This window comes from Micromonospora parva (genome assembly GCF_000718515.1).
GTDB classification, from domain to species: Bacteria; Actinomycetota; Actinomycetes; order Mycobacteriales; family Micromonosporaceae; genus Micromonospora; species Micromonospora parva.
The window spans coordinates 226,185-283,640 of sequence record NZ_JNZS01000008.1 but is presented as its reverse complement, the minus strand read 5'-3'; the positions used below and the strand labels follow the sequence as shown (position 1 = coordinate 283,640).

The 57,456-nt window shown below is 71.3% G+C and carries 51 protein-coding genes, 1 tRNA gene and 1 other RNA gene (1 of these 53 cut by a window edge); 41 read left to right on the top strand and 12 right to left on the bottom strand.

The window, feature by feature from the left end; genetic code table 11:
• From IF22_RS0112830 to IF22_RS0112810, 5 genes are all read left to right on the top strand, one after another.
• Nucleotides 1-671, top strand: the 3' portion of a protein-coding gene (locus tag IF22_RS0112830) for a sensor histidine kinase (protein ID WP_030331571.1). It extends 394 nt beyond the left edge of the window; 671 of the gene's 1,065 nt are visible here — the last part of the coding sequence; the start codon falls outside the window, past its left edge; it ends in the stop codon at nt 669-671.
• Nucleotides 672-744: 73 nt separating this feature from the next.
• Nucleotides 745-1,755, top strand: a complete 1,011-nt coding sequence (locus IF22_RS0112825) for a threonine ammonia-lyase (protein ID WP_051708409.1) — start codon at nt 745-747, stop codon at nt 1,753-1,755.
• Nucleotides 1,752-2,882, top strand: coding sequence for a D-alanine--D-alanine ligase family protein (locus IF22_RS0112820; protein WP_030331568.1), 1,131 nt, complete (start codon nt 1,752-1,754; stop codon nt 2,880-2,882). Before IF22_RS0112825 ends, IF22_RS0112820 begins: the two co-directional genes overlap by 4 nt.
• Entirely contained in the window at nt 2,879-3,556 is a 678-nt protein-coding gene (locus IF22_RS0112815) for a M15 family metallopeptidase (protein ID WP_030331566.1), read from the top strand. Before IF22_RS0112820 ends, IF22_RS0112815 begins: the two co-directional genes overlap by 4 nt.
• A gap of 57 nt (nt 3,557-3,613) precedes the next feature.
• A complete protein-coding gene (locus IF22_RS0112810) occupies nt 3,614-4,288 on the top strand; it encodes an RlpA-like double-psi beta-barrel domain-containing protein (RefSeq protein ID WP_030331563.1) in 675 nt (224 codons plus the stop codon).
• 55 nt (nt 4,289-4,343) lie between these two features.
• Here the strand turns inward: IF22_RS0112810 and gabT are convergent, their stop codons facing one another.
• Nucleotides 4,344-5,615, bottom strand: coding sequence for a 4-aminobutyrate--2-oxoglutarate transaminase (gene gabT, locus IF22_RS0112805; RefSeq protein WP_030331561.1), 1,272 nt, complete (start codon nt 5,613-5,615; stop codon nt 4,344-4,346).
• Between the two features lie 4 nt (nt 5,616-5,619).
• Complete coding sequence (locus tag IF22_RS0112800) at nt 5,620-7,056, bottom strand: gamma-aminobutyraldehyde dehydrogenase (RefSeq protein ID WP_030331559.1); 1,437 nt, start codon at nt 7,054-7,056, stop codon at nt 5,620-5,622.
• A 142-nt stretch (nt 7,057-7,198) separates the two neighbouring features.
• Here IF22_RS0112800 and IF22_RS0112795 point away from each other — a divergent pair, with 142 nt between their 5' ends.
• Nucleotides 7,199-8,638, top strand: coding sequence for an aldehyde dehydrogenase family protein (locus IF22_RS0112795; RefSeq protein WP_030331558.1), 1,440 nt, complete (start codon nt 7,199-7,201; stop codon nt 8,636-8,638).
• A gap of 19 nt (nt 8,639-8,657) precedes the next feature.
• Here the strand turns inward: IF22_RS0112795 and IF22_RS0112790 are convergent, their stop codons facing one another.
• Nucleotides 8,658-9,899, bottom strand: a complete 1,242-nt coding sequence (locus IF22_RS0112790) for an SUKH-3 domain-containing protein (RefSeq protein WP_030331552.1) — start codon at nt 9,897-9,899, stop codon at nt 8,658-8,660.
• Nucleotides 9,900-9,978: 79 nt separating this feature from the next.
• Here IF22_RS0112790 and IF22_RS0112785 point away from each other — a divergent pair, with 79 nt between their 5' ends.
• From IF22_RS0112785 to ahcY, 13 genes are all read left to right on the top strand, one after another.
• Entirely contained in the window at nt 9,979-10,401 is a 423-nt protein-coding gene (locus tag IF22_RS0112785; protein WP_030331550.1) for a YbaB/EbfC family nucleoid-associated protein, read from the top strand.
• Nucleotides 10,398-10,730, top strand: coding sequence for a hypothetical protein (locus IF22_RS0112780; protein ID WP_030331548.1), 333 nt, complete (start codon nt 10,398-10,400; stop codon nt 10,728-10,730). The genes IF22_RS0112785 and IF22_RS0112780 overlap by 4 nt, the downstream gene beginning before the upstream one ends.
• A gap of 16 nt (nt 10,731-10,746) precedes the next feature.
• On the top strand, nt 10,747-14,787 hold the full coding sequence (locus IF22_RS36150; protein WP_081883811.1) for a toxin glutamine deamidase domain-containing protein: 4,041 nt from the start codon (nt 10,747-10,749) through the stop codon (nt 14,785-14,787).
• Nucleotides 14,759-15,076 carry a hypothetical protein gene (locus IF22_RS34985; protein ID WP_156057520.1) on the top strand — a complete coding sequence of 106 codons (318 nt, stop codon included), beginning with the start codon at nt 14,759-14,761 and terminating at the stop codon, nt 15,074-15,076. The genes IF22_RS36150 and IF22_RS34985 overlap by 29 nt, the downstream gene beginning before the upstream one ends.
• Nucleotides 15,077-15,253: 177 nt before the next feature.
• The gene (locus IF22_RS34980; RefSeq protein ID WP_156057518.1) at nt 15,254-15,502 is read left to right on the top strand and encodes a hypothetical protein; all 249 of its coding nucleotides are present in this window, start codon (nt 15,254-15,256) and stop codon (nt 15,500-15,502) included.
• A gap of 116 nt (nt 15,503-15,618) precedes the next feature.
• Nucleotides 15,619-16,323: a deoxyribonuclease V gene (nfi, locus tag IF22_RS0112770; RefSeq protein WP_051708435.1), complete on the top strand. Its 705-nt coding sequence runs from the start codon at nt 15,619-15,621 to the stop codon at nt 16,321-16,323.
• 241 nt (nt 16,324-16,564) lie between these two features.
• Nucleotides 16,565-17,620: a hypothetical protein gene (locus IF22_RS0112765; protein WP_245233618.1), complete on the top strand. Its 1,056-nt coding sequence runs from the start codon at nt 16,565-16,567 to the stop codon at nt 17,618-17,620.
• Between the two features lie 70 nt (nt 17,621-17,690).
• A complete protein-coding gene (locus IF22_RS0112760; protein ID WP_030331541.1) occupies nt 17,691-19,076 on the top strand; it encodes a phosphomannomutase/phosphoglucomutase in 1,386 nt (461 codons plus the stop codon).
• Between the two features lie 61 nt (nt 19,077-19,137).
• Complete coding sequence (locus IF22_RS0112755) at nt 19,138-19,323, top strand: Trm112 family protein (RefSeq protein ID WP_030331539.1); 186 nt, start codon at nt 19,138-19,140, stop codon at nt 19,321-19,323.
• A complete protein-coding gene (locus IF22_RS0112750; RefSeq protein ID WP_030331537.1) occupies nt 19,320-20,516 on the top strand; it encodes an SIS domain-containing protein in 1,197 nt (398 codons plus the stop codon). Before IF22_RS0112755 ends, IF22_RS0112750 begins: the two co-directional genes overlap by 4 nt.
• 67 nt (nt 20,517-20,583) lie before the next feature.
• On the top strand, nt 20,584-21,591 hold the full coding sequence (locus IF22_RS0112745) for a cation diffusion facilitator family transporter (RefSeq protein ID WP_030331530.1): 1,008 nt from the start codon (nt 20,584-20,586) through the stop codon (nt 21,589-21,591).
• A 3-nt stretch (nt 21,592-21,594) separates the two neighbouring features.
• Nucleotides 21,595-22,758 carry a mannose-6-phosphate isomerase, class I gene (manA, locus tag IF22_RS0112740; RefSeq protein WP_030331528.1) on the top strand — a complete coding sequence of 388 codons (1,164 nt, stop codon included), beginning with the start codon at nt 21,595-21,597 and terminating at the stop codon, nt 22,756-22,758.
• 278 nt (nt 22,759-23,036) lie between these two features.
• Complete coding sequence (ahcY, locus tag IF22_RS0112735; protein ID WP_030331527.1) at nt 23,037-24,536, top strand: adenosylhomocysteinase; 1,500 nt, start codon at nt 23,037-23,039, stop codon at nt 24,534-24,536.
• Between the two features lie 130 nt (nt 24,537-24,666).
• Here ahcY and IF22_RS35390 read toward each other — a convergent pair whose 3' ends face one another.
• The gene (locus IF22_RS35390) at nt 24,667-24,825 is read right to left on the bottom strand and encodes a hypothetical protein (RefSeq protein ID WP_167337298.1); all 159 of its coding nucleotides are present in this window, start codon (nt 24,823-24,825) and stop codon (nt 24,667-24,669) included.
• A gap of 166 nt (nt 24,826-24,991) precedes the next feature.
• Here IF22_RS35390 and efeU point away from each other — a divergent pair, with 166 nt between their 5' ends.
• From efeU to hpf, 8 genes are all read left to right on the top strand, one after another.
• The gene (gene efeU / locus IF22_RS0112725) at nt 24,992-25,891 is read left to right on the top strand and encodes an iron uptake transporter permease EfeU (protein WP_030331525.1); all 900 of its coding nucleotides are present in this window, start codon (nt 24,992-24,994) and stop codon (nt 25,889-25,891) included.
• A gap of 22 nt (nt 25,892-25,913) precedes the next feature.
• The gene (gene efeO / locus IF22_RS0112720; protein WP_030331523.1) at nt 25,914-27,047 is read left to right on the top strand and encodes an iron uptake system protein EfeO; all 1,134 of its coding nucleotides are present in this window, start codon (nt 25,914-25,916) and stop codon (nt 27,045-27,047) included.
• 25 nt (nt 27,048-27,072) lie between these two features.
• Nucleotides 27,073-28,350 (top strand): iron uptake transporter deferrochelatase/peroxidase subunit, encoded by a 1,278-nt coding sequence (gene efeB / locus IF22_RS0112715; protein ID WP_030331521.1) that lies wholly within the window; start codon nt 27,073-27,075, stop codon nt 28,348-28,350.
• 225 nt (nt 28,351-28,575) lie between these two features.
• The gene (mtrA, locus tag IF22_RS0112710) at nt 28,576-29,265 is read left to right on the top strand and encodes an MtrAB system response regulator MtrA (protein ID WP_030331519.1); all 690 of its coding nucleotides are present in this window, start codon (nt 28,576-28,578) and stop codon (nt 29,263-29,265) included.
• A gap of 12 nt (nt 29,266-29,277) precedes the next feature.
• Nucleotides 29,278-31,065 carry an MtrAB system histidine kinase MtrB gene (mtrB, locus tag IF22_RS0112705; protein WP_051708407.1) on the top strand — a complete coding sequence of 596 codons (1,788 nt, stop codon included), beginning with the start codon at nt 29,278-29,280 and terminating at the stop codon, nt 31,063-31,065.
• 32 nt (nt 31,066-31,097) lie between these two features.
• Complete coding sequence (locus IF22_RS0112700; RefSeq protein WP_051708434.1) at nt 31,098-32,873, top strand: LpqB family beta-propeller domain-containing protein; 1,776 nt, start codon at nt 31,098-31,100, stop codon at nt 32,871-32,873.
• 4 nt (nt 32,874-32,877) lie between these two features.
• Nucleotides 32,878-33,585: a ComF family protein gene (locus IF22_RS0112695; RefSeq protein ID WP_030331514.1), complete on the top strand. Its 708-nt coding sequence runs from the start codon at nt 32,878-32,880 to the stop codon at nt 33,583-33,585.
• A gap of 244 nt (nt 33,586-33,829) precedes the next feature.
• Nucleotides 33,830-34,459 (top strand): ribosome hibernation-promoting factor, HPF/YfiA family, encoded by a 630-nt coding sequence (hpf, locus tag IF22_RS0112690; protein WP_030331512.1) that lies wholly within the window; start codon nt 33,830-33,832, stop codon nt 34,457-34,459.
• A 66-nt stretch (nt 34,460-34,525) separates the two neighbouring features.
• Here hpf and IF22_RS0112685 read toward each other — a convergent pair whose 3' ends face one another.
• Together IF22_RS0112685 and IF22_RS0112680 are read right to left on the bottom strand one after the other, a co-directional pair.
• Nucleotides 34,526-35,638, bottom strand: a complete 1,113-nt coding sequence (locus tag IF22_RS0112685) for a GNAT family N-acetyltransferase (protein WP_030331510.1) — start codon at nt 35,636-35,638, stop codon at nt 34,526-34,528.
• Entirely contained in the window at nt 35,635-36,786 is a 1,152-nt protein-coding gene (locus IF22_RS0112680; protein WP_030331508.1) for a GNAT family N-acetyltransferase, read from the bottom strand. Before IF22_RS0112680 ends, IF22_RS0112685 begins: the two co-directional genes overlap by 4 nt.
• 168 nt (nt 36,787-36,954) lie before the next feature.
• Here IF22_RS0112680 and secA point away from each other — a divergent pair, with 168 nt between their 5' ends.
• Nucleotides 36,955-39,882 carry a preprotein translocase subunit SecA gene (gene secA / locus IF22_RS0112675; protein ID WP_030331506.1) on the top strand — a complete coding sequence of 976 codons (2,928 nt, stop codon included), beginning with the start codon at nt 36,955-36,957 and terminating at the stop codon, nt 39,880-39,882.
• A 597-nt stretch (nt 39,883-40,479) separates the two neighbouring features.
• Here the strand turns inward: secA and IF22_RS0112670 are convergent.
• Nucleotides 40,480-41,073: an Rv3235 family protein gene (locus IF22_RS0112670; protein ID WP_030331505.1), complete on the bottom strand. Its 594-nt coding sequence runs from the start codon at nt 41,071-41,073 to the stop codon at nt 40,480-40,482.
• A gap of 512 nt (nt 41,074-41,585) precedes the next feature.
• On the bottom strand, nt 41,586-41,813 hold the full coding sequence (locus IF22_RS0112665; protein ID WP_030331503.1) for a helix-turn-helix domain-containing protein: 228 nt from the start codon (nt 41,811-41,813) through the stop codon (nt 41,586-41,588).
• Between the two features lie 215 nt (nt 41,814-42,028).
• On the opposite strand from IF22_RS0112665, the gene IF22_RS0112660 reads away from it, so the two are divergent.
• The gene (locus IF22_RS0112660) at nt 42,029-42,538 is read left to right on the top strand and encodes a DUF6912 family protein (RefSeq protein WP_030331501.1); all 510 of its coding nucleotides are present in this window, start codon (nt 42,029-42,031) and stop codon (nt 42,536-42,538) included.
• A 97-nt stretch (nt 42,539-42,635) separates the two neighbouring features.
• On the opposite strand, the gene IF22_RS0112655 is transcribed toward IF22_RS0112660, so the two are convergent.
• Nucleotides 42,636-43,754: a hypothetical protein gene (locus tag IF22_RS0112655; RefSeq protein ID WP_030331499.1), complete on the bottom strand. Its 1,119-nt coding sequence runs from the start codon at nt 43,752-43,754 to the stop codon at nt 42,636-42,638.
• 291 nt (nt 43,755-44,045) lie between these two features.
• Here IF22_RS0112655 and pruA point away from each other — a divergent pair, with 291 nt between their 5' ends.
• The 10 genes from pruA to IF22_RS0112610 all read left to right on the top strand — a co-directional run bounded on the left by pruA (nt 44,046) and on the right by IF22_RS0112610 (nt 52,872).
• Complete coding sequence (gene pruA, locus IF22_RS0112650; protein WP_030331497.1) at nt 44,046-45,674, top strand: L-glutamate gamma-semialdehyde dehydrogenase; 1,629 nt, start codon at nt 44,046-44,048, stop codon at nt 45,672-45,674.
• A 176-nt stretch (nt 45,675-45,850) separates the two neighbouring features.
• Nucleotides 45,851-46,366 (top strand): PadR family transcriptional regulator, encoded by a 516-nt coding sequence (locus tag IF22_RS0112645; RefSeq protein ID WP_030331495.1) that lies wholly within the window; start codon nt 45,851-45,853, stop codon nt 46,364-46,366.
• 121 nt (nt 46,367-46,487) lie between these two features.
• A complete protein-coding gene (gene prfB / locus IF22_RS0112640) occupies nt 46,488-47,609 on the top strand; it encodes a peptide chain release factor 2 (RefSeq protein ID WP_030331493.1) in 1,122 nt (373 codons plus the stop codon).
• Nucleotides 47,610-47,727: 118 nt separating this feature from the next.
• Nucleotides 47,728-48,408: a cell division ATP-binding protein FtsE gene (gene ftsE, locus IF22_RS0112635; RefSeq protein ID WP_030331491.1), complete on the top strand. Its 681-nt coding sequence runs from the start codon at nt 47,728-47,730 to the stop codon at nt 48,406-48,408.
• A 67-nt stretch (nt 48,409-48,475) separates the two neighbouring features.
• Complete coding sequence (gene ftsX / locus IF22_RS0112630; RefSeq protein ID WP_030331488.1) at nt 48,476-49,351, top strand: permease-like cell division protein FtsX; 876 nt, start codon at nt 48,476-48,478, stop codon at nt 49,349-49,351.
• Between the two features lie 147 nt (nt 49,352-49,498).
• Entirely contained in the window at nt 49,499-49,978 is a 480-nt protein-coding gene (gene smpB, locus IF22_RS0112625) for an SsrA-binding protein SmpB (protein WP_030331487.1), read from the top strand.
• 104 nt (nt 49,979-50,082) lie between these two features.
• Nucleotides 50,083-50,458, top strand: a transfer-messenger RNA (tmRNA) gene (ssrA, locus tag IF22_RS34360).
• A 70-nt stretch (nt 50,459-50,528) separates the two neighbouring features.
• On the top strand, nt 50,529-51,206 hold the full coding sequence (locus tag IF22_RS0112620; RefSeq protein WP_030331485.1) for a hypothetical protein: 678 nt from the start codon (nt 50,529-50,531) through the stop codon (nt 51,204-51,206).
• 166 nt (nt 51,207-51,372) lie between these two features.
• Entirely contained in the window at nt 51,373-51,882 is a 510-nt protein-coding gene (locus IF22_RS0112615) for a hypothetical protein (RefSeq protein ID WP_081883810.1), read from the top strand.
• Nucleotides 51,883-51,918: 36 nt separating this feature from the next.
• Complete coding sequence (locus IF22_RS0112610) at nt 51,919-52,872, top strand: hypothetical protein (protein WP_030331482.1); 954 nt, start codon at nt 51,919-51,921, stop codon at nt 52,870-52,872.
• 10 nt (nt 52,873-52,882) lie between these two features.
• Here the strand turns inward: IF22_RS0112610 and mdlC are convergent, their stop codons facing one another.
• Complete coding sequence (gene mdlC, locus IF22_RS0112605) at nt 52,883-54,478, bottom strand: benzoylformate decarboxylase (protein ID WP_030331480.1); 1,596 nt, start codon at nt 54,476-54,478, stop codon at nt 52,883-52,885.
• 322 nt (nt 54,479-54,800) lie between these two features.
• Between mdlC and IF22_RS0112600 the strand changes: the two genes are divergently transcribed.
• Nucleotides 54,801-55,391: a YqgE/AlgH family protein gene (locus IF22_RS0112600; protein WP_030331478.1), complete on the top strand. Its 591-nt coding sequence runs from the start codon at nt 54,801-54,803 to the stop codon at nt 55,389-55,391.
• An 89-nt stretch (nt 55,392-55,480) separates the two neighbouring features.
• A tRNA-Ala gene (locus IF22_RS0112595) sits at nt 55,481-55,553 on the top strand.
• Nucleotides 55,554-56,082: 529 nt separating this feature from the next.
• Here the strand turns inward: IF22_RS0112595 and IF22_RS0112590 are convergent.
• Together IF22_RS0112590 and IF22_RS0112585 are read right to left on the bottom strand one after the other, a co-directional pair.
• Nucleotides 56,083-56,343, bottom strand: a complete 261-nt coding sequence (locus tag IF22_RS0112590; protein WP_030331476.1) for a YciI family protein — start codon at nt 56,341-56,343, stop codon at nt 56,083-56,085.
• Nucleotides 56,344-56,811: 468 nt separating this feature from the next.
• Nucleotides 56,812-57,084 carry a hypothetical protein gene (locus IF22_RS0112585; RefSeq protein ID WP_156057515.1) on the bottom strand — a complete coding sequence of 91 codons (273 nt, stop codon included), beginning with the start codon at nt 57,082-57,084 and terminating at the stop codon, nt 56,812-56,814.
• Nucleotides 57,085-57,456 lie beyond the last annotated feature (372 nt).

Genomic DNA, 57,456 nt, shown 5'->3' with positions numbered 1-57,456 from the left:
CCGCCGGGTACGAGGGGCAGCGGCGGTTCGCGGCGAACGCCTCGCACGAGCTGCGGACGCCCCTCGCGGTGCAGCGGACGCTCATCGAGGTCGGCATGGCCAGGACGCTCACCGGCGAGCAGTTGGAGTTGTTGACCAGCCAGCTGCTGGAGACCAACGAGCGCAACGAACGCCTCATCGAGGGTCTGCTCGCGCTCAGCGAGAGTGACCAGGGCCTGCGCTCGCGGATCCCGCAGCGGCTCGACACGATCGTCGAGGCGGTGCTCGCCGGATACCTCGACCGCGCCCGGGAGGCCGGGGTCACCATCGGCACCCACCTCGTGCCCCGGGTCGTCGTCGGCGAGCGGGTGCTGCTGGAGCGCCTGGTCACCAACCTGGTGGAGAACGGCATCAAGTACAACCGGCCGGGCGGCTCGCTGACCGTCGTGGTGAGTGGCGTGCCCGCACTGTCGGTGGTCAACACCGGTCAACCCGTGCCGGCCGAGGCGGTGGCGGGTCTGTTCGAACCGTTCCGCCGGCTCGCCCGGGACCGGACCTCGCAGGGCGGCGGGGCCGGTCTGGGCCTGGCCATCGCCCGCTCGATCACCCAGGCGCACGACGGCATCATCGCGGCCCGGCCCGCCGAACACGGCGGCCTGCGGGTCGACGTTCAGCTACCCGCAGTGACCTGACACTTCCACCCACCGTCCCGGGGTCCACGTACCGCTGGATCCCGCCCGTGGTGTGCCCGAAAAAGGAGAGACGATGTCACGCACCGTTGGCCAGACCCGGGCCGATGTCGAGGAGGCCAGCAGCTGGCTTGCCGGCCGCGTGGTCCGCACACCAGTGCTGCGGTCCCCGGTGATCGACGAACTCGCCGGGGCCCGGGTCCTGCTCAAGGCGGAGAACCTTCAGCACGGCGGCTCGTACAAGATGCGCGGCGCACTGCGCGCTGTCGGTCGCCTCGCCGCGGCCGGGCACACCGGGGTGATCGCGCAGAGCACCGGCAACCACGCGGTGGCGGTGGCGTTGGCGGCCCGACAGCACGGCCTCGCGGCGACAGTGGTGCTGCCGGTCGACGCGGCACCGACGAAGGTCGAGCGGGCCCGCGCGGCGGGGGCGCGGGTGGTGTTCGCCGGCACCGCCGTCGAGGAGCGGGTGGCGGTGGCCAACGGGCTCAGCGACGACAGCGGTCACCCCGTCGTCGACGCGTACGACCACCCGGACGTGATCGCCGGGCAGGGCACGGCGAGCCTGGAACTGATCGAGGACGCCGAGCGCGCGGGGACACCGTTGGACGCGCTCGTCGTACCGGTCGGCGGTGGTGGCGGGGTGGCCGGCGGGTGCCTGGCCGCCGCCGGCACCGGCATCGAGGTGTACGGCGTGGAGCCGGTGGGCTGCGACTCGCTCGCCCGCAGCCTGGCGGCCGGTGTTCGCGTGCCGGTCGCACCGGCGCCCACCATCGCGGACGGGCTGCGGCCGTCCTGCGTGGGTGAGCTGCCGTTCGCCATCGCGCGGGACAGGCTGCGCGGCGTCGTCCGGGTCGACGACGACGAGATCGCGGCGGCGTTCCGGCTGATCCTGACCGACCTCAAGGTGCTCGCCGAGCCGTCCGGCGCGGCGGCCCTGGCCGGCGCCCTCCGCCTTGCGCCGGTGACGGACCGGCAGCGGACGGTCGGTGTGGTGCTGACCGGCGGGAACGTGGAGGCGGCGTTGGTGGCCCGGTTGATGGCACCCCGGTCCGCCGACCTGACCGGGGAAGGGGCGGCGGCGTGAGCGCGCCAGTTCGGATCGGCATCCTGTTCGGTGGGCCGTCGGCGGAGCACGAGGTGTCGTGTGCGTCCGCGCTCGGGGTGGCCCGGGCGCTTGCCGGTGGCGGCTACCGCACTGTCGCCATCGGTGTCACCCGCGGCGGCGGTTTTCGGCTGATGCCCGACGCGCTGCTGGCCGAGTTGCGCGACCGGCCGGCCGGTGAGCGGGCCATCGACGACCAGTTGGTGGTGAGCGGGCCGGCCGTCGAGTTGCGGGCCGGTCCGCGTCCGGGCGTCGTGCAGGTGACCGCCGGTAACGCCCCCGGCGCTGTGCACGCCGAGCTGGACGTGCTCTTCCCGGTGCTGCACGGCCCGTACGGGGAGGACGGTGTGGTGCAGGGGCTGCTGGAGTCGCTGAACGTGCCGTACGTGGGCTGCGGCATCCTCGCCTCGGCGGTGGGCATGAACAAGGTGGCGATGAAGCGGGCGCTGCGCGCCGAGGGCATCCCCGTCACCCCGTACGTGGCGTTCGACGCGCACACCTACCGGACGGTCGACGACCCGGAGAAGCTGGTGACCGGGCTGAGCCGGCCGCTCTTCGTCAAGCCGGCCAGCATGGGTTCGTCGATCGGCATCTCCCGGGTCGGGGAGGGCGACGACCTGGCCGCCGCCGTGCGGGAGGCGCTCCGCCACGACCAGCTGGTCATGGTCGAGCAGGGTGTCGCCGGCCGGGAGTTGGAGTGTGCGGTGCTCGGTGGCTGGCGTCCCGAGGCGTCGGCGGTCGGCGAGGTGCGGGTCAGCGGCGGCTGGTTCGACTACCAGCAGAAGTACTTCGGCGACGACGACCCGATGATCGTCCCCGCCGTGCTGCCGGACGAGGTGACCGCGCGGGTCCGTGAGCTGTCGCTGCGCGCGTTCGCCGCGATCGGCGGTTGGGGTCTGGCCCGGGTCGACTTCTTCTACGTCGAGACGACCGGCGAGCTGTACGTCAACGAGCTGAACACGATGCCCGGCTTCACCGCGCACTCGATGTACCCGAAGGTGTGGGCCGCCGTCGGGGTCTCCTACCGGGAGGTGGTGGACCGTCTCGTCGAGTTGGCCCGGGTCCGGCACGCGGAACGGTCGGCGAGCACGGTGGGGAGCCTCGGATGATCCTGCTCTCCGATCCCCGGGTGGCGGCAGTGCCCAGCGCCGACGACGGCGACGAGTTCGTGGACCTGCGGGAGGTGCCGGAGCTGCGGCTCGACGGCCGGGCGGCCGACCCCGCCGGGGCGTACGCCCGGCTGCGCGCCGGTGTGGTGGACCGCCTGATCGCCGCGCAGCGTGCCCTGCCCGGTGGGCTGCGCCTGCTGGTGGTCGAGGGCTACCGGCCGTACCGGGCGCAGCTGGCCATCTTCACCGGCTACCGGGACGAGCTGCGCCGACGACACCCGGACTGGTCACCCGAGCGGCTGCACCGGGAGACGACGAAGTTCGTCTCACCGGTCGAGGTGGCCCCGCACAGCACCGGCGGCGCGGTGGACCTGACGCTCTGCACCGACGACGGGGTGGAGGTGGATCTGGGCACTGCCATCGACGCCACCCCGGAGGACAGCGCCGACGCCTGCTTCACCGACGCCCCGGCGATCGTCGGCGCCGCCCGTCGGCACCGGCAGATCATGGTGGACGCGCTGGGCGGCGCGGGGATGGTGAACTACCCGACGGAGTGGTGGCACTGGTCGTACGGCGACCGTTACTGGGCGCTGATCACCGGCGCGCCGTGTACCCGGTACGGGCCGGTTGACCTGGCCGCCGCGCGATCGATACCGGTGCCGGCTGAACGGTAGGGCGCTGCGGCCCGTACCAGGTGGGTGAAGACACCACCGAGGACGGGAGTGACGGCGATGAGGGTGCAGCGCAGGCACGTGCTGGCGGCGAGCGTGGCGGTGCTCGCCGCGGCGGGTGTGGCGGTGGGGACCAGCTTCGGGTTCGCCGACACGGCCCCGGCCCGGTCGTCGGTCTGCTCCGGCTCGGTCACCTTCTCGGCGGAGGGCGGGGCGCCGGCGGCGACCAGCGACCGGTTCCCGGTGGGTACCCGGCTGCGGGTGACGAACCTGGACAACAACCGGGCGGCCACGGTGACGGTGACCGGCCCGTCGGGCAGTTGCGTGCTGCTCAACGCGGCGGCCATGGAGCTGGTGCGGGAACCGGGGAAGAACGTGATCCGCCGCAACGTGGTGGAACGCGTCGACGGCGCCGCGCCGCCCGCCGGCGCTCCGGCCCCCGGCACGGTCCGCCCCGGCGCGGCGTCGCCCGGCGCGCCCGGACCGGCGCCCCGGTCGGCGTGCACCGGGGCGATCACCTTCTTCGAGGAGGCGGCCGGGCCGGCGGCGACCAGCGGGCAGTTCCCGGTGGGTACCCGGCTGCGGGTGACCAATCTGGACAACAACCGCTCCACCACGGTGACGGTGACCGGCCCGTCGGGCAGTTGCGTGCTGCTCAACGCGGCGGCGATGGATCAGATCCGCGAGCCGGGCAAGAACCTGGTGCGCCGCAACACCGTCGAGGTGCTGCGCTGACGTCGGCGGAGGGGCCCGTGCACCGGGCCCCTCCGCCGCCCAGCCGCCCAGCCGCTCAGCGGAAGGCGGCGTCGAGCAGGTCCGCGCCCCGGTTGAGCTGGGCGTCGGAGATCACCAGCGGGGGTAGGAGGCGCAGCACGTTTCCGTACGTTCCGCAGGTCAGGGTGAGCAGGCCCGCGGCGTGACAGGCCGCCGAGATCGCCGCGGTGGCGACCGGGTCGGGGGTGAGCGTGGCCGGCAGCACCAGCTCCACGGCGAGCATCGCGCCCCGGCCGCGTACCTCGGCGACCCGTGGATCCCGTTCGGCGATGGCCCGTAGCCGGGGGACCAGCAGCGATTCGATCCGTCTGGCCGCCCCGACCAGGTCCAGCTCGTGCATGGTCTCGATGGTGGCGAGCGCGGCGGCGCAGGCGAGCGGGTTGCCGCCGTACGTGCCGCCGAGCCCGCCCACGTGCACCGCGTCCATCAGCTCGGCCCGACCGGTCACCGCGGCCAGCGGCAGGCCACCGGCGATGCCCTTGGCGAGTGTCACCAGGTCGGGTTCGACGCCCTCGTGCTGGCAGGCGAACCAGTCGCCGGTCCGGCAGAAGCCGGTCTGGATCTCGTCGGCGACGAAGACCACCCCGGCCGCCGTCGCCCAGGCACGCAGCGCGGGCAGGAAACCCGGCGCGGGTACGACGAAACCACCCTCACCCTGGATCGGCTCGATGAGTAGCGCGGCGACGTTCTCCGCGCCGACCTGCTTCTCGATCATCTCGATCGACCGAGCTGCGGCCTCCGCTCCGGAGAGCCCACCGTCGCGCAGCGGGTACGACATCGGCACCCGGTAGATCTCCCCGGCGAACGGCCCGAACCGGTGCTTGTACGGCATGTTCTTCGCGGTCAACGCCATCGTCAGGTTGGTCCGGCCGTGGTACGCGTGGTCGAACACCACCACCGCCGGTCGACCGGTGGCGTGCCGGGCGACCTTCACCGCGTTCTCCACCGCCTCCGCGCCGGAGTTGAACAACGCCGAACGCTTCTCGAACCCGCCCGGCGTCAGCGCGTTGAGGTGCTCGCACACCGCCACGTACGACTCGTACGGCGCGACCATGAAGCAGGTGTGGGTGAACCGCTCGACCTGCGCGCGGACCGCCTCGACCACCTTCGGGGCGGAGTTGCCGACGCTGGTGACGGCGATGCCGGCGGCGAAGTCGATCCACTCCCGGCCGTCGACGTCGGTGATCGTCCCGCCGGCAGCACTGTCCACGTAGGACGTGATGACGCTGCCGACGCCCCGGGCGACGGCGTCGCCGCGCCGCTTGTGCAACTCCTCCGAACTCGGCATGGGTTCAGCCCTCGATGTTGTGCATGACGTGCTTGATCCGGGTGTAGTCCTCCAGGCTGTAGACCGACAGGTCCTTGCCGTGCCCGGAGTGCTTGAAGCCACCGTGCGGCATCTCCGAGACGAACGGGATGTGCGTGTTCACCCAGACGCAGCCGAAGTCGAGCCGTCGGGTCATCCGCATGGCCCGGCCGTGGTCCTTGGTCCAGACCGAGGCGGACAGGCCGTAGTCGACGCCGTTGGCCCAGCGCACCGCCTCGTCCTCGTCGGTGAAGCGCTGCACGGTGATGACCGGACCGAACACCTCGTCCTGGATGATCTCGTCGGCCTGCCGCAGCCCGGAGACCACGGTCGGCGCATAGAAGTAGCCGCGCTCGCCGTGGCGGGACCCACCGGTCTGGATCGCCGCGTGGTCCGGCAGCCGGTCCACGAAACCGCTGACCCGGGCGAGCTGGTTGGCGTTGTTCAGCGGGCCGTAGAGCACGTCGGCGTCGTCCGGCCCGCCGGTCTTCGTGGTGCGGGCCTGCTCGGCGAGCGCCGCCACGAAGTCGTCGTGGACGCCCGGCCCGGCCAGCACGCGGGTGGCCGCCGTGCAGTCCTGCCCGGCGTTGAAGTAGCCACCCAACGCGATGGCCTCGGCCGCCGCCGCCACGTCCGCGTCGTCGAAGACGACCACCGGGGCCTTGCCGCCCAGCTCCAGGTGGGTCCGCTTCAGGTCGGGGGCCGCCGCGGCGGCGACCTCCATGCCCGCGCGGGTCGAGCCGGTGATCGACACCAGCTGCGGGGTCGGGTGCGACACGAGGGTACGACCGGTGTCCCGGTCGCCGCAGACCACGTTGAACACCCCCGGCGGGAAGAACTCGGCGGCGATCTCGGCGAGCAGCAGCGTCGACACCGGGGTGGTGTCCGACGGCTTGAGCACCACGGTGTTGCCGGCGGCGAGCGCCGGGGCGATCTTCCAGACCGCCATCATCAGCGGGTAGTTCCACGGCGTGACCTGCGCGCAGACGCCGATCGGCTCCCGCCGCACGTACGAGGTGTGCCCGGCCAGGTACTCCCCGGCCGAGCGACCCTCCAGCATCCGGGCGGCACCGGCGAAGAACCGGAACTGGTCCACCGCCGGGGGAAGCTCCTCATCGGCGGTGAGCTGCCGGGGCTTGCCGGTGTTGCGCACCTCGGCGTCGACAAGTTCGGCGGCGCGCGCCTCCACGGCGTCGGCGAGCTTGAGCAGCGCCCGCTGCCGTTCGGCGGGGGTGACCTCCCGCCAGCTCTCGAAGGCGGTGGCGGCGGCGTTCATCGCCGCGTCCACGTCGGCAGCCCCGGAGACCGGGGCCTGGGCGAACACCTCACCCGTGCAGGGGTCGACCAGATCGGCGTAGCCGCCGTCGGCCGGGTCGACGTAGGAGCCGTTGACGAAGTTGCGCAGCTGCTGCTGGTCACTCATGAGGGTTCACTCCGAGGGGGCCGGGGGCGCGGTTCTGCGGCGGTTATCGCAATCTCTCTGCCATCTTCGCTACCGAATTCGCGGCAGACAAGGGTTATCGCGACTGTTTCCGTCGGCTGATCGCTCGGCTACGCTGCTCGGCGTGGAGCCCGCACCCTTCTTCGTCGCCTCCCGACCCGCCGCCGGCGAGGGTGAGCTGACCGTCCACCACCCGTACGACGGCCGCCCGGTGGGGCGTACCACATTCGCCACGCCCGACCAGGTCGCCGCCGCCGTCGCCGCCGCGGTCGGGGTGGCCGCGCACGCCGCGGCCCTGCCCGCGTACGCCCGCGCGGCGGCCCTCGACCACGTGTCCCGGCGGCTCACCGAACGCGCCGCCGAGATCGCCGCGCTGATCACCGCGGAGAACGGCAAGCCGCTCAAGTGGGCCCGCGCCGAGGTCGGTCGGGCCGTGTCGACCTTCCGGTGGGCAGCCGAGGAGGCCCGACGCTTCTCCGGGGAGCTGCAACGACTCGACACCGACCCGGCTGCCGGCGGGCGGATCGCGCTGGTCCGGCGGGTGCCGAGAGGCCCCGTGCTGGGCATCACGCCGTTCAACTTCCCGCTCAACCTCGTCGCCCACAAGGTGGCGCCGGCCATCGCCGTCGGCGCGCCGATCATCGTCAAGCCCGCGCCCGCGACGCCCCTGACCGCGCTGCTGCTCGGCGAGCTGCTGGCCGAGACCGACCTGCCGGCCGGGATGTTCTCGGTGCTGCCGCTGCCCAACGACCGGGCCGCCGAACTGGTCACCGAACCCCGGCTGCCGGTGGTGTCGTTCACCGGTTCCGGTCCGGTCGGCGCGGCCATCCGCCGCGCCGCGCCGCAGAAACACGTGACGCTGGAGTTGGGCGGCAACGCCGCAGCGGTGCTGTGTGCGGACTGGGCCTCCGACGAGGACCTGGACTACGCCGCGCAGCGCATCGCGACGTTCGCCAACTACCAGGCCGGCCAGTCGTGCATCGCCGTGCAGCGGGTGTACGTGCACCACGCCCGCTACGCCGACTTCCTGCCCCGGCTGGTGGCCGCCGTGCGCGGGCTGCGCACCGGCGACCCCGCCTCCGAGGTGACCGACGTCGGGCCGATGGTGTCCGAGGACGCGGCCCGCCGGGTCGAGACGTGGGTCGCCGAGGCCGTCGCCGCCGGCGGCACCGTCGAGGTGGGCGGCCTGCGCGCAGGTGCCACCTACCCCCCGACCGTCCTCACCGGCGTCCCGGCGGACGCCAAGGTCGTGGCCGAGGAGGTGTTCGGGCCGGTGCTGGTGGTCGCCCCGGTCACCGACGACCAGGCCGCGTTCGCCGCGGTCAACGATTCGGCGTACGGCTTGCAGGCCGGCGTCTTCACGCGGCGGCTGGACGTGGCCTTCGCCGCCGCCCGCGCGCTGGAGGTGGGCGGGGTGATCGTCGGCGACGTGCCGTCGTACCGCGCCGACCAGATGCCGTACGGCGGGGTGAAGGGCAGCGGCGTCGGCCGGGAAGGGCTGCGCAGCGCGATGGACGACTACACCGAGCCCCGGGTGATGGTGCTGACCGACCTCGCGCTCTAGGAGGCGGCCCCGCGCCGGGCTAGTCGGCCTGCCAGGTGCCGTCGTCGCTCACTCGGGCGGGGGCGCGGCCGAGCAGCAGGGTGGTCAGCGCGGCGTCGACGGTGTCGCCGAGGAACCACTCGCCGGCCTGGTCGAGCGCGAACACCCGGCCGCGCTCGTCCACCGCCAGGATGCTGTCCTGCTGCTCGGTGCCGATCGGGAAGAGGCGCACGCCGAGCACCGCGCCGAAGTCCGCGAGAGTGTCGGCGGTGTGCGCGATGGCGTGCGGACGGATGTCGAAACGCGAGATCCACACCTGCTCGCCCCGGCCGCGCCGCGCCCCGACCAGGCTGGGGAACGCGGTGAGCGCCTCCACGGCGGCGGGAAAGACCTCGTGCCGATGGTCTCGCCCCGGCACCGACGTGACGTCCCGTACGGCGGCAGCGGCCATGATCTGGTCACCGATGTGTGGTCGCCACCCGGCCGCGACCAGCGCGTTGGCGACCGCCGGGGGAAAGCGCCCAGGGTCGGGATCCGGGGCCTCCGGCGCGGTCCAGGTCTCGGTGAAGGCGCGCGCCGCCTCCGGCAGGACGTTCGCCCGGACCAGGAAGGCGACGCACGAGTCGCAGGGCCGTTCGGCCGGCCCACCAGCGGGATCACCCGGCTCACGGATCCGGAAGACCTCGAAGCGGGCGTTCCCCAGGAGCGCCGCCGCCTCGGCCCTCCCCATCGGAGCGATGCCCTCGGCGGCGCGGCGGTGGTCGTACTCGTGCAGGACGTCGGAGACCACGATCAGCTCGGCGTGAGCCTCCCCGCCGCGCACCAGCTCGCCGGGGGGCAGCTGGGCCAGATAGTCGCGGACCAGCGGGTGGTGGTTGAGTGGCACCTCGGCCCTCGTGCCCTGGGCCGTCCAGATCCGTCCGTCGATGGTCAGGTGCGCGGCGGTGTTCGGGGTGACGCCCCGGCTTATCTCCCGCAGCAGCACCGTCGACGGGTCGACGGTGCGGGGCGCTGTCGGCCCGTCGGGCTGGCTACGCCGGTACATCTCCGCCACCACGGTGCTCGGCACCCGGGGCCAGGTGGTGACAGTGCCGGTCTGCTTGTCGATGACCGTCGTCGGCAGGTCGCCCGGCACCGTGCGCACCTCGCCGGGCACGACGGACGTGATGACGTAACCCAGGTCGAACTCGTCGACCATCGCGCTGCACTCGTGGCCGAGCCGCTGCGAGTCGCGGCGGGCCCAGGTGGCCGCGAGCTGCTCGGCCTGTTGACGGTCGATCACGCATTGAAACTACCGGACTACACGGATCGATGGCAGCCGGTATCGTTTCGCTCTACCGACGGTGACGGGAGGGGCGGCGGTGGACGCACAGGCGGACCGGGACGTCAATCGCGAGCTACGGGCCCGATTCGACGACATCTATGGGCAATACCAGCAGCTCAGGTCCGGTTTGGACACCCTTCAGGCGCGGCTCGAAGCGCTGCGGGTGACCCGGCGGTCGGCCGACGGGCAGGTGACGGCGACCGTCGGCGCGCAGGGCCAGTTGATCGAGGTCGAGCTGACCACCGCCATCTACCGGGACCGGGACGCCCTGGTGCTCGGCCGAAAAATCACCGAAACGATCCGGGCCGCCGCGACCGCCGCCGCCGACGCCACCAGCGACCTCGTCGCCGAGAGCATGCCGGCCGGCTCCGGGGCCATCGACTTCCTCAGGACCGGCGACTACGCCGCGCTGCTCGGTCGGGCCGACGCCGTGCTCCGCAAGGGTGAGGCGACGGCATGACCGACGGGCAGCTCTGGCTCGATCCGTCCCGGGCCCGCCGGGGCGGTGCCGACCTGGCGCTCGCCGGCGAGGCGGTGACGGCCCGTCGTGCGGCGGAAGGGGGCGCCATCGAGGCCGCCAGCGGTGCCCGGCCGTGGGGGCGCGACGACATCGGCAACGCCTTCGAGCGCAACTACCGCGGGTTCGAACAGACCGTGCTGCGCGCCTGGGCGGGCGTCGGGCACCGGCTCACCGAGCTGGGCGGCGATGTGGTCCAGTCCGTCGACGCGAGCGTGCAGACCGACGCCGCCAACGCCACCCGCCTCGGTCGGGCCGCCGACCGGCGCTGACAACCGGCGATCTGAGATGAGCGTGCTGCCGAGCCCCATCCCGCACCCACTGGACCACGCTCCGTGGGACGTGCCCGGCTGGATCTACGAGGCCCTCGACTGGGTGGTCGGCGTGCAGTGGCCGGAGGGCAACGAGCGGGCCGTGTGGGACGTCGCCGACCAGTGGTACGCGGTCGCCTCCGTGCTCGCCGGGCCGCACGCCGACGCCGCCACGGCCGCCGCCGAGGTGCACAGTGGATACGGCGGTGTCGGAGCCGTCGGCGTGGCGTTCGAGGCGGCCTGGCGCAGGCTCGCCGAGGACACCGACGCGCCGCTGCCCGTACTGCTCGCCGTCACGGCCGACCTGGGCCGACTGGTCGAGGAGTGCGGGTGCGACATTGAGGGCGCCAAGCTGGAAGTCTGGATCGAGCTGGGCATCCTGGTCATCGAGCTGCTCACCGTGGCGGTGGCGGCGGTGCTGACCGCCGGCGCCGCAACCCCGGCCGCCGGCGCGGCGATCACCGCCACCCGGCTGCTGGTTCACCAGATCTTCAAGCGGCTGATGGGCCAACTGGCCAGCAAATCCCTCAAACACGGGCTCAAGGAGGCCGGCGAACGGGCCGCGAAGGAGGTCGCCCGAGGGGGCGCACGCGGGTTCGCCAAGCGGGCCGCCCGCGAAGGGCTGGAGGAGGCCACCGAGGAGGCCGGGGTCACCCTGGCCACCCAGGCGTACCAGAACTCCACCGGCCGGGCCCACGGCCTGGACCTGACCGATCTCGGTGCCTCGGCGGTCGGTGGGCTCGCCGGCGGGGTGGTGGCCCCGCTGGCCGGCCTGGGCCGGCACGCGACCGGGCGGGCGGCGCGAGTCGGGGAGCACCTGGGGCGGGAGATGACCGGCGAGGTGCTCGCCGAGGGGGCGGCGAGCCTGGCCACCGGTCAGGGCCTGACCTCGATGGAGGACGTGGCGCGCGCCGCCGCGTCCGGGGCCACCGGTTCGGCGACCGGCCAGACCGACCACGCGCTACGCGCCCGGCTCGACGCCCAGGCGAATGCCCTGGTGGGAGCGTCGCTCGCTGGTCCATCCCTCCCGTCGGCGCTGCCCGATGCGGAGGATGTGGCCTCTGCGGGGGCGTCCTCAGTGGGGGCTGCGTCTGCGGCGGCGGAGGTCCCGTCGGCGGTGGGGGCTACTGAGACCGCGGAGGTCCCGTCTGCGGTGGGGGCCGCATCTGCGACGGCGGGGGTGCCGTCTGCGGTGGGGGCCGTGTCCTCGGCGGCTGCCGATGGTGTGGCTTCGGGTGGTCTGAATACGGCTGGGGTCGTACCCGTGCAGGCCACGGAGACCGTCGACGTGTCGTCGCCGGACCAGCCGGCTGCGCCGACGTCCCCTGGCGCCGAGCAGTCGTCGGCGTCACCCGTCACGCCCGACGGGCAGACGTCGGCACCGGTCCCGGTCGGTGTGGTGCCCGAGATGGACTCGTCGGCGCTGTCGACCGAGGCGGCGCCGTCCACTGCCGCGCCGGTCGAGGAAAGAGTGGGCCTACCGCACCCGGCCACGGCCGACCCCACGCTCTCGGCCGCGCCGGTTGCCGTCCCTGTCGAATCGAACAGTGGCCCGGCTGCCACCGGTGGATCCCCGCCGCACCCCGGCAACTCGCCGCACGTCACTCCCTCAGGGCCGACCGCCTGGTCTCCGACGACCGGCCCTTCCGCGCCGACGCTCACTCCCGGCCTCGCGACGCCGGTCACCTACGGCGTCCCGAGCACCGCCAACCCGTCGCCGCCGGTCGCCCCCACCCCGGCGGTGGTGGGTCGATCCGTCGTGCCGCCGCGTGCACCGACGCGGGAGACACCGGCACCGGTGCGCGCACCCGAGCACCCGGCCCGGGGAAGGGCGTCGGTCCCCGTCGACGTGGCCGCGTTCGGTGAGCCGTCGGTGCAGGATCCCGACCCCGACGACTCGTACGCGGCGCAGTGGGCCGCCGCTGCGGAAGCCGCCGAGCGGCGGCGCTACCAGGAGCACTACGAATCACTGCGCATCGAGTTCGAGACCAACCGCCGGCAGACCGAAGCCGCCCGCCTGCGTACCCGTGCCGTGGAGCACGATCGTCGCACCGTCGAGTACGCCACCTACGCCCGACAACTGCACCAGGCCGGCAACCGGCTCTGGGCCGACGGCTGGCAGCGCGCCGCGAACGAGGAGGCCCGCGCGTACTCCGAATGGCGTGACCTGGCCGACGCGGTGCTGGCCGGCAGCGCCGCCCCGTCGGTGGTGGACATCAGCGCCACCTTCGAGTACGCCAACCGGGACGTGGGCGCGCTCGCGCTCGGCGCGGTGGAGACCGCCGGCCCGTCCAGGCTCACCGGCGACGACGATCCGCCGCCGATCGACGACTCCCGCCCGTACGGGCAGCCCGGAGGGCTGCGTCCACCGCTCGCCCTGCACCAGGTCGACGTGGAACGGCAGATGCCCCGCGAGCCGGACGGCACCGTCATCCGCACCGCCGACCCCCGGCAGGGCGGCTGGTTCCGGCTCCTCAACGACGGCGGTCCCGCCGCCGACGCCACCCGGGGCATCAACTGCCTGGACTGCACCCTGTCGCTCTTCGAGACCTGGGTGCACGGGCGACCCCGCGTCTCGGCACCGCGCACCTTCGACGGCTACCTCGACGGCGACATCAGGCGTCCCATCCGTGGCGAGGCAGGCGGCCCCGGCCGGGTCGAAGACGTGACCGGCGGGCGCTTCCAACAACTCGTCGCCCCGACGTCCGGCCAACCAACGGACGCAGCGCAGGCGCGGCAGGCCGTCGACCGGGGCTACCGCAACCTGCACGACCAACTGCTGCTGGGCGGCCACGGCAGCTACTCGTTCCTGGTCACCGAGTGGGCACACGGTGGTTCGCACGCCTGGGTGGCGCTCAACCAGAACGGCACGATTCTCTACGTGGACCCGCAGAACGGCGCGGTCCGGGACCGGCCGCTCTACCCGGACGTGGTCGGCATCGACGCGCTGGTGCTGAGCGGGGACGGCCGACCGATGCCGCTCGGCGGCCTGCCCCGGGGCCGGTTCAGCGAACGGCCCGACCTGCCGGATCACCCATCGACGTACGACGACGGCGGGCACGGTGACCCGTACATCAACCGGATGTACCTGCTCCTCGACGGCCCTGGCTCGGCGCAACACCCGGACAGGCCAGCCGGAGATCCGACTGCGGCACACGAACTGGGTGATCCAGCCGACGAGCTGGCGCAACTGACCGCAGGCGAGCTGGCCGCTCTGACCGAGCTTCGGCAGCGCGCCCTGATGGCCGCCGATCGAGTCGAAGCGGCTCTAGATCAGGTCGGGCGTAACGTGACAGAAACCCTGGGTCTCGAAGAGCCGGTGCAGTTGCGCGACCGCGCCGCTCGCGTCAAAGGGCTGGGTTCGCTGGCACGTAAGTTCGTCGATGAGGCGCGCGGCTCGAACATTGGGGTTGAGGAGTTTTCCCAGACGGTGAACGACGTCCTCCGGTTCCTGTTCGAGATGCCACCCGGGGTGAACTACCTGCGGGGCGTTCAGTTGGTGCTCGCGGGCCTCACCGACGCGGGATTCTCCGTCCCGAGGTCGGATCTCAAGAACTTCTGGCGGGCGGGTAACAGGTTCTACGGATTCAACTGCACCCTTCGCACTCCCGACGGGCTCCTCGTCGAACTGCAGTTGCACACACGTGACTCGCGGGAGGCGTGGATGCGGACCCACGGCGACTACGAGATCCTGCGCCGGGTCTCGAACCGGCCGGAGGAGCATGTGCACGCCATCCTGCGGATGCTTGCGGCGAACCGTGAGCGCCGGATGTCGGAGTCCGTACCGGACGGCTTGGCCGCAGAGTTCCCGACGAAGGACGCGAGCTTTGCCAAGTGGTTGAGCCAGAGCGGAGATGCCTGGCCGAAGTATCGGTCGTGGCTCGACCGTCAAGGGATCAGCTTTTCCCAGGTAGTGCACGATTTGGGCTTGAGCTCTTCCGATTTCCCTATTGCGGCGGACGTCGTCACCAAGTTGGAGAAAGAGATTGTTGACGTATTACGTGATCTACCGGAATGACGAGAGGGTCGGAGGACCAGCCGGGCTCTTCGTCATGGACGTAGGCGCAGGCAACGCGATCCTCTGGGATCACCGCAGCGGACGCTGGGCCTTCGATCCAGCGCTCGTCGTGCGTTTTGTCAACGACTATCGAAACATGGACCGTTTTGAAACCGTTGATCGGGCGACGGCCGAGAGAGTGGCTGAGACTGTCAGCGGGGGTCGTGCGCTGCCCGACGAGGACGACATCCGAGCCATGTTCGCGCCCGACCCCAGCGCGGGTGGCCCGCAGCCATCCGGTCGACAGTGATGGGTGTACGAACAGGCAGTCGAGGCGGGCCGGGATCCCGGCCGACAGCGGTGCGCATGGGTCGGGCGGTGGGTCGAGGGGGTCGTGCCGAGTGAGGGCTTGCCTGACGGTGCGTCGTCCGGCTGGAAGCCGCGTTCGGTAGGGTAGGGCCCTGGCGGCGCCGAATAAGATCGACGCATGGCGAAATCTGGCACGAAGGGCATCAGGTCGACTGTCTGGGCCTGGCCGGTCGGCATCCTGGTCGGCCTGGCTATCGGCATTCCGGTGTTCGGGGCGAAGGGTGGCGTCGCCTTCGGTGTCGCCACCGGCATCGTTGTCGCGCTCGGCCTGGGTTTGATCAGGGGTCGGGCCGACGGTGACAGTGCCCGGGGCGGCCCGCACGGCAGGGCTGCCGGAGGTGGCGGCGATGCGTCGGGTCGAGGGTGATCGACTCCGGTTTCTTGAAGTCGGGGCATCCGGGTCCGGGGGATAACCCGACTTTCGTGATGTCGAGTGGATCATGGCGGGCCGCGCGCGCAGCGGGCATGCCGCAGGCAGCGGGTATGCCGCAGCCAGCTCGCACGGCGCGCGTGGGGGCAGTGGCGCCGGGCAGTGTTGCCGAGGCGGTGGCCGTACAGGAGGAGTTGCGGCCGCTGGTGGACCTGGTCGGGCCGGGGCCGAGCGCGCCCGCGACGGTGGCCGGCCTGGACGTCGCGTACGCCGAGGGTGGTGACCTGCTGGCGGCGGCCGTGACGGTCCTGGACGCCCGGACCCTGGCGGTGGTGGACTCCGCTGTCGGCGTGGGGCGACCCGCGTTCGACTACGTTCCGGGGTTGTTCGCGTTCCGTGAGGTGCCCGCGTTGCTCGGTGCGCTCGACCGCCTGACCACCATTCCGGACCTACTGGTCTGCGACGGGCACGGGCTGGCCCATCCGCGCCGGTTCGGGCTCGCGTGCCACCTCGGGGTGGTCACCGGGTTGCCCGCGATCGGGGTGGGCAAGACACCGCTGGTCGGGACGTGGGATCCGCCGTCCGCCGAGCGGGGTTCCTGGTCGTCGTTGCGGGACGGTGGTGACGTCGTCGGTCGGGTGTTGCGGACCCGGGACGGGGTGAAGCCGGTCTTCGTCAGCGTCGGGCATCGGATGAGCCTGGAGAACGCGACAGCGCAGGTGCTGGCGTTGACCCCGCGCTACCGCCTGCCGGAGACCACCCGCACCGCCGACCGACTGTGCCGCGACGCCCTCGCCGAGGCGGAGCGGGCCGGCTGACGCCGGGAGCAGCCCGGCCCGTCGGGGCGGAGCGGGCCGGCTGACGCGGAGGCAGACCACCGGGCCGGAACGGGCCGGCTGACGCCCGGACTGATCGGCTGATCGGCTGGTCAGCGGGGTTGGCGGGCGGGTGCTAAACCGTAACGCCGCACACATCCGGGCCGCTCTATGACCGATGGGGTGGGCCGGCCGGTAGTAGCCTGACCTGCGGACCCCACCCGGGGAGGACGGCGAGGTGATCATGACAGTGCGTCGACGCGCGGCACGGCTGGCGACGGTCTGCGGTCTGGCAGGCGGCCTGGTGCTGCTCGGTGCGTCGCCGGCGCTGGCCGACGAGGACTCGGTCCGGGTGGGCGCGGCCAGCAGTTTCGCCGCTGGTGGTTCCGCACAGGGGGTGAACGTCGCGGTGCGCAAGCGCACCGACGGGTGCGTCCTGCTGCGTACCGCGCTGGGCTTCACCATGGAGGGTCTTCAGCCGAACCAGGTGAAGGTCCAGGTCAACGCGGGCGGGCGCTGGTTCCCGGTGGCCGTCAGCGGAGGCGGCGGCAACGTGTCGACCGCGCAGACGTCACCAGCGAAGCCGACGCTGTGCAAGGGCAAGGGCATCACGGTGCGCTACCGGGTGGCGTTCGCTGCGGGTACGCCGGGCGGCCGGCTCGTGGTCACTGGTGCGGGCATCAGCGCGGCCGGCCAGACGTTGGGTCACGCCACCGACGCGGCGCGGCTGACCGGCGCGCGGGTCACCCCGTCGCCGACTCCGTCGCGGTCGACGAAGCCGACGCCCACCCCGAGCCCGTCCGAGGTCGCGACCGTCGACGAGGCGGTGAACCCGGCGGTGTTGTCCAGCGCGCCGAACACCAGGGCGACCGCCGCCGAATCGTCCGGAGGAGGTTCACCAGTGATGTTCATCGGCATTGTGTTGGTGGCAGTCGGACTACTGCTCATCGTGCTGCTGATCCGTCGCTCGCGGCAGGACCGCAAGCCGTCCGACGACGGGCCGGGCATCCTGCCGGGCAACCCCGGCGGCACCACCTACCGCGCCGGGGGTGGGTTGCCGGCCGCGCCCGGTCGCCCCGGTCAGGTGTACGGCCAGCAGCCGCCGGCCGCCGGTTGGGGTGCGGTGCCCGCACCGCGTCCCGCTACCGGCGGCGTCTACGGTGCCCGGCCGGAGACCCCTGCCGCGCCCCCGGAGGCGACGCAGCCGATGCCGGGCCGGCCCGACGGTCGGCCGTTGCCCGGTGACCCGCCCACCGACGGCGGGGGCCACACCGTGTTCATACCCCGGCTCCCCGGCTGAGCGGAGTACGACCCGCCCCCTCCGTTAGGCTCAGGATCGGTGTCTAACCTGCGGCCAAGGAGTGGAACACGTGTCTGATCTGTCCCAGATCGTGAAGGCGTACGACGTCCGCGGGACGGTGCCGGACCAGTGGGACGAGCGGGTCGCCGAGGCACTGGGAGCCGCGTTCACCCAACTACTCAACTCCACCGACGAGCCGGGCGACGCAGTAGTCGTCGGGTACGACATGCGGGGCACCTCGCCCGGCCTGGCCGCCGCCTTCGCCACCGGCGTACGCGCCGAGGGGCGTTCGGTGATCGAGATCGGTCTCGCCTCCACCGACCTGCTCTACTACGCGTCCGGCTCGCTCGACCTGCCCGGCGCGATGTTCACGGCCAGCCACAACCCCGCGCAGTACAACGGCATCAAGATGTGCCGCTCCGGTGCCCGCCCGATCGGCCAGGAGAGCGGTCTGGCCGAGATCCGGGACCGGGCCCAGGCCATGCTGGACTCGGGTGACGCCCGTCCCGCCGGTGCGCCCACCCGGCCCGCCGAGCGGCGCGACCTGCTTCCCGACTACGCCGGTTACCTGCGCAAGCTGGTCGACCTCTCGGGCATCCGCCCGTTGAAGGTGGTCGTCGACGCCGGCAACGGCATGGGTGGCTTCACCGTTCCGACAGTGCTGGGTGACGCCGCCCTGTCGCCGCTGCCGCTGGAGATCGTGCCGCTCTACTTCGAGCTGGACGGCACCTTCCCCAACCACGAGGCCAACCCACTGGACCCGGCGAACCTTGTCGACCTGCAGCGTGCGGTGGTCGAGCACGGGGCCGACATCGGCCTGGCCTTCGACGGCGACGCCGACCGGTGTTTCGTGATCGACGAGCGCGGCGAGCCGGTCTCACCGTCGGCTATCACCGCACTCGTCGCCGCCCGGGAGCTGGCCAAGCACCCCGGATCCACGGTGATCCACGGTCTGATCACGTCCAGCGCGGTCGCGGAGATCATCCGCGAGCACGGCGGGAAGCCGGTCGTCGCCCGGGTCGGGCACTCCTTCATCAAGGCGGAGATGGCCCGCACCAACGCCGTGTTCGGCGGCGAGCACTCCGCGCACTACTACTTCCGGGACTTCTGGTTCGCCGACACCGGCATGCTGGCGGCGATGCACACGTTGGCGGCGCTGGGCGAGCAGTCGTTGCCGCTGTCCGTGTTGGCCGGTGAGTACGAGCGCTATACCGCCTCCGGTGAGATCAACTCGACGGTGTCCGACCAGGCGGCTGCCGTGGCCGAGGTGCGCGCCGCGTACCCCGACGCGGTTGCCGACGAGATGGACGGGCTCACCCTGCGTTTCCCCGACGGCGCCTGGTTCAACCTGCGCGCCTCCAACACGGAGCCGCTGCTGCGGCTCAACGTCGAGGCGCCGACCCGGGATCGGATGGTCTCGCTCCGGGACGACGTGCTCGACCGCGTTCGCCGATAAGATCGCCTGCGCCGGTCGGCACCGCCGTCGGTGAAGCCGCACACGTGGAAGGAGCCGTGCCATGGCCCTGGATCCGCAGTTGCTCGAGATCCTTGCCTGTCCGGACACGCACCACGCCCCGCTCAGCTATGACGCCGAGGCGCAGACGTTGACCTGCACGGAGTGCGGTCGGATCTTCGAGGTCCGCGACGACGTGCCGGTGCTGCTGCTCGACGAGGCGCGCGGCGGCCCCGGGCAGCCCTCATGATCGACGGTACGGCCGGGGTCAGCGGACGCCGCGACGCCGACGAGGCCCTGCTCGACAACGCGCAGGCGTTGGCCGAGGCCGACCCGGGCGGCATGCTCCGGCACACGGCGTCGGCCGGCGCGCAGGTTCGGGAGAGCGCCGCGCTGGCGGCCGAGGCGAACCTTGCCGTGCTCGCCGACGACGGGCGGCCCCGAGCCGTCGTGATCGCCGGCATCGGCACGGCGGGGCGGACCGGGGACGTGCTGGCCACTGTCGCCGGGCCCCGCTGCCCGGTCCCGATCATCGGGCACCGCTCCGCTGGCGTACCCGGCTGGGTGGGCGCTGCCGACGTGGTGATCGCGGTGAGCGCGTCCGGACGGAGCCCGGAGGCGCTCGGCGCCGCCGAGGCGGCCCACCGTCGTGGTGCCCGACTCGTCGCCGTGGGTGCCCCGGACTCGCGGTTGCAGTCGATCGCCGAGCAGGCCCGGGCGCCGTTCATCCCGGTGCCCCGGCGTGCCCCGGCCCGGGCCAGCCTCTGGGCGCTCACCGTGCCGGTCCTGCTCGCCGCCCGTTCCCTCGGGCTCGTGAAGGTCAACGAGGCGGACCTGGCGGAGACCGCGGCCCGGCTCGACGCGGACGCGGACCGCTGCCGGTCCGCCGCCGAGTCCTTCGTCAACCCGGCGAAGTCACTGGCGCTGGGTCTGGCCGGCTCGATCCCGATCGTGTGGGGTTCGTCCCCGCTGGCCACGGTGGCGGCCCGCCGCTTCGGCGACACCCTGTCGGCCAACGCCCGCTACCCGGTGGTCACCGGGGCGCTGGGTGAGGCCGGGCGGGGTCGCGTCGGGCTCCTCGACGGCGTCTTCGGCGGCCTGGCCGAGGGGGAGCGGGACATCTTCGCCGACCCGGCCGAGGACGACGGCGAGGGCACCCGGCTGAGGCTGGTGCTGCTGCGTGACGGCGGGCTCAACGCCGAGGACGACACCGACGAGCCGCTCGCCGTGGAGGAGCGCCGCGCGGACGCGGTGCAGACCCTCGCGGAGCGTCGTGGCGTGCGCTGCGACGTGGTGACCGCCGAGGGCGGTTCCGCCCTGGAGCGGCTGGCGTCACTGATCGCCGTCCCGGATTTCGCCTCGATCTACCTTGCGCTGGCCCACGGGCTGGACCCGATGGCCGTTCCGGCCATCACCGAGATGAAGGAGCTGTCGAACCAGTGAACGAACGTAGGGGGCGGCACGCCATGCGCGGACCGGTCGGCTTCGTGTCGCGAAGCGGAGCGGTGGCATGAGCGCCAACGGTGGGACGAAGGCGATCGTCGCCGCCCTGCTGGCCAACGTCGGCATCGCCGTCACCAAGTTCATTGCGTTCCTGCTCTCCGGCTCGTCGTCGATGCTGGCCGAGGCGGTCCACTCGGTCGCCGACTCTGGCAACCAGGGCCTCCTGCTGCTCGGCGGCAAGCGGGCGAAGCGGGCGGCCACCCCGGAACACCCGTTCGGGTACGGCCGGGAGCGCTACATCTACGCGTTCATCGTGTCCATCGTGCTGTTCAGCATCGGTGGCCTGTTCGCGCTCTACGAGGCGTACCACAAGTGGCATCACAAGGGCGGCATCGAGTCCTGGCAGTGGTTGCCGGTGGCCGTGCTGGTGGCCGCGATCATCATGGAGTCGTTCTCGTTCCGGACCGCCATCAAGGAGTCCAACCAGATCCGGGGCAACCAGTCCTGGGTGCGTTTCATCCGTCGCGCCAAGGCGCCGGAGCTTCCGGTGGTGCTGCTGGAGGACTTCGGCGCGCTGATCGGCCTGGTGTTCGCCCTGTTCGGCGTCACCATGACGCTGATCACCGGTAACGGCGAGTGGGATGCCGCCGGCACCGCGATGATCGGCATCCTGCTGGTCGTGATCGCGGTCGTGCTCGCCATCGAGACGAAGAGCCTGCTGCTCGGTGAGGGCGCCGAGGCGTCCGACGTGGCCGCCATCGAGCGGGCCGTCACCGACGGCCCCGAGGTGGAGCGGATCATCCACATGAAGACGCTCTACCTGGGCCCGGAAGAGCTGATGGTGGCCGCGAAGATCGCCGTGCCGGAGTGGGAGAGCGCCCACGACCTGGCACGCGGCATCAACGCCGTCGAGGCGCGGATCCGGGCCGCGGTGCCGATCGCCCGGGTGATCTATCTGGAGCCGGACGTCTACAGCGTCGCTGCCGCCAAGGCCGGGACCGGTGCCGCCGCCGACACCGCCGTGCCGCAGCCACAGGACGCGTCGGGCGAGGCGGCCGGGCGGCCCGGGGGCTGACGGGTGGAGCCACTGTACGGGCCGATCCGGGACTACGCCTGGGGTTCGCGCTCGGCCATCGCTCTCCTCCAGGGGCGCTCGGTGCCGAGTGCGGGCCCGGAGGCGGAGCTGTGGTTGGGGGCGCACCCGGGCGCCCCGGCCCGCGTGGATCGCGCCGGTCTGCGGGTGAGCCTCTGTGATCTGGTGCGGGACGAGCCAGGTCAGTGGCTCGGTCAGCGGGTGTCCGAGCGGTTCGGCAGTCGGCTGCCGTTTCTGCTCAAGGTGCTCGCGGCCGACGCCCCGCTGAGCCTGCAGGCCCACCCGGACGCCGAGCAGGCGCGGGCCGGCTTCGCGGCGGAGGCGGGGCGTCCCGAGGGGCAGCGCAACTACGTCGACCCGCACCACAAGCCGGAGTTGCTGGTCGCGCTCACCCCGTTCGAGGCGCTGTGCGGGTTCCGGGATCCGGCGGAGTCGGCCGAGGCGCTCGCCGCGTTCGGCGTACCGGCGTTGGCGCCGGTGGTCGCCGCGTTGCGGGCCGGGCCGGCGGGGCTGCGGACGGCGGTGCGGACGCTGCTCGGCTGGCCGGTCGCCCAGCGTCACGAGCTGCTGGCCGCCGTGGTGGCGGCTCCGGCCGACGGCCCGGACGCGGAGTTGGTCCGCCGGCTGGCCACGGCGTACCCGGGGGATCCGGGCGCGCTGGTCGCGTTGCTGCTGCACCACGTGCGGCTGGTGGCGGGGGAGGGGATCTGGATGCCCGCCGGCAACCTGCACGCCTACCTGAGCGGCTGCGGAGTGGAGATCATGGCGGCCAGCGACAACGTGTTGCGCGGCGGCCTGACGCCGAAGCGGGTGGACGTCGACGAGCTGTTGCGGGTGTTGCGTTTCGAGGTGCTCGACGATCCGGTGCGGGCCCCGGAGACGGTCGGTCCGGGCGTGGACTGGTGGCCGGTCCCGGTGGACGATTTCGCGCTGCACCGGGTGCGGGTCGACGCGGCGGTGCCCTCGGTGTCGCTGCCGCTGCCCGGCCCCCGGGTGGTGCTCTGTGCTGGCGGCTCGATCACCGTGGACGACGGGGCCGGCGCGTTGACGCTGGTCTCCGGTGAGGCCGCGATCGGTACGGCGTCCGGTGCGCCGTTGCGGATCGACGGTGCCGGTATGGCGTACGTGGCGACGTCCGGGCTGCGCTGACGCGCTCGCCGGCGACGACACAAGTCCGACTTTCCCGGAATAGCTTGACGTCATCCTGGCTGAGTGTGACTCTATGAGTACGCAGCGTTATCGCGACGACGGTCCGAGAACGTGCGGGGGAAACCAAACCGGGGGGATGCACGGGGCGGGCGGGAGATGGCGGGAAGGTCCGTCCATCACCGACCGCCCCGTGCGCTGTCCGCGGACCGTGCCTGAGGCCCGTCGCCAACGCGCGTAAGGTGGAGGGTCGGCGCAGACATCGTTCGACAGGAGCTTTCATGACCAGCACCCTCCCGGCGTCCGCCAGCGGCACGCCGTCCGAGGCCCGGCCGAGCACGCTCGCGGACGGCGACTTCAAGGTGGCGGATCTGTCGCTCGCCGAGTTCGGGCGTAAAGAGATCCAACTCGCCGAGCACGAGATGCCCGGCCTGATGGCGATCCGTCGGGAATTCGCCGAGGCGCAGCCGCTCGCCGGCGCGCGGATCACCGGCTCGCTGCACATGACCATCCAGACCGCCGTGCTGATCGAGACGCTGGTCGCGCTCGGCGCGCAGGTGCGCTGGGCGTCCTGCAACATCTTCTCCACCCAGGACCACGCCGCCGCGGCGATCGTCGTCGGCCCGAACGGCACCCCCGAGGCGCCCGCCGGGGTCCCGGTGTACGCCTGGAAGGGCGAGACCCTGCCGGAATACTGGTGGTGCACCGAGCAGGTGCTCGACTGGCCGGACGGGCAGGGTCCCAACATGATCCTCGACGACGGCGGCGACGCCACCCTGCTGGTGCACAAGGGCGCCGAGTTCGAGCGGGCCGGGGCGGTCCCGCCGGTCGAGTCCGCCGACTCCGAGGAGTACGCGGTCATCCTCGAACTGCTGCACCGCTCGCTCGGCGAGGACAACCAGCGCTGGACCCGGATCTCCACCGGCATCAAGGGCGTGACCGAGGAGACCACCACCGGCGTGCACCGGCTCTACGAGATGCACCGGGCGGGCACCCTGCTCTTTCCGGCCATCAACGTCAACGACTCGGTGACCAAGAGCAAGTTCGACAACAAGTACGGCTGCCGGCACTCGCTCATCGACGGCATCAACCGGGCCACCGACGTGCTGATCGGCGGCAAGATGGCGGTCGTCATGGGCTACGGCGACGTGGGCAAGGGCTGCGCCGAGTCGCTGCGCGGCCAGGGCGCCCGGGTCGTGGTGACCGAGGTGGACCCGATCTGCGCGTTGCAGGCGGCGATGGACGGCTACCAGGTCGCCACGCTGGACGACGTGGTCGAGCAGGCCGACATCTTCATCACCGCCACCGGCTGCTTCGACGTCATCACCAACGAGCACATGGCCCGGATGAAGCACCAGGCCATCGTCGGCAACATCGGCCACTTCGACAACGAGATCGACATGGCCGGGCTGGCCAAGCGTTCCGACGTCGAGCGGATCAACATCAAGCCGCAGGTCGACCTGTGGCGCTTCGCCGACGGGCACGCCATCATCGTGCTCTCCGAGGGTCGCCTGCTGAACCTGGGCAACGCGACCGGGCACCCGAGCTTCGTCATGTCGAACTCGTTCGCCAACCAGACGATCGCCCAGATCGAGCTCTTCACCAAGACCGAGGAGTACCCGATCGGCGTCTACGTGCTGCCCAAGCACCTGGACGAGAAGGTGGCCCGGCTGCACCTCGGCGCGCTCGGCGCCAAGCTGAGCACGCTGACCAAGGAGCAGGCCGACTACCTCGGCGTCTCCCAGGAGGGTCCGTTCAAGCCGGACCACTACCGCTACTGATCGACACGTTCGGACCGGGTCGGCTGTTCGCAGCCGGCCCGGTTCGGCGTCTCCGCCGCCGGTCTCGGCGGGTCAGCGTCTCTGCCGTCGGCTCTCGGCGGGTCGGCCTTTCCGCCGCCGGCTTCGGCGGTCAGCCTGAACGGGGGCCGCGCCGGGTGGGCCGGAACCACGTCCAGACGCACCAGACCAGCCAGCCGACCGACACGATGGTGGCGAGCGCGCGCAGGCGTAGCGCGCTGAGCACCAGCACCACGGCCAGCACCGCCAACCACGGCAGGAATCCCCTCACGGCGGGGATCCTTCCACAGCCGACCGGCCACCGGCAGGCTGCCGGGCGCGTCGTCCTCGGCGCGGCTCAGTGAGCTTGTCATGAACGACTTGACGGGGGCCCTGAGCAGGAGGAAGGTATGCCTGCCCTAAGTAAGCAAAGGCGTGCCTAACTACTCGGAGCCTGGATGTTCGCCACCTATCTGATCGGCCTGCGGGAAGGGCTGGAAGCCACCCTGGTGGTCAGCATCCTGGTCGCCTTCCTGGTGAAGTCGCAGCGCCGGGACCGACTGCCGCAGGTCTGGGCGGGTGTCGGCCTGGCCGTGGCGCTCTCGGTGCTCTTCGGCTGGTTGATCGAATACACGTCGACCTCGCTGTTGTCCCGCTCCGACGATCGTGAGTTGTTCGAAGCGGTCACCTCCGTCGCCGCCGTGGTCTTCGTGACCTGGATGATCTTCTGGATGCGCCGGGCCGCCCGGACCATCGCCGGCGAGCTGCGGGGCAAACTCACCGAGGCGTTGGCCGTCGGGTCCCTCGCCGTCGCCGGAATGGCTTTCCTTGCCGTGATCCGCGAAGGCCTGGAGACCGCGCTGATCTTCTACTCGGCGGCCCAGGGTGCGGCCGGCGACAGCGGGCCGCTGCTCGCGTTGATCGGCGGCATCGTCACCGCCGTGGTCATCGGCGTGCTGCTCTACGCCAGCGCCCTGCGAATCAACCTCAGCAAGTTCTTCACCTGGACCGGCGCGCTGCTGATCCTGGTCGCCGCCGGCATCCTCAAGTACGGCGTGCACGACTTCCAGGAGGCCGGCGTCCTTCCCGGCCTGAGCAACCTGGCCTTCGACATCACCGGCGTGCTCGACCCGAGCACCTGGTACGCGGCACTGCTCGCCGGCATGTTCAACGTGACTCCCGCGCCCACCGTGCTGGAGACGATCGCCTGGGTCGGGTACGCCGTACCGGTGCTCCTGCTCTTCCTGCGACCGGCCCGGCGTAAGCCGGCACCCACCGTGACCACCACCACCGTCACCGAGCGCGGGGCGGACACCGGCGCCGAGGCCGAGGCGGCGTCCACGCCGCAGCGCGCCTGACCCACGAGGAGAAACAGCCCAGATGCGTACCACCCAGTTCTTCGCGCTGGCCGCCGCCGGTGTGCTGGCAACGGCCGGTCTGACCGCCTGCTCCGACTCGGGCAAGGGTGACCAGGCCGGGGCCGCCGGCCCGATCGTGGTCAAGGCCAGCGACACCGCCTGTGAGGTCGGCACCACCGACCTGGGCGCCGGCACGGCCACCTTCAAGATCACCAACTCGGGCGCGAAGGTGACCGAGTTCTACGTGTACGCCGACGGCGACCGCGTGATGGGCGAGGTGGAGAACATCGCCCCCGGGCTGAGCCGCGAGCTGCACGTGGAGTTGCCGGCCGGCACGTACCAGACCGCCTGCAAGCCGGGGATGAGCGGCAAGGGCATCCGGGGCGCGCTCAAGGTCAGCGGGTCGGCGCAGCCGCTCACCGCCGACGCCGCGCTGGGTGATGCCACCGCCAACTACCAGCGCTACGTCAAGAGCCAGACCACTGCGCTGTTGGCCAAGACCGAGGAGTTCGTTGGCGCGGTCAAGGCCGGCGACGTCGCGAAGTCCAAGGCGCTCTACCCGGTCGCCCGCACCTACTGGGAGCGGATCGAGCCGGTTGCCGAGATCTTCGGTGACCTCGACCCCAAGATCGACGGCCGCGAGGAAGTCATCGAGGAGGGAATGGAGTTCACCGGCTTCCACCGGATCGAGAAGGACCTCTGGCAGTCCGGTGACATCAGCAAGGACGGCCCGATCGCCGACCGCCTGCTGGTCGACGTCAAGGAGATCGTGGCCAAGGCGAACGCCGAGAAGCTCTCCCCGCTCCAGCTCGCCAACGGTGCCAAGGAACTGCTCGACGAGGTCGCCAGTGGCAAGATCACTGGCGAGGAGGACCGCTACTCGCACACCGACCTCTGGGACTTCGCCGCCAACCTCGAAGGTTCCAAGGCGGCCGTGTCCGCCCTGCGCCCCGCGCTGCAGCAGCGCTCGCCCGAGCTGGTCACGCAGCTGGACACCGAGTTCGCCAATGTCGAAGCGCTGCTCGGCAAGCACCGCGACGGCGACGGGTGGAAGCTGCACACCGCGTTGAGCAAGGCCGAGCTCAAGGAGCTCTCCGACGGGATCAACGCGCTCGCCGAGCCGATCAGCAAGGTCGCCGCGGCCGTCGCGAAGTGACCACAACGCAGAAAGAGTCGAGTCGATGAGCGGAAGCGGGTTGACCCGGCGCCGGGCGATCACCCTGGCCGGCGCCGGGGTGGCCGGGGTCGCCGGGGTGGCGGCCGGCGCGGGGGCACTGCTGAACGGCTCCGGTGGCCCGGCCTCGGCGACCGACCACCCGGCCGGGGCGGTGCCGTTCCACGGTGAGCACCAGGCCGGCATCGTCACCCCGGCGCAGGACCGACTGCACTTCGTGGCCTTCGACGTGATCACCAAGGATCGGGCCCGGCTGGTCGAACTGCTTGAGGAGTGGTCGGCCGCCGCCGCGCGGATGACTGCGGGGCGCGACGCCGGAGTGCTGGGTGCTGTCGGCGGAATGCCGCAGGCCCCACCGGACGACACCGGTGAAGCGCTCGGCCTGCCTCCCTCGCAGCTCACCCTCACCATCGGCTTCGGGCCGACGTTGTTCCGCGACGCTGACGGGCGGGACCGCTTCGGCCTCGCCGACCGTCGGCCCGCCGCCCTTGCCGAGCTGCCGAAGTTCCCCGGCGACGCGTTGCAGCCGCAGCTCTCCGGCGGCGACCTGTGCGTCCAGGCCTGTGCCAACGACCCGCAGGTGGCGGTGCACGCGATCCGCAACCTGGCCCGGCTCGGCATGGGCGTGGTGAGCGTCCGCTGGTCGCAGCTCGGCTTCGGCCGTACCTCGTCGACCTCCCGGGACCAGGCCACCGCGCGCAACCTCTTCGGGTTCAAGGACGGCACGGCCAACCTCAAGGCCGAGGACACCGACCTGCTGCGTGATCAGTTGTGGGTGCAGCCGGGCGACGGGCCGGACTGGATGGCCGGCGGCTCGTACCTGGTCACCCGCAAGATTCGGATGCTGGTGGAGACCTGGGACCGGACCTCCCTCGCTGAGCAGGAGGAGATCGTCGGCCGGGCCAAGGGCAGCGGCGCGCCACTCGGTCGGAGCGACGAGTTCGATGAGCCCGACTTCGCCGCGCGCGGCGCGGACGGGAAGACGGTCATCGCCGAGCACGCCCATGTCGCGTTGGCCCACCCGAGCCGGAACAGCGGTGCCCAGCTGCTCCGCCGGGGTTACAACTTCGTCGACGGCTCGGACGGCCTCGGCCGGCTCGACGCGGGCCTCTTCTTCATCGCCTACCAGCGCGATCCACGCCGCCAGTTCGTGCCGATCCAGACTCAGTTGGCGCGGCACGACGTGATGAACGAATACCTGCGACACGTCTCCAGCGGTGTGTTCGCCTGTCCGCCCGGGGTGCGCGACGGCGGGGATTACTGGGGGCGTGGGCTGTTCGGCTGACCGTCGTCCGGATGGCGACAGTCGGGTCGACCGAGCCTGCGGTGGCGCCGGGCGGCGCCGACGGGGGATCATGGTGGCAGCCTGACCACGGCCATCCGTGCGCCGGGCACCGCAGCACGTGGCGCCGCCGCCGCGGACCGCGGTCACCCGATTTGCCGGCGGCGCGAAGCGCGTACCGGCAGACGCCGGTCCCACCGAACTGAATGAGGATGCAATATTAATCCCATGAGAGCCCGCGTACTGGTGGTCGACGATGACCCCGCGCTCGCCGAGATGCTCGGAATTGTGCTGCGTAGTGAGGGTTTCCTACCCTCGTTCGTGGCCGACGGCGAGCGGGCGTTGGCCGCTTTTCGCGACAGTCGTCCCGATATCGTGCTGCTTGACCTGATGCTTCCCGGCATGAGCGGTATAGACGTCGCCCGGTCGATCCGCGCGGAGTCCGGCGTGCCCATCGTCATGCTGACCGCCAAGAGCGACACCGTGGACGTCGTGCTCGGCCTGGAGTCCGGTGCCGACGACTACGTGGTCAAGCCGTTCAAGCCCAAGGAGTTGGTGGCCCGGATGCGGGCCCGTCTGCGCCGAGGCGAGGACGTGGCCCCCGAGATGCTCACCATCGGGCCGCCCGACAACCAGATCACCATCGACGTGCCGGCGCACACCGTGAGCCGCAACGACGAGGAGGTGAAGCTGACTCCGCTGGAGTTCGACCTGCTTGTCGCACTCGCCCGCAAGCCTCGTCAGGTCTTCACCCGTGAGGTGCTGCTCGAGCAGGTCTGGGGCTACCGGCACGCGGCCGACACCCGTCTGGTCAACGTGCACGTCCAGCGGCTGCGGGCCAAGATCGAGCCGGACCCGGAGCGGCCGGAAATCATCCTCACCGTGCGGGGCGTGGGCTACAAGGCGGGGACCGGATAGCCTGGTCGCACTGTGTCAACCTCGCCGCCGCCACCCTCCCCGAGTACGGCGCCCCGCCGGCCCAGCGCCGCCGGGGAGCTCTGGCGTGCGGTGAGTGTCCGGGTCGCGGGCGTGCTGGGTCGGGCGCACCAGACCTGGCGCCGCTCGCTCCAGGTCCGGGTGGTGACCATCACGCTCGTCGCGTCCAGCCTGCTGGTCGGCGGCTTCGCGTTCCTCATCGCTGACAAGATCACCACCATCCTGCTCGACAGCGCGCGCAGCGACGTGCGGCAGCGGGTGACCAGCGGTGCCAGCTACGCGGCCAAGCAGGTCTCCTTCTACGGGCAGCCGCAGGAGGCGCAGCTTCAGGAGACCATCGACGGCACCGTCAACTACCTGGCCGGCGGCGACCCCCAGCAGACCAGCGGGGTGGTGGTGGCGATCACCGCCGACGACTACCCCAACGACATCCAGACCCGCACCTCCCCGTCGGCGAACGTCCAGCCGCTGATCAGCCCCGAGCTGCGCGCCGCGATCGCCGACGGCAAGGTGGCCAGCCAGATCCGCACCGGGCGACTCACCGACGAGACCACCAAATACCTGGTCTACGGCTCACCGGTGCCGACTCGCTTCGGCCAGATCGAGCTCTACTATCTGGTCCCGCTGGGCCGGCAGGACGTCACCGCCGCCGACGCCCGAGCCACGGTGGTGGCCACCGGCGTCGCCCTGGTGATCCTGCTCGGCCTGCTCGCGGCGCTGGTCACCCGGCTGGTGGTCAACCCGGTCCGGGTCGCCGCCCGCACCGCCCAGCGGCTCTCCGCGGGCCTGCTCGACCAGCGGATGGTGGTCAACGGCGAGGACGACCTCGCCCTGCTCGCCGCGTCGTTCAACCAGATGGCCACCAACCTGCAACGGCAGATCCTGCGCCTGGAAGAGATGTCCCGGTTGCAGCGCCGCTTCACCTCCGACGTCTCCCACGAGCTGCGGACCCCGCTGACCACGGTCCGGATGGCCGCTGACCTGATCTTCGCCGAGCGCGACGAGTTCGACCCGGCGGTCGCCCGCAGCGCCGAACTGCTCCAGGCCGAGCTGGACCGATTCGAGGAACTGCTCACCGACCTCTTGGAGATCAGTCGGTTCGACGCGGGCTTCGCCATGCTGGATTCCGAGCCGACCGACCTGGTGCCGGTGGTGCACCGGGTGGTCGACCGGCTGGCCGGGCTGGCCGAGCGGGTGGGCGTACCGATCGAACTCGACCTGCCGGGCACGCCGGTGATCGCCGAGGTTGACCCGCGCCGGGTCGAGCGGGTGCTGCGCAACCTGGTCGGTAACGCTGTCGAGCACGGTGAGGCCCGGCCGGTGCTGATCACCCTCGGCATCGACGAGACCGCCGTGGCGATCACCGTCCGGGACCACGGTGTGGGGCTGAAGGTGGGCGAGGAGAAGTTGGTGTTCAACCGGTTCTGGCGGGCGGACCCGTCCCGGGCCCGGCAGACCGGGGGCACCGGCCTCGGCCTGTCGATCAGCCTGGAGGACGCTCGGCTGCACGGCGGCTGGCTGGAGGCGTGGGGCGCTCCCGGGCAGGGCGCGCAGTTCCGGCTCACCCTGCCGGCCCGTGCCGGCGACCGGCTGACCACCTCGCCGCTGCGGCTGGTGCCGGCCGACGCGACGCTGCCGTTCGGCGGCCCCCGCGACGGCAACCCTCGCGATGGTGGCTCCCGTGACGGCGGCCAACTTGCCATCGGTCCCGGCACCGGCGGGGCACTGGCGATCGGTCCGGCTCCGGCCGGCGACGGGCAGCGGACGGAGGTGCACTCGTGAGACGGCCGACCCTGCTCGGGACCTTCGGCGTGATGGTGCTGCTGGGCGCCGGCTGCGGCATTCCGGCGGCCTCCGACGTGCGGGTGGACGGCAAGGGCGGTGCCGCGACCGAGGCCGGTGTGATCAGCCGGGGCAGTGAGCCACCGACGCGGACCGCCAGCGGCACCCTCCAAGAGGTGTTCGTCCGCAACTTCCTGTCCGCCGCCGCAGGCGAGCCGGATCGGGCGTACGAGCGGGTCAAGGCGTTCGTCGCCCCGGAGGACAAGATCCGCCTACAGGACAAGAAGGGCAGCGAGGTCGCGCTGAACGTGGTGCGGCTGCGCGAGGCGGTCTACACCCCCAACAGGGACTTGACCACGACCGTGAAGATCACGGTGCAGCAGATCGGTGTGCTGCGGGCCAACGGCACCCTGGCTCCGCCGGTGGCGACCGAGACGGAGTACGAGTTCGGCCTGCGTAGCGCGTCGTTCGACGGCGGCGTCGACGATGACCGCGCCGGCCTGTACATCATCGACCCGCCCAACGTGCTGCTGCTCAGCGACACCGCGCTCCGACAGTATTACCAGGACGAGACGATCTACTTCTGGAGCTCCGACCGCACCCGTCTGGTGCCTGACCAGCGCTACCGACCGCAGGCGGTGCCGGTCGAGCGGCGGGTCAACGAGGTGGTGAAGTGGCTGGTCGGCGGTCCCTCCGACTGGCTGCGCCCGGGAGTCGTCGGGCTGCCGGACCGCACCGAGCTGATCAACAACGCCACCGGTGGGAACGGTCGGTGGGAGGTCAACCTGGACATGCCCAGCGACGACCAGAACGGCATCGACCAGTTGATCACCCAGATCGCCTGGTCGTTGGGTGACCTGCCGGGCCAACTGGAGCTGAAGATCCGCAACAACGCGCAACCGGTGGTGATCCTGGGCGAGCGCCGAAACTCCCATGCGCTCTACCCGCACGCCGCCAGCCCGCTGCGCTTCGGGGTGTACGACGGTGCGATCCACCCGCTCGACTTCGAAGGCGAGCCCAGCGGCACCGTGCCGCTGGCGCCCGAGGTCAACCGCAACGTCGTCTCGGCCAGCCTCGGGTTCGCCAAGGACCGGCGGATCCTCGCCGCGATGGTGGTCACCGGCAGCAAGAACCGCTACCGGCTCGCCGTGGGCACGGGCGTCGAGCCGGTCTCCGTGCTCAGCCGCAGCAGCACCGAGTACTCCTCGATCAGCCGGCCGGTCTGGCTGCGGATGGTCGACTCCCGACCCGGCCGCGGCCTGGTCGTGGCCGACGGGCAGCTCTACCGGTTCGACGAGACGGCGCGGATGTATCAGATGCCGCTCAACCTGCCCTCCGGCGAGGTCACGGCGGTGGCCGCCGCGTTGGACGGCCAGCGGGTGGCGCTGATCGCCGGCGGCCGCCTCTACGTCGCCGCTGTCAACCTCGACGGCGGCGGGGTCTCCATCGGCCCGCCCCGAGAGCTGGTCACCTCGCTGACCAACCCGACGGCGGTCGACTGGGGCAGGGAGGACCAACTGGTGGTGGCCGGGTCGGTCGGCCAGCCGGCGCTCTACGAGATCAGCGTCGACGGCGCCCTGGAGACGCCGTTGCGGACCGACCTCGGTGCCAAGGTCAACCACCTGACCGCGTACCCGAGCAACCGCGGCGTGCGGGCGCCCAGCGGTGCCTACATGTACGAGGTGAACGGGGTGGCCTACCGCAGTAGCCCGTTCGAACGCATCGAGCCCAGCCGGGTACGCGGCATCGCCCCGGTGCCGGCCGGCGTGCGGCAGAGCAACCCGTCGGCCCCGTTCTTCCTCTACTGACCCGGTGGGCGGGCTCTGGGCGGACCTCGCCGACCTGGTGCTACCCGCCGGCTGCGCCGGTTGTCGCGAGCGCCGCCCCGGCCTGCGGCACGGGGTCTGCCCCGCCTGCGTCACCGCGCTGAGCCAGTTGCGGCCACGGGCGGTGCGCCCCACCCCCGCCCCGCCGGGTCTGCCGTCCTGCGTCGCACTCGGCTCGTACGCGGGTCCGCTGCGCGAGGCTCTGCTGGCGTACAAGGAACACGGCCGACACGGCCTGGCCCGCCCACTCGGCGCGCTGCTCGCCGAGGTCGTCGCGGCGGCCGTCGGCGAGCCTCGTCCGTTGGCGTTGGTTCCGGTCCCGGACACCGCGGCGGCGGCCCGGTCCCGTTACGGAGACCACCTCGACCGGTTGGCCCGGCACTGCGCGGTCCGGCTCAACCGGGGCGGTTGGGCGGCGCGGGTGCACCGTCCGCTGCGGGCGCTGCCCCGGCCCGACTCGGTCACCCTGGACAGCGCCGGGCGGGCGGCGGCGGCCGAGGCGGCCTTCCAGCCTCGCTCGGCCGGACCGTTGCGGGGTGGTGCCGCGGGCCCGGCGCCGGTCGTGGTGCTGCTCGACGACATCGTCACCACCGGGGTGACCCTCGCCGCCGCGAGCGGAGTGCTGAGCGCGACGGGATGGGCGCCAACAGTCGCCGCCGTGCTCGCGGCGACCGAGAAAAGACACCAGTCGTAACCCATCGTGTTTCCGTTTCACCCGTTGGTGTATGAGCTGCGAAAAATTCTGGGCCGTCTCGGCAACATGGGGTGACTGCCGGGCAAACAGGAGTTAGCGTTTCGCTGTCGGGGGTAGGAGGTCGTTCCAACCGCCCTCGGCGGTGAGAGGAGGCGTAGCCGTACAACCGGTCGACGCCAGCGGGTCTCCCCACGGCGCGCGGCCGGGTAACCGGATCGAAGACCGTCCGAACAAGGGAGGTCACGTGGACATCGTGGTCAAGGGCCGTAACGTCGAAGTTCCCGATCATTACCGGGTACACGTAGCCGAGAAACTCGCGAAGATCGAACGCTACGACCACAAACTTATTCGCGTCGATGTCGAGCTGTTTCACGAGCGCAATCCGCGCCAAGCCGACCACTGCCAGCGGGTGGAGATCACCTGCGTTTCCCGGGGTCCGGTGATTCGGGCCGAGGCCTGCACGAACGACTTCTACAGCGCGCTCGACGCCGCCATTGCGAAGCTCGACACCCGGCTACGCCGCGCAGCCGACCGCCGCCGCGTACACCGGGGCCGGCACGCGCCGATCTCCGTCGCCGAGGCCACCGCGGGCCTGCCGGTCGCCGACCTGGTCTCCACCGCGCCGAGCGACGGCGCCCGCGCCGGCACGGCCGTCGCGGAGCGGGTCGAGGAGGAGTACGACGACCAGCAGCCGTGGCACATCGCCCGGGAGAAGGTGCACCCGGCGGAGCCGATGACCATCGACGACGCGCTGTTCGAGATGGAACTGGTCGGCCACGACTTCTACCTTTTCCAGGACAAGGAGTCCGGCCGTCCCAGCGTCGTCTACCGGCGGCACGCCTACGACTACGGGATCATCTCCCTCGCCACCTGACCCACCCCTCTTGTTCGACCAGGGAGTTGTGGCGGGACGTCCCGCCACAACTCCCTGCCGCCGTTCTCAGCGCAGGTCGGTGGGGAGCAGCGCGAACGTCAGATCGTCCAGGCGGGTGCCGTCCAGGCCGGGCAGCCGGCCACGCTGGAGCCCCTCCCGCTGGAAGCCGACCCGCTCCAGCACCCGGTGCGAGGCGACGTTTCCCGGCACTGTGCCGGCGACCAGCCGGGTGACACCCGCCGAACCGAACGCCCACGCGGCGAGCAGCCGGACCGCACGGGTCGCGTACCCCCGGCCCCGCCACTCGGGTAGCAGCGCGTAGCCGACCGAGCCCTCACCGCTGGCCGCGTCCGTGATCGACATCCCGCAACTGCCCGCCGGCGCGCCGCTGGCCACGTCGACGATCATCAGTCGGGCGATGACACCGGTGAGCCAGGCGCTCTCCGCCAGCAGGCAGCGCCGTTGCGTCGCCTCGGGCGTCGGCGGCACCGGCGGGGCCTGGTTGGCGACGACCTCCGGTCGGCTGTGCAGCCGGTGCATCAGCTCCGCGTCGTCCGGCGCGAGCCGGCGCACTGTCACGACACCGTCGGTGAGCAGCCCGCCGGGCAGGTCGGGCAGCAGGCGGGCGGTCGGGCCGGGCGGGTCGTCGGCGAGGCGTACCCAGGCCAGCAGGTCGTGGCGGTCCCCGTTCCGGCCGGATCCGGCCGACCGGCGCGAGCCCTCGTAGCGGTAGCCGGCGGCCAGCGCGACCCGCTGACTCGACGCGTTCTCCGGCTCGGTGAGCAGCTCCAGGCGGGCGGTGCCGGCGGCGAACGCGTGGTCGCTCAGCGCGCGGGTCGCGGCGGTGGCGACCCCGCGTCCGCGCGCCGCCGGCCGCACCCAGTAGCCGATCTCGACCTGACCCCGGGCGGACACCGGGTTGTTCAACCCCACCGCGCCGAGCAGCCGGTCGGTGGCCGGGTCGGCGATGGCGTACGCGGCGCCGCCGCCGGTCCAGGCCGCCGGAGCGCCCACCTCGATCCACCAGCGGGCGTCGACATCGGTGTACGGGGCTGGCAGGTTCGACACGAACCGCTGGCTGACCGGGTCGGCGCAGCCGTCGACCACGTCGGCGGTGTCCCCGGTGTGAAACGGCCGCAGCCGCACCCCGTACGCCTCGATGACCTCCTGCTCGGTCACGCCAGATCCTCGGCGAGCAGCGCGGCGACCCAGACGTCGGCCCGTTCGCCCCGGTGCGGTACGGCACCCCGGGCGGTCCCCTCGAACGAGAAGCCGGCCTTCTCCGCCACCCGACGGGAGGCGTCGTTGCCGACGTTCGCCTTCCACTCGATCCGGGCCAGACCCAGCGCGGTGAAACCCCAGGCACTCAGCGCGAGCAGCGCGGCCGTCATGTAGCCGCGACCACGGGCGTCGGGCGCGGTCATGAACCCCACGTCGGCCAGCAGCGGGTCGGTCGGGGAGAGCCGCAGGTCGATGGTGCCCGCGTAGCTGTCGTCCTGGTCGGCGATCACGAAGCAGGCGGCGTCGCCCCGGGCCCACAGCGCCTGGCAGTGCTCCTGGTACCACAGCGCGTCGGCGTGGTCGTACGGGTCCGGCACCGTGGTCCAGCGGATCGACTCCGGGTCTCGGCAGGTCCGCACCACGGCGCCCAGGTCCCGCTCCTCCATGGGCCGCAGCCGCAGCTCGCCCGCCCCGGTGGTGGCGAACAGAACGGGCTGCGGGCGGCCGAAGACGGCGGCCCGGCGGGCGGCGAGGGTGCCCGGCTGGGCCGGCCCGGGCGACCCGGCGGCGGGCACCTCGCCAGGCAGCAGCGAACCGATCCAGCCGTCCGCCACGCCCTCCAGCGCCGGGTTGGCCATCCGCAACCGGCCGTCGACCCGGAAACCGGCTCGGAGGGCCACCAGCCGGGAGGCGTGGTTGCCCACCTCGGCCTGCCAGATGAGCCGACGCAGGCCGACGGTGTCGAAGGACCAGCGGGCCACCGCCCGGGTGGCCCGGACCATCACGCCCCGACCACGCGCCCACGGTGCCGTCCAGTAGCCGACCTCACCGGTACCGTCCTTGTCGATGGAGATCAGGCCGTTGGCGCCCAGCAGCTCACCGGTGCCCGGGTCGCAGACCGCGAACGGTGCCCCGGTGCCCTCGGCCCAGGACTTCTGGCTCATCTCGGTGACAAATCCGTGCGCGTGTTCCGGCCGGTATGGGCGCGGTACGGTGGTCCAGCGCTGAATGTCGGGGTCCTGGCAGGCTCGGTGGACGGCCTCGGCATCCGCCTCCCGCCAGGGTCGCAGCAGCACGCCGTCCTCGATGATCTCCACGGGCTCCACTCGTGCATCCTGCCGCAGCGTTCGCCGACGGCGTAACCGGATAACGTTTGGGGCGAGCGCAGGACGCGAGTTATGTCGGGTTCCGCGGGGTCGAGCACCGCCACCAGTGACCATCGCGCCGATGGAGCGCCTACGATGGTTCGAGACTGTCTAGGGGAGCGTTGATCCGTGTCGATTCTGGAAAAGGTCCTTAACGCGGGCGAGGGCCGCATGGTGCGCCGCCTCAAGGCGATCGCCAATGCCGTCAGCTCGATCGAGGACGACTACATCAACCTCACCGATGAGGAACTGGCCGGCATGACCGAGCAGTTCCGAGAGCGGCTCGAGGAGGGTGAGACCCTCGATGATCTGCTGCCGGAGGCGTTCGCGGTGGCCCGCGAGGCAGCCGCCAGGGTGCTGGGCCAGCGCCCGTACGACGTCCAGGTGATGGGCGGCGCGGCGCTGCACTTCGGCAACATCGCCGAGATGAAGACCGGTGAGGGTAAGACGCTGACCTCGGTCATGGCCGTCTACCTCAACGCGCTCTCCGGCAAGGGCGTCCACGTCATCACGGTCAACGACTACCTCGCCCAGCGTGACGCGGCGTGGATGGGCCGGGTGCACGAGTTCCTCGGGCTGACCGTCGGCGTGGTGCTGCCCAACCGGCCGGCCAGCGAGCACAAGGCCGCCTACGAGTGCGACATCACCTACGGCACCAACAACGAGTTCGGCTTCGACTACCTGCGCGACAACATGGCGTGGTCGAAGGACGAGCTGGTGCAGCGCGGGCACAACTTCGCGGTGGTCGACGAGGTCGACTCGATCCTGATCGACGAGGCCCGCACCCCGCTGATCATCTCCGGCCCGGCCGAGCACTCCGCCCGCTGGTACGGCGAGTTCGCCGGCGTGGTGGCCCGGCTCCAGCCCGGCACCGACGGCGAGGGCGACTACGAGGTCGACCACTCCAAGCGCACCATCGCGGTGACCGAGCGGGGCGTCGCCAAGGTCGAGGACCGGCTCGGCATCGACAACCTGTACGAGTCGGTGAACACCCCGCTGGTCGGCTACCTCAACAACGCCATCAAGGCCAAGGAGCTCTACAAGCGCGACAAGGACTACATCGTCAGCGACGGTGAGGTCCTGATCGTCGACGAGTTCACCGGTCGCATCCTGCACGGCCGTCGCTACAACGAGGGCATGCACCAGGCGATCGAGGCCAAGGAGGGGGTGGAGATCAAGCAGGAGAACCAGACCCTGGCCACCATCACCCTCCAGAACTACTTCCGCCTCTACGAGAAGCTGTCCGGAATGACCGGTACGGCCCAGACCGAGGCGAGCGAGTTCAACAAGGTCTACAAGGTCGGCGTCGTGACGATCCCGACCCACCGCCCGATGGTTCGCGAAGACCGGCCGGACGTCATCTACAAGACGGAAAAGGCCAAGTTCAACGCCGTCATCGAGGACATCGCCGAGCGGCACCAGATGGGCCAGCCGGTGCTCGTCGGCACCGTCTCGGTGGAAAACTCCGAGATCCTCTCCCAGCTCCTGCGTCGCCGGGGCATCCCGCACAACGTGCTGAACGCCAAGTTCCACGCGCGGGAGGCCGAGATCGTCGCCCAGGCAGGGCGTAAGGGCGCTGTCACCGTGGCAACCAACATGGCCGGTCGCGGCACCGACATCCTGCTCGGCGGCAACGCCGAGTTCCTCGCCGCGAACGAGCTGCGCCAGCGCGGCCTCGACCCGCTGGAGAACGAGGAAGAGTACGCCAAGGCGATGGAGGAGGTCCTTCCCAAGTGGAAGCAGGCCTGCGACGCCGAGGCGGAGGAGGTCGCCGCCGCCGGTGGCCTCTACGTGCTGGGCACCGAACGGCACGAGTCCCGGCGGATCGACAACCAGCTGCGCGGTCGCGCCGGCCGGCAGGGTGACCCGGGCGAGTCCCGTTTCTACCTGTCGCTGCAGGACGAGCTGATGCGGCGCTTCCGGGCCGGGGCCGTCGAGGCGGTGATGGAGCGTTTCAACATCCCGGAGGACGTGCCCATCGAGTCGAAGATGGTCACCCGGCAGATCAAGAGCGCCCAGGCCCAGATCGAGGGCCAGAACGCCGAGATCCGCAAGAACGTCCTCAAGTACGACGAGGTGCTCAACAAGCAGCGCCAGGTCGTCTACGCCGAGCGGCTCCGGGTGCTCAACGGTGAAGACCTCTCCGACCAGGTCCGCAACATGATCGACGACACCGTCGAGGCGTACGTGCGGGGTGCCACCTCCGAGGGCTACGGCGAAGACTGGGATCTTGAGCAGCTCTGGTCCAGCCTCAAGCAGCTCTACCCGGTCAGCGTGACGATCGAGGAGTTGGAGGAGGAAACCGGCGGCTCTCGGGCCGGCATGGACGCCGACTTCCTGGTCGCCCGCCTCAAGGAGGACGCCAACGCCGCGTACGACCGCCGTGAGGAGCAGCTCGGCACCGAGGGCGTCCGCCAACTCGAGCGGATGGTGCTGCTCCAGGTCATCGACCGCAAGTGGCGCGAGCACCTCTACGAGATGGACTACCTCCAGGAGGGCATCAACCTGCGCGCGTACGCCCAGCGCGACCCGGTGGTGGAATACCAGCGCGAGGGCTTCGACATGTTCGCCACGATGATGGAGGGCATCAAAGAGGAGACCGTCGGTTTCCTCTACAACATCGAGGTCCAGGTCACCGAACCCGAGCCGGAGGCGGGGGCCGACGAGGTCACGCTGCTCGACAAGCCGGTCGAGATCCGGGCCAAGGGCCTCAACCAGGCACCGCGGCGGCAGGGCCTGCAATACTCCGCGCCCACCATCGACGGCGAGGCCAGCCCCGGTGCGGTCGCCGTGGAGCAGGCCGAGCAGCAGGCTCCGGCGCTCGGCGTTGGCCGACCGGCTCCGGGTGCCCCTGCGGCACCGGGGCAGAGCGCGCCGTCCGCTCCACAGCGGCCGGCATCCGGGCTGCGTGGCCCGGCTGTTCCGTCGGCTGCCGCCCGTCGGACGGCACCCAACCAGGCCGAGGCGAGCAACGGCCCGTCCCGCAACGCGCCGTGCCCGTGTGGCTCGGGCCGCAAGTACAAGCGCTGCCACGGCGCCCCCAACGGCGGCAACTGACCGACAGCGTCCGCGCAGCGACAGTCCCTGACCGACGGGTCCCGGCCGACCAGGCCGGGGCCCGTCGGTGTCTGCCAGCCCCGCCGGCCCGACAAACCACCTGCCTGGGCGGCCCTCCTCGGGTGACACGCACCCGCACACCGTGATCACCTCGCCTTCATGAAAATCGGGCCATCACCCACAGCCGGACAACCCGATTTCCTGAAACCGGAGTGGATCACCCGGTCTGGCCCTGGCCTGGCTCGGTCCTGGCCTGGCTTAACCCTGCCCTGGCCCCGTCCGCCCTGGCCCTGGCCCGGCCCTGTTCGGCCCGGCCCTGTTCGGCCCGGCCCTGTTCGGCCCGGCCCTGTTCGGCCCGGCCCGGCCTAGTCCTGCCGGGCCGGCCCTGCCTGGCTTGGCCCCGGCCCTGCCTGGCTTGGCCCCGTGGCTTGGCCCCGGCCCTGCCTGGCTTGGCCCCGGCCCTGCCTGGCTTGGCCCCGGCCCTGCCTGGCTTGGCCCCGGCCCTGCCTGGCTTGGCCGGCTCGTCCTAGCCCGGCGGGGCACGGGTTGGAGCCGTCCTGGGCGCGGCCAGGTGATCGATTGGGGCCGGGAGTGTGGTCAGAGCACGTGTAGGGCGGTGCAGAGCCAGCGGCCACGACGGTGCTCCAGGCGTACTGCCATCGCCCAACTTCGGCCGCTGGCGCCGGTGAGGACGGCTGCCGCCTCCACAGCGGTCTCCCTGGGCTCGCAAACTCGCAGGCGTAGCAGCCGAACCAGTGGTCGGCCGGTGCGACGGCGGGTTGTCCCGGCCCGGCCGGACGCGCGGGCGAGTTCGGTCAGCAGGTCGGCTGCTCGGGCCGGGTCGAGCAGCGCTCGCACCTGGTTCGGCGAGCGGTAGCCGTTGACCACCTCCACGCACGTGCCGACGAAGCGGTGCGCCGCTCGGGTGGTCTCCGGAGCAGCCGTCGGCGGTAACGACGCGACGGGATGGGTGGCGGGTCGGTTGGGCACCGGGCGCAGCGGTGTTCGGCGTTCCGGCGGCCGGAGGGGGAGGGGTCTGGTGGAGGCGAACAGGTCGAGGGCGAGCTGACCGTCGGTCGGTGCTGGCCAGTACGCCCCGTCGGTCTCGTCGACGTACGGCGGGTCGAAGGGCGGGACGGGGCGCAGTCGCACGGGTGGTCGGGAAGGACCGGGTCGTGCTCCGCTCATCATGGCCCCCTCGATCTTGCGTTTGCCTTCGTTTGCCTCCGACAAGCTCGATTCTGAGCGAGACAACTGCCTCGGTCAATGGCTTCCCGGTACCCACGACCAACAAAGGCCCTTGATCCACTCGAGTTTCTTGATGCCGCGGTATCGCGGCGGCCTCGATGCCCCGACTTCCGTAAACCCGAGTGGATCAAGCCAGGTCGGACGCCCGGACCGCCCACGGCCGTCAGGCGAAGGGCTGGCTGAGGGGTCGATCGTGACGTGGGCTGCAGGTGACTCGGCCGGCGCGGCGCGAGCGGCTGGCGGGCTGGTCGTGACGCGAGCAGCAGGCAGGTGACTCGGTCAGCGGGGCGCCAGCGGCTGGCGGGCTGGTCGTGACGTGGGCGGCGGGCAGGCACGGCCGTGGCGTGAGCGGCAGGCAGGCGGCTCGGCCAGCGCGGCGCGAGCGGCAGGCGGTCTGGTCGGGACGTGGGCGGCAGCCAGGCGGGCCGGCGGGCCCGACCGGATGGGCTGGGCCGCTACTCGGGGTCCCTGTCGATGAGCGGATTGCTCTGCACCCAGTCCGCAGTTTCGTCGTATTTGCGCGTTATGTACTCTTCCAGGCGGGTCCGCTCGACGCGCCACTGGCCGCGCCCGCCGATCTTGATCGCCGGCAGTTCGCCGCTGCGCACCATGTGGTAGACCTGCGAATCCGACACGTTGAGCTCGGCAGCCACGTCGGAGAGCAGCAGGAACCTCGGCTCCACAGGAACTCCCGGTGTTGATGTCGTTTGGCTCAGTTTGCCACCGACAGCGCTGACCGCCCAGCACCGGCCCGGTTCGGCGGCCGACCGGCAGCGCGAGACACACCGGGCGGGAGCTTCCTCCGGCCGGAGGCGAGGTGTATGACGGTCACGGCGTGCGGCATGATCTGCGCCCGTGCCGGCGGCTGCCGGTGGAGGACGACGCGGGGAGACGACCGGTGACCGACGAGCTTGTCCGGGTGTACGTGCCGGCGACCGTACCGATGCTGGCTCGGCTGCGTGAGGAGGGGCTCGCCGCCGACCAGGCGCACGCCGTGACCCCGGCGCTTCGCGAGTGGTACGCGGAGGGCGACGAGGAGGAGTTGGAGTACGTCGCGTTCACCCGGGCTGCGCAGGACGCCCTGCACCTGCTGCGGGCCGACCCGAGCGCGCCCCGCCGTCGCGTCGTCGTCTCGGTCGACCTGCCGTCGGGGGCGATCGGGCGTGGCGACGGTGAGTTGGGCTCCAGCACTGTGGCGTTGACCGGTGCCGTGCCGGTGGGCGCGGTGGCGGCCATCCACGTGGACGGCGCGGACGCGGTCGAGGAGATCGGCGCGGCGGCCGACGTGGTGGCCGAGGCGGCGGCTGGTGACCCCGACGCCCAGTTTACCGTCGACGGCGCCGAGGATCACGAGCTGGAGTGGTACGACGTGACGGAGCTGGACCAACTGCTCCGCGCCGCCACCTGAGCCGACACCGGCCGGGACCGTCGAACACCGCGCACCGGCCGGGACCGCCTGACGTCGAACGCCGGCCGGGACCGCCGGACACCGGCCCGACGCCGGGTCAGCGAGTTGGGTCCGCCTTTGCCGGGTCCGCGTCGACCGCCTGAGCGTCGTCGGAGGTCTCGGTCGGGTCCGCGTCGTACGCCTTGGCGTAGCCCGGCTTGTCGTCCTCGGGGTCGGCCTGGTCCGGGACCGGCCTTGGGCTGTCGGCTGGTTCGTCGTCGTCGCTGTGGGCGGGGCTGAGCGTGCGGCCGAACGCGATGAGCGCGGTCAGCGCCCCCACGAACAGCACCCAGATGCCGTTGTCCACCCGGGAGGTGCCGAGTGAGGTCTGCGCCACCGCGTCCGCCTCACTGAGCGCGCTGGCGAGGTCGAGCAGCGACCGGCCGCCGACCCGGATGATCACCTCGGCGAGCAGCAGGAGGAGCCCCGGCCCGGCGCCGGCGAGCAGGTACGCGGGCCAGCGCAGCGCCGGGGCGTCGGGATCGCGGCGGACGGCTCGACGTCGTGCCCAGGTCAGGTAGCCGAAGGCCAGGAGGCCGGCCAGGAGCCCGGCGACGAGCGATTCTGTGCGGGACACCCACTTGGCCGCGCTGATCAACGATTCCTGGCTGTCGCCGGCGCCAAAGAGGTCGAACAGCGGGTCGCGGGCGCGGCTGAACGCGACCACGAAGATCAGGGTGCCCAGCGCGGCGGTGACCACGGCACCGATCGCCGGGGCGGTTCGCGCGGCGGCCAGCGCGCCCCCGATGATCGCCGCTGCCGCGGTCGTGCCGGCGATCACGTTGGTGGTGGACGTGTCGAAGTAGGTGAGGTTGATGGCCACCGCGGCGGCGAGCCCGACCAGCATTCCGCCGCCGATCGCGCCAGCGAAGCGCAGGGTGGCCCAGTCGCCGTACCGGCGGGCCAGCAGGTTGCCACCGGCCAGCGCGACGGCGGCCCCGGCCACCAGCGCGGCCGAGATCACGCCGGGTAGGGCGAACGCGGAGAGGCTGATCGCGGTGACGCCGGCCGCCGCCGAGGTGATGGCCTCCCGGGTGGACCAGAGCATGGCGGCCAGCCAGCCGAGCGCCAGCAGCGCGAGCACAGTGGCGCCGGGGGCGGGCAGCGGCCGAGTGCCCGCGTTGACCGCCGGCTCGTCCGACTCGGCGGCCGGGGGGCGGCCGGGCTGCTTGGTCATCGTCTCCCCTTCGAGGCGGCAGGTCACCGACCATTCAGGGTACGCGGGCCCGCTGGGCTGCCTGTCGCCCCGGGACAGCGGGATGGATCGAGACCAGTCGGTAAGGGGAGGAGGGGTGCTGCGGTCCTTGGCGCAGGGCGGTGGCCGAGGTGGGTCGCGCGGCCCGTCGTGGAAGAATCACGGGAGGTCCCGCCGCTGCTCGGCCTCTCGTGTGGCGTCCGGTGTCCGGCCGTCCGGTCGGCGCCCGCGGGTCCGGTTTCGCCACTGCTGTCGAGATCGCCAGGAGCCCTGATGGATGCCGTGTTCTCCGTACCCGAGCCGCGCAACGAGCCGGTTCGCAACTACGAGCCGGGCAGCCCCGACCGGGACCGGCTCCAGCGGCGGCTGACCGAGCTCGCCGCCGAGCGCATCGACCTGCCGATGACCATCGGCGGTGAGCAGCGGATGGCCGGCGGCGACCCGATCAACGTGGTGCAGCCGCACAAGCACGCCCACGTGTTGGGTGTGACAGCGCACGCCACCCACGATGACGCCCGCGCCGCCGTGAAGGCGGCAAAGGATGCCGCGCCGATGTGGCGGGCGCTGCCCTTCGAGGAGCGCGCCGCGATCTTCCTGCGCGCCGCCGAGCTGCTCGCCGGTCCGTGGCGCGACACCCTCAACGCCGCCACCATGCTCGGCCAGTCGAAGACCGCGATCCAGGCGGAGATCGACGCGGCCTGCGAGTTCATCGACTTCCTGCGGTTCAACGTGCACTTCGCGCGTCGCCTGATGGAGGAGCAGCCGGCGTCCTCGCCCGGCGTCTGGAACCGCTTCGACCACCGCCCGCTGGAGGGCTTCGTCTACGCGGTCACCCCGTTCAACTTCACCGCCATCGCCGGCAATCTGCCGTCGGCGCCGGCCCTGCTGGGCAACACGGTGGTCTGGAAGCCGGGCCCGACCCAGCAGTTCGCCGCGCACTTCACCATGCGGCTGTTCGAGGCGGCCGGCCTGCCGCCCGGTGTGATCAACATGGTCACCGGCCGGGGCGAGGAGGTCTCCGATGTGGTGCTCGCCGACCCGGATCTGGCCGGCATCCACTTCACCGGCTCGACGAAGGTCTTCCAGCAGTTGTGGCGGACCGTCGGCGACAACATCGCCCGGTACCGGGGCTACCCGCGCCTGGTCGGTGAGACCGGCGGTAAGGACTTCGTCGTCGCGCACACCAGCGCCGACGTGGACGCTCTGCACACCGCGCTGATCCGCGGCGCGTACGAGTACCAGGGCCAGAAGTGCTCGGCGGCGTCGCGGGCATACGTGCCGCGCTCGATCTGGGAGGGTGGGCTGCGGGACCGGCTGGCCGCCACCGCCGACTCGCTGACCTACGGTGACGTGGTCGACTTCAGCAACTTCGGCGGCGCCGTGATCGACGACAAGGCGTTCGCCCGGCACACCGCCGCGCTGGAACTGATCGCCGGTGACGACAGCTGCCGGGTGCTGGCCGGTGGCACCGCCGACGACTCGGTCGGCTACTTCGTGCGCCCGACGCTCTTCGAGTGCGGCGACGCCGCCCACGAGACCTTCACGACCGAGTACTTCGGGCCGATCCTGGGCGTGCACGTGTTCGACGACGCCCGGTTCGACGAGGTGGTGGCGCAGGCCGAGTCGATCGCCCCGTACGCGCTGACCGGCTCGGTGTTCGCCACCGACCGGCGGGTCGTCGAGTCGGTCGGCGAGCGCATGCGCTACGCGGCCGGCAACTTCTACATCAACGACAAGCCGACCGGCGCGGTGGTCGGGCAGCAGCCCTTCGGTGGCGCCCGCGCCAGCGGCACCAACGACAAGGCCGGCTCCTGGCTGAACCTGGTCCGCTGGGTCTCCCCGCGGACGATCAAGGAGACCTTCGTGCCGCCGACCGACCACACGTACCCCCACATGGGCTGACCGGCGACGACCCGCCGGCGGCGTGCGTGAGCGCCGCCGGCGGACGCCCGGAATGGCCAATCCATCGATAGTCCTCAACGGACAGTCTGCCGCCGACAGTGCACTTAGGAAGTCCTGTTGGGTGGCAAACCGGCAAATCCTGGACGCCGCGTGCGCAAAGTGGCAGCGTAGTGGGCATGGCGGATTCCGGAGTCAACCCTACGGCGGCGGCCCTGCTCGGCCTCCTCCACGAGGGCCCGATGACAGGCGGTCAGTTGATGGCCGCCGCTGAGCGCCGTCTGGCGCCGTACTGGTCGATGACCCGCAGTCAGGTGTACCGCGAGTTGCCGGTGCTGGCTGAGCGGGGTTTTGTGCGGCTCGGCAAGCCGGGGCCGCGGATGAGCCAGCCGTACGCGCTGACCGCCAGCGGAAAACGGACGTTTTCCCGCTGGCTCGCGGAGAACCCGGGGCGGGACACCATCCGCAACCCGATAGCGCTGCGGATGGCCTTCGGCAACCTGCACTCCGCCAGCCAGCTGAAGAGCCTGTACGCCTCGGCCAACGAATACCACACCGAGGCCCTCGCCCAGGTGCGGGAGCAGGTGAAGAACGCCAAACGGGACGGCGAGACGTACGACGCCAGCGCGCTGGAGTTCGCGGTCGCCTACCACCGGGCTGCCCTCTCGTGGCTGAAGTCCGCCCCCGTCGGGTGACGATCGGCTGGTTCGCGCACCGGCAACGGGCTGCCGTGAGCCCGGGGGCGTACCCCCGATTTGACGCTGCTCCGCGGGGCTCGCAAGCTCACCCCTCGCCCGCGCAGTACGCTTGTCTGTCGTGACCGCTGCCGATTACGCCGAACAGCTCAAGGAACTCGACGCGACCCTGCGAAACATCGAGGCCGTCCTCAACCTCGACCGGCTCCACGAGGACAAGGCCCGCCTTGAGCAGGAGGCGTCCGCCCCCGACCTGTGGGACGACCAGGCCAAGGCCCAGCAGGTGACCTCGCAGCTGTCGTACGTCAACGGCGAGATCAGCAAGCTGGGCAGCCTGCGCTCCCAGCTCGACGACGCCCAGGTGCTGCTGGAGCTGGCCGAGGCCGAGTCCGACCCGGGCGTGTTGACCGAGGTCGAGTCGGAGATCACCGGGTTGACCAAGGCCATCCAGGAGATGGAGGTCCGCACCCTGCTCTCCGGCGAGTACGACTCCCGGGAGGCACTCGTCGCCATCCGGGCCGGCGCCGGTGGTGTGGACGCCGCGGACTTCGCCGAGATGCTGCTGCGGATGTACCTGCGCTGGGCGGAGCGGCACGGCTACCCGACCGAGGTCTACGAGACCTCGTACGCCGAGGAGGCGGGTCTGAAGTCGGCCACCTTCGCGGTCAAGGTGCCGTACGCGTACGGCACGCTCAGTGTCGAGTCGGGCACGCACCGGCTGGTCCGGATCAGCCCGTTCGACAACCAGGGGCGTCGGCAGACCAGCTTCGCGGGGGTCGAGGTCCTGCCGGTCACCGAGCAGACCGACCACATCGACATCCCGGAGAACGAGGTACGCGTCGACGTCTACCGCTCCTCCGGCCCGGGTGGGCAGAGCGTCAACACCACCGACTCGGCGGTGCGGCTGACGCACATCCCGACCGGCATCGTGGTGACCTGCCAGAACGAGAAGTCCCAGCTGCAGAACAAGGCCTCCGCGCTGCGGGTGCTCCAGGCTCGGCTGCTGGAGCGCAAGCGCCAGGAGGAGCAGGCCAAGCTCGAAGGGCTCAAGGAGAACGCGGCGGGCTCGTGGGGTGACCAGATGCGCTCGTACGTCCTGCACCCCTATCAGATGGTGAAGGATCTCCGAACTGAGCAGGAGACCGGCAATCCGAGCGCGGTCTTCGACGGCGAGTTGGACGGTTTCATCGAGGCGGGCATCCGTTGGCGTAAGCAGCGACAGCTCGCTAACGACGGTGCGTAACGGCGCGCGGGCGGAGCGCGTCGTCGATCTCCAGGTAGGAGCCTGATTCGACGACTCGTGCCGGATCGGCGGGGCGTGGGGCTTGGCTCAGTTGTTACACCGCGTAGACTCACCACCCGTGATTCAGCTTGAGCAAGTGACGAAGACGTACCCGAAGGCGTCCCGGCCTTCGCTCGACAACGTGTCCGTCTCGATCGAGAAGGGCGAGTTCGTCTTCTTCATCGGTCCATCCGGCTCCGGCAAGTCCACGATCATCAAGATGCTGCTGCACGAGGTGGCCCCCAACAAGGGGCGCGTCGTCGTGAACGGCAAGGACGTCACGTCGATGCGGTCCTGGAAGCGACCCCACTTCCGGCGCTCGATCGGCTGTGTCTTCCAGGACTTCCGGCTGCTGCCGAACCGCACCGCCTACGAGAACGTGGCGTTCGCTCTCGAGGTGATCGGCAAGACGAAGGCGGTTGCCCGCCGCGTCGTGCCGGAGGTGCTGGAGCTGGTCGGGCTCGGTGGCAAGGAGCACCGCTACCCGCACGAGCTCTCCGGTGGTGAGCAGCAGCGGGTCGCCGTCGCCCGGGCGTTCGTGAACCGTCCGCTGATCCTTCTCGCGGACGAGCCCACCGGAAACCTGGACCCGGACACCTCGATCGAGATCATGCGTCTGCTGGACCGGATCAATCGCACCGGCACGACCGTCGTGATGGTCACCCACGACTCCAACATCGTGAACCAGATGCGCCGCCGCGTCGTTGAGATTGAGAGCGGTCGCATCGTGCGTGACCAGGCCCGCGGCGTCTACGGGTGAGCCGGCGCTCCACCCCTGCGCAGCCTGACGACGAACACCTCATGCCGGAGACCCGGAGGAAATCCCGATGCGCGTGAAATACGTCCTGTCCGAGGTACTGGTCGGACTGTGGCGCAACGTGACCATGTCCATCGCGATGATCATCACGATGGCGGTCTCGCTGACCATGCTCGGCGCCAGCGGTCTCATGTACCGCCAGGTCGACGACATGAAGGACCTCTACTACAAGAACATCCAGGTCTCGATCTTCATGGAGCAGGAGGTCACCGAGCAGCAGCGCACCGACCTGCAGACCAAGCTCGACGGCGACCCCCTGGTCAAGGAGGTCATCTACGTCGACAAGGCCCAGGCGTACGAGCGCTTCAAGTCGATGTACCAGGACGCGCCGGACCTGGTGAACGCGGTCAAGCCGGACCAGCTGCCCGAGTCGTTCCGGCTCACACTGAACAACCCGGAGCAGTACAAGAGCGTCTACGACCAGTACAAGGACACTGAGGGTGTCGAGGAGATCGTCGACCAGAGTCGACTGCTCGACAAGATCTTCAATATCCTCACCTCGATCCAGAACATCGCCCTGGCCGCCGCCATCGTGATGGCGATCGCCGCCCTGCTGCTCGTCGCGAACACCATTCAGGTGGCCGCGTACAGCAAGCGGCGTGAGGTGGCGGTCATGAAGCTGGTCGGCGCGTCCAACTGGTTCATCCAGGCGCCGTTCGTGCTGGAGGCCGTGGTGGCCGGCCTGATCGGTTCACTGCTCGGTCTGGTGGCCCTGGTCGCGGCGAAGTATCTGCTCTTCGACGGGTCGTTGAGCGCGTTGCAGGGTCTGCTCTCGCCGATCACCTGGGGTGACATCCTGTTCATCTTCCCGGTGATGGCCGGCGTCGGTGGTCTGGTCAGCGCCGCCACCGCCTGGATCACCCTGCGCTTCTACCTGCGGGTCTAGGCACCGTACGGGTCGTCCCGTGGTCTCCCGAGGACCCTCCCGCAGCCGGAAATAAACGGCGCGGGAGGGTCCTTGTTATTCGGGTAACATGATCGATTGTCCGGCCGGGGTGAACCGGCCGCGGACGAGGGAGAGGAGGTGGCACCGATGCCACGGGAAAAGGGGCGCAAGGTGGTCGCCTCCAACAAGAAGGCGCGCCACGACTACGCGATCCTCGACACGTACGAGGCGGGCATGGCGCTGACCGGCACCGAGGTCAAGTCGTTGCGCGCCGGGCGGGCGTCGCTCGTCGACGCGTTCGCGCAGGAACGTGACGGTGAGTTGTACCTGCACGCGATGCACATTCCGGAGTACACCCAGGGCACCTGGACCAACCATGAGCCCCGGCGTACCCGCAAACTGCTGCTCAACCGGGGCGAGATCGACAAGCTCGTCGGCAAGACCCGCGAGGGTGGTTTCACCATCGTCCCGTTGCAGGTCTACTTCTCGGACGGCTGGGCCAAGGTCGAGATCGCGCTGGCCAAGGGTAAGAAGTCGTACGACAAGCGTCAGGACCTCGCCAAGCGCGACGCGGACCGGGAGATCGCCCGGGTGTCGGGTCGACGAGGCAAGGGAATGGACGACTAGTTCATCCTGTTTGTCCGGGTCGGTGCGTCGGCCCGGGGCTCGGGATGAAAGCTGTTGCGCCAGGCGTTAGTCTTGTCAGTGCCGCCACATCGGCGGCCTGTCGAGGGGGTGACTGGTTTCGACTTCGTACGCAGCGACAGGGGAAGCGAGCCGAGGAAGCCGACGTCGTCTCGAGAATCGGTCGTCGGAAACTTATAAGCGCCAAGCAAAATCGCGCTGACTTCGCTCTCGCCGCCTGAGGCGAGTAGCTAAGTCTGTCGGCCTGGGAACGCCTTCGTCCCAGTAGCCGGCATCAGCTAGGAGGCTGGCCAATCGGACCCGGTCGCGGGGTCCGTGCGGCGAGATTAATCAGCGACTGGGCCCGTCACACCAACTTGCTCGCGTGAGCGGTGGGGCCGAGTAGAGGCACAGCGAGCTGCGCTCGGAGAAGCCCTGACAAACCGGCGAAGGACCCGGGTTCGATTCCCGGCACCTCCACCACCTCGAACGAAGCGCCCCGGCCACCGGCCGGGGCGCTTCGTTGTGTCGACGGGGTCTTACGCTGCCCCCTGTGACCAACCGAGAGCTGCGCCTGTCGGTCGGCGCGTCACCCGGCCAGCGGGTCGTGGCGGTGGTCGCCGGCGTCCTCGTCGCCGCCATCGGCGCGGCGTTCGTGGTGCTGCCCCTCGTCGCCGACGGGCTGCTGCGCCGGCTGACCGGACCGGGTGACGCGTTCGCCTCCTATGAGGAGGCTCGCGACCTGCCGCCGGGGCTGCTGCCACCGGGGCTACGGGACTCCGCTGACCCGAACCAGTCCGGTCCCAGCCCGCTCATCGGCCTGTGTGGTCTGCCCTTCGTGCTGCTCGGCCTCTACCTCGTGTTACGGGTGCTCCGAACGGCCGTCTGGTTGGACGGCAGCCGGGCGCGGGTACGCGGGGCGCTGCGCACCCGCACCGTCGACCTCGCCACCGCCAGGATCGAGGCGGGCGGGACGTCGTACCGCAAGGCGGGCGACGTCGACCCGGCCGGCGGGCCGCAGATGCGGGCCATTCTCGCCACCGACCCGGCCGGTACGCGAGGGGTCACCATCCCACTGCGCGGCATGGGGCTGCCGAGCCTGCCGCCGACAGAGCTGCGGGCGCTGGCCGAGGCGATGACGGCGGGCCGAGGGGGCGACGGGCGGGACGACGACACCCGTGCGGTGGCCGACCACCTGCGCCGCCTGGCGGAGCGCCGCTGGACCGACTGAGGCTGATACGTCCAGGCGGCTCGTGGGGACTGCGGACGCGGTACTGCTGCGGCTGGTGGGGTCAGTGGGTTTAACGCGGCAGATGAGGCGATCCAGGGCCCTGGACAGGGCGGCCGGGCAGGCTCACCATCGCGGTATGGGGTAGCAGCGCCGCGCGGGAGGTGCCATGGTCACCGGTCCGATCCAGCAGCCGTCACTCGTCGCCCGACCGCGCGTCGCGCATCAGGTGGGGCGTCCCGCCGATCCACCTCCCCTCGGTCTACCCGGCGAGCCGCGCCCCGCCGGCCTCGCCGGTGACGTGCACGCCCTCGGCCGGGCCGTCGCGGTCGCCAGCACCGCGCCGCGCTGGCGCGAAGCCGTTCTTCTTCGACTGCGTCCGGTGCGCCAGGGTTTCGCCGAGCACGTCCGGGCCACCGAGGGCCCCAGCGGCCTCTACCGGGAGTTGCTCACCCAGTCGCCGCGACTGGACCACGGCGTGCGGCTGCTGACCCGGGAGCACGCGGCGATCGTCGCCGCGATCCTGGCGGCGCAGCAGATCGCCGAGCGGCCCGAGGCGCACCCCGACGAGCTGCGGCACCGGGTCGGGCACCTGCTGCGGAAATTGGCCCGGCATCGGCGGCGCGGCGCCGACCTGCTCTGGGAGGCGTACCAGACGGACCTGGGCGGCGAGACCTGAGGGAACCGGCCGGTCGGCGGGCGCGTCGAACCGCACATGCGTCGACTCGCCGTGCTGCTCGTACTCCCATTGCTGCTCACGGCGGGCTGCGCCGCGACCGACACCGGTCCGGCCGACGCCCCACCCAGCCCGGCGCGCGACGCCGAGGCGTTCGACCAGCGGGCCGCTCAGGTCGCCGAGGCGTGGCGGCCGGGCCCCGACTGGCGCACCGCCTACGTGCCGTTGGAGGGGCCGACACTGCTCACCGGCGACCCGGGCTTCACCCCCGACACCGAGGCGGCCTTCCGGGCCGGGTGGTACCGCGCGCAGGTGGCGATACCGCCCACCCGGGTCGGTGGCGAGATCCGGTTCCCGGACGGACGGCTGACGCTGCCGTTGATCAGCGCCGCCGAGGCGTACCGGCAGCTCGACACGGGTGACCCGCTGCCCTGCCCGGGACGGCCGAAGCAGCCAGGTCGGCCCACCCCCGGCGGCCCCACCGTCGAACCAGGGCCGGACGGGTGGGTGACGAGCAGCACGCAGACCGCCTGTCTCCCGCTCACCGTCACCGCTGTCACGTTCGACACCGTGCCGGTCCGCACGAGCCGCGGTGTGGCGCAGGTCCCGGCCTGGCTGTTCACCATCGAGGAGCTGACCGCCCGGGTGGCCCGGCTCGCCGTCGCGCCCACCGCGGTCACCAAGGTTCCCGAGCCCACCGCGCCGGCCCGCCCCCTGCCGGACGGGTTGGTGGCGGCCCAGGACCTGGCGGCCGTCGACGACACCCGGCTGACAGTGCGGCTCGGCGTCGGCGCGTGCGACACCGGGATCACCCCGCTGGTGTGGGAACGGCCGGACGTCGTGGTGGTCGGTGGTCGCGTCACCCGGGCCACCGGCGAATGCATCGCCCTGCTGAAACTGGAGCCGGTCACCGTCACCCTCGCGACGCCGCTGGGCGCCCGGCCGGTGCTGGATGTCCACACCGGCGCCCCACTGTCGATCGCATCGCGCTGAACGACCCGGTTCAGAGGATGCTGGGCACGTCCGTGCTGATCGGCACCGGCACAACCGTGGGACGGTCGGCGCCCAGCCCGGCGGTGAGCGCCGCGCCGAGCTGATCGGGGGTCTCCACCACCTCCGTGGCGCAGCCGTAGCCGGCCGCGATCGCGACGATGTCCAGACCCGGCAGGTCCAGGCCGGGCACCCCGGGAGTGTGCTTCAGCTCGGCGAACGCCTTGAGGATGGCGTACTGCTGGTTGACCGGGACGACGACCACCACGGGCAGTGCCAGGCGCGCGGCCGTCCACAGCGCCTGCACCGAGTAGTGGAACGAGCCGTCGCCGACCACCGCCACCACCGGGCGACCGCGCCCGGTGTCCCGCTCGGCCAGGGCGACGCCGATTGCCGCCGGCAGCCCGTAGCCGAGGCCGCCGCTGGCCATGGTGAAGTACGACGCCGGGCGGGTGATCCGCAGCTGACGGCGCAGTGCGGACAGATTGGACGGTGACTCCTGCACCAGCACGGCGTCGGTCGGCCAGTGCGCGGCCAGCGCGGCGAACAGGGCGTCGGCGCTCAGTGGGGTGCCGACCTCGGGCGGTGGTGGTGTGTCCCGTCGTGCGGGCGCCGGCCGGTCACTCGGCGGCACCCGTTCGACCAGCGCGTCCAGGGCCAGCCCCGGGTCACTGAGCAGACTGTCACCGACCGGGGCTCGGGCGGCCTCGTCCGGGTCGTCAGTGACGTGCAGCAGGCGGGCGCCGTCGGGCAGGTGCCCGCCCGGCACGTACGGGTAGTAGCGGAAGACCGGGGCGCCGACGACCAGCACCGTGTCGTGTCCGCGCAGCGCCTCGGCGAGGGGACCGATCGCGTACGGCAGCACGCCACGGAAGTGCGGGTGGTCCTCGGGGAAGACGGCCCGCTCGGTGGCGGGGGCCGACCAGACCGGCGCGGCGAGCCGTTCCGCCAGCGCCACCGCGGCCGACCAACTCGCCGAGCGGTCCACCCCCGGCCCGTACACGAGCGCCGGGTTGCGGCTGCCGGCCAGCACCGTGACGAACTCCGCCAACCGCTGCGGGTCCGGTGCGAACCGGGTGGCCACCGTTCGCGGCGCGGGCGGCGGGTCGGCTGGCTGGGCCCAGTCGTCCATCGGTAGGGAGAGGAAGACCGGCCCGGCCGGTGGCTGCACCGCGGTCGCGTACGCCCGCAGCATGGCCGCCGGGATGTCCTGCGCCCGCGCCGGCTCGTAGGCCCACTTCACGTACGGCTGCGGGAGTTCGGTGGGCCGGCGGTTGGCCAGCCGGGGTTCGAGGAGCAGCATCTCCCGGGTCTGTTGGCCGGCGGTGACGATGAGTGGGGTCTTGTTGTGCCAGGCGGTGACCAGGTTGCCCATGCCGTTGCCGGTGCCGGGGGCGGTGTGCAGGTTGACGTGGGCGGGCACTCCGGCGGCCTGGGCGTAGCCGTCGGCCATCGCCACGGCCGTCGCCTCGTGCAGCGCGTGGACGTAGTGGAAGTCGGCCGGGAAGTCCTGGAGGAACGGCTCCTCGGTGGAGCCCGGGTTGCCGAAGACGGTGGTCAGGCCGAGGGTGCGGAGCACGTCGTACGTCGCGTCCCGGACAGTTGCCATCGCCACCCGCCTCCGTGTCGCGGGCAGGGACAACCGTGATCGCCCTCCCGATCAGCCGAATCTATCGGGATGTGACGGACCTTTCGGGCTTTTCTCAGCGGTCGGTGCTCCGGAACGGTCGATCACCGGGAGGTCTGCCAACCGGTGCATCGGCCCTTCGTCTCAACTGTCTGATCACCCGCCGGTCAGACCTTAGCCAGCGCCCAGCACGCAAGCTATGGTGCCAGGCATGGCGTTGACAGCGCGGCGGAACCCGATGCGCCGGGCGGATCCGGTCGAGGACCGGCCCCCGGGCCGGGCTCACGGTTGACGGGTGTGTGGCATGCAGGGAGAGGGCCAGGCGATCGGCGGACGAGCGATGGAGTCGATGACCGGGCGGCTGCTGGTCGCGACTCCGGCGCTCAAGGACCCCAACTTCGACCGTACGGTGGTGCTGCTCGTCGCCCACGAGCCGGGCGGCGCGCTCGGCGTGGTGCTGAACCGGGCCACCGAGGTGCCGGTAGCCGACGTGCTCGGTGACTGGAGTGACCTGGCCCGCCACCCGGCGGTGCTCTTCGAGGGTGGCCCGGTGCAGCCCGACTCGGCGATCTGCCTCGCCCGGATGCGCCACCCGATGCGTCGGCTGAAGGGCTTCCACCAGGTGTCCGGGGCGGTCGGCACGATCGACCTCTCGGTCGACCCGGAGCGGTTGCGGGAGAGCATCGGTGGCATCCGGGTCTTCGCCGGCTACTCCGGCTGGGGCAGCGGCCAGTTGGAGCAGGAGATCGCCGACGGGTCCTGGTTCGTGCTGGACGGGCTGCCCGGGGACGCCTTCGTCGACCGGCCCGACGACCTGTGGCCGATGGTGCTGCGCCGGCAGGGCGGGATGATGGCCGCCGTCGCGCACTTCCCGCCGGACGTGGCGCTCAACTGACCCGGCTGTGGCGGGGGACCCCGCGAGATGACCATGCGAGCGGGTCTGTGTATAGTTTCCCAGTGCCCGGGCGACCGGGACAACAGCAAGGGGCCGTGGCGCAGCTGGTAGCGCACCACACTGGCAGTGTGGGGGTCAGGGGTTCGAGTCCCCTCGGCTCCACCCTTGAGAAACGCCCTGGCCGGGATGATCCGGTCAGGGCGTTCACTGTTTTGAGCCCTGCCGTCGTAAGCGCCGTGCTCACCCCTTCGCCAGTGGTCGGTAATACCCAGAGGGCTGGGGATTTGCGATGACACCACCTGATGCGTCAGGAGGTGGCGTTTGCTGGCCGGAGCGTTCATTCGATGATCTACGCATCACTCGAATGGCTTGTTGCATCCACCACCAGAGCATCTGCGGCCGTCGGGACATCTACCGCAGTCCCGGAGTGCGGCCACCGCGACCCTGAGATCTACCGTGCATTGGTACGCGGCGCACCGCCGGGTTGAACGCCCGTTCCATCGGACCGGGATCCTGTTGACGGTCGTGTGCCCGCTGCCGGTCATCCTCGGCGCTCCTGGTGCTCGCCGTGCTGGTCGTGTCCTACCTGCTGTAACTGGGGTTGGCAACCGTGCTGCGCGCGCCGTGGACGACCAGTCGTGAATCGGGCCGGTCACCAGAGACAGCGGTAGGCGGGCTTCGTCGCCTTTGGCTACCGGACGATCGGTGACCACTCCCGCTGGCTGGCGATCGTCACCCCGGGGGTGCGGTAATAGGGGTCCGCGGCGACGATCGCGGCAAACGCCTCGGCGTCTGGGACGTCAAAGACCAGGAGTGCTCCGGAGTCGTCGGCGAACGGCCCGGCCATGACCAGCTGGCCCTCCTGATGCAGGGCCTGGAGACGCTCCCGGTGCGCCGGTCGAGCGGCGAGCCGGTCGGGTTCGTCGCCGAAGGACAGCTCCAAGATGAACACCGGGTCCTCCTCGTCGGGGCGATCTCTCGAAGCATCTTAGTCAATCCGCATCGTCACCACCGTCTGGTCGCGGGCGCCCCTAGCGGTGGTCAGGGATCGACGATCCCGATTGCCGCGCACGCCTGATGCTCCAATTCGTCGAGGTCGTAAGAGTCGGGGCGTCCGGTCGAGGCCGAGTTCGGTGTGCACGATGCTAGCGACGAGACGGAGCCGGCCCAACGGCCGCCAGCGCCGCCGCGCAGCGGGCGTGGAACCGCTTCCGGGATCACACCGTCGGGTACGGCTACAAGCTCTGGCGACCGCGGAAGTGCCCCGGTGATCCCCGCCGTCCGGGAGGCACCGGCTATCTGCACGATGAACTCGCCACCGCCGGCCCGGCCATCTGGGTCACCGAGGTGGTTGCTTACAACCGGCCGGTTGCTGGGCGGCTACCAGCAGGTCGCCGCCCAGCAACCGGGGCGCTGTGACCTACGAGCCGACGTCCTGCGGCACCGCGGCCGAGCCGATGAGGAATGCGCCCACCCGCAGCGTCGGGAAGACCAGCCAGTCGGTGGCGGCCAGCGCCCCGATGCCGAACAGGACGACGCCGTGTGCCGCGTTGCCGGTGGCCATGATCCAGCACAACGAGGTGCGGGCCGCCCAGGTGCGGACGAGCAGGCAGAACGCCAGCACCGGCGCGAACTGGGCCAGTCCAAACCTTACCTGCGTGCCACTGAGGACGAGCAGTGTCGCGACTAGCACGGGGAGGGCGAACGCGGTGATCTGGTGCGCTGACTGGGCATGTCGCCCCACCGAAGGGCACGGCAGGACGGTTCCCGCACCGACGGGCGCGGTGCTGCGGTCGGGTGCCGGGGTCGAAGACCGTCGGAACGTGGTCGGTCAGCAGATCGCTGCAACCGACCGGAAGGTCCCCCGACGCTTTACCCGGTCGAGTTCGTCCATGATCTCGGGGGGGGGGGGGGGGGGGGGGGCCCCCCGCGCGAGGATGCTGCGTGACTCGAGCGCGCGGGGGCCTTCAGTTGCGGGTTAGCAGGTCAGTCGAAGACTAAACCAATCTGCTAACCCGCAACTGTCGCAACTTCTCTTGACGCCTAGATGGAGCGGCAGTCGATC

What these genes read in the sequence shown, in the direction of transcription:
- IF22_RS0112825 (WP_051708409.1), top strand. Translation starts at nt 745, where the DNA reads ATGTCACGCACCGTTGGCCAGACCCGGGCCGATGTCGAGGAGGCCAGC.
- IF22_RS0112815 (WP_030331566.1), top strand. Translation starts at nt 2,879, where the DNA reads ATGATCCTGCTCTCCGATCCCCGGGTGGCGGCAGTGCCCAGCGCCGAC.
- IF22_RS0112810 (WP_030331563.1), top strand. Translation starts at nt 3,614, where the DNA reads ATGAGGGTGCAGCGCAGGCACGTGCTGGCGGCGAGCGTGGCGGTGCTC.
- gabT (WP_030331561.1), bottom strand. Translation starts at nt 5,615, where the DNA reads ATGCCGAGTTCGGAGGAGTTGCACAAGCGGCGCGGCGACGCCGTCGCC.
- IF22_RS0112800 (WP_030331559.1), bottom strand. Translation starts at nt 7,056, where the DNA reads ATGAGTGACCAGCAGCAGCTGCGCAACTTCGTCAACGGCTCCTACGTC.
- IF22_RS0112780 (WP_030331548.1), top strand. Translation starts at nt 10,398, where the DNA reads ATGACCGACGGGCAGCTCTGGCTCGATCCGTCCCGGGCCCGCCGGGGC.
- IF22_RS36150 (WP_081883811.1), top strand. Translation starts at nt 10,747, where the DNA reads ATGAGCGTGCTGCCGAGCCCCATCCCGCACCCACTGGACCACGCTCCG.
- IF22_RS34980 (WP_156057518.1), top strand. Translation starts at nt 15,254, where the DNA reads ATGGCGAAATCTGGCACGAAGGGCATCAGGTCGACTGTCTGGGCCTGG.
- nfi (WP_051708435.1), top strand. Translation starts at nt 15,619, where the DNA reads ATGCCGCAGCCAGCTCGCACGGCGCGCGTGGGGGCAGTGGCGCCGGGC.
- IF22_RS0112765 (WP_245233618.1), top strand. Translation starts at nt 16,565, where the DNA reads ATGACAGTGCGTCGACGCGCGGCACGGCTGGCGACGGTCTGCGGTCTG.
- IF22_RS0112755 (WP_030331539.1), top strand. Translation starts at nt 19,138, where the DNA reads ATGGCCCTGGATCCGCAGTTGCTCGAGATCCTTGCCTGTCCGGACACG.
- IF22_RS0112750 (WP_030331537.1), top strand. Translation starts at nt 19,320, where the DNA reads ATGATCGACGGTACGGCCGGGGTCAGCGGACGCCGCGACGCCGACGAG.
- IF22_RS0112745 (WP_030331530.1), top strand. Translation starts at nt 20,584, where the DNA reads ATGAGCGCCAACGGTGGGACGAAGGCGATCGTCGCCGCCCTGCTGGCC.
- ahcY (WP_030331527.1), top strand. Translation starts at nt 23,037, where the DNA reads ATGACCAGCACCCTCCCGGCGTCCGCCAGCGGCACGCCGTCCGAGGCC.
- efeU (WP_030331525.1), top strand. Translation starts at nt 24,992, where the DNA reads ATGTTCGCCACCTATCTGATCGGCCTGCGGGAAGGGCTGGAAGCCACC.
- efeO (WP_030331523.1), top strand. Translation starts at nt 25,914, where the DNA reads ATGCGTACCACCCAGTTCTTCGCGCTGGCCGCCGCCGGTGTGCTGGCA.
- efeB (WP_030331521.1), top strand. Translation starts at nt 27,073, where the DNA reads ATGAGCGGAAGCGGGTTGACCCGGCGCCGGGCGATCACCCTGGCCGGC.
- mtrA (WP_030331519.1), top strand. Translation starts at nt 28,576, where the DNA reads ATGAGAGCCCGCGTACTGGTGGTCGACGATGACCCCGCGCTCGCCGAG.
- IF22_RS0112700 (WP_051708434.1), top strand. Translation starts at nt 31,098, where the DNA reads ATGGTGCTGCTGGGCGCCGGCTGCGGCATTCCGGCGGCCTCCGACGTG.
- IF22_RS0112670 (WP_030331505.1), bottom strand. Translation starts at nt 41,073, where the DNA reads ATGATGAGCGGAGCACGACCCGGTCCTTCCCGACCACCCGTGCGACTG.
- IF22_RS0112655 (WP_030331499.1), bottom strand. Translation starts at nt 43,754, where the DNA reads ATGACCAAGCAGCCCGGCCGCCCCCCGGCCGCCGAGTCGGACGAGCCG.
- pruA (WP_030331497.1), top strand. Translation starts at nt 44,046, where the DNA reads ATGGATGCCGTGTTCTCCGTACCCGAGCCGCGCAACGAGCCGGTTCGC.
- IF22_RS0112645 (WP_030331495.1), top strand. Translation starts at nt 45,851, where the DNA reads ATGGCGGATTCCGGAGTCAACCCTACGGCGGCGGCCCTGCTCGGCCTC.
- ftsX (WP_030331488.1), top strand. Translation starts at nt 48,476, where the DNA reads ATGCGCGTGAAATACGTCCTGTCCGAGGTACTGGTCGGACTGTGGCGC.
- smpB (WP_030331487.1), top strand. Translation starts at nt 49,499, where the DNA reads ATGCCACGGGAAAAGGGGCGCAAGGTGGTCGCCTCCAACAAGAAGGCG.
- IF22_RS0112615 (WP_081883810.1), top strand. Translation starts at nt 51,373, where the DNA reads ATGGTCACCGGTCCGATCCAGCAGCCGTCACTCGTCGCCCGACCGCGC.
- IF22_RS0112610 (WP_030331482.1), top strand. Translation starts at nt 51,919, where the DNA reads ATGCGTCGACTCGCCGTGCTGCTCGTACTCCCATTGCTGCTCACGGCG.
- mdlC (WP_030331480.1), bottom strand. Translation starts at nt 54,478, where the DNA reads ATGGCAACTGTCCGGGACGCGACGTACGACGTGCTCCGCACCCTCGGC.
- IF22_RS0112600 (WP_030331478.1), top strand. Translation starts at nt 54,801, where the DNA reads ATGCAGGGAGAGGGCCAGGCGATCGGCGGACGAGCGATGGAGTCGATG.